Origin of the sequence: Pseudomonas sp. HMWF021 (genome assembly GCF_003061005.1) — a bacterium.
Classification (GTDB): domain Bacteria; phylum Pseudomonadota; class Gammaproteobacteria; order Pseudomonadales; family Pseudomonadaceae; genus Aquipseudomonas.
Genome location: NZ_QAIK01000121.1, coordinates 1 through 56,450 on the forward strand (window position 1 = coordinate 1; position 56,450 = coordinate 56,450).

Genomic DNA, 56,450 nt, shown 5'->3' on the forward strand with positions numbered 1-56,450 from the left:
TCAGGGATTTCTGCAGCCAGCGCGGGTGGGCGGTGCGCACCACCGGATCACGCTCAAGTTCGGCGAAAATCGTCTCGCTTTCACGCTGGGCGTTGCGCAGCACGGCGTTGAGCAAACCCTTGGCCCACGGCTTTTTCAGCTTGTCGGCGCAACCGACGGTTTCGCCGATGGCCGCGTGCGGCGGCACGCGGGTGTAGAGCAATTGATAGAGACCGACCAGCAGCAAGGCCTCGACATCGGCGTCGGCAGCCTTGAACGGTTTCTGCAGAAGCTTTTCCGCCAGCGCCGACAGCCGTGGCTGCCAGCGCGCGGTGCCAAACGCCAGATCCTGGGTGAAGCCGCGATCGCGGTCTTCGACCTTGTCCAGTTGCGTCGGCAGGGAGCTGTTCAGTGAAGCCTTGCCGCTGAGCACGGCGGCGAGTGCCTTGGCGGCGGCCAGACGCGGGTTCATTGCGCGTCCACCGCTGCACCCAACACAGTGCCGACGGCGAATTTCTCGCGGCGGCTGTTGAACAGGTCGCTGAAGCTCAGTGCCTTGCCGCCGGGCAATTGCAGACGGGTCAGGCACAGCGCCTGCTCACCGCAGGCGACGATCAGGCCGTCCTTGCTGGCGCCGAGGATTGCACCCGGTGCGCCTTTGCCGTCAGCCAGCGTCGCGGCCAGCACTTTCAGCGCTTCACCGTTGAGGGTGCTGTGGGTGATCGGCCATGGGTTGAAAGCACGGACGAGACGCTCCAGCTCAACCGCCGGACGGCTCCAGTCGAGGCGCGCTTCGTCCTTGTTCAGTTTGTGGGCGTAGGTGGCGAGTTCGTCGTTCTGCGCTTCGCCTTCGAGGGTTCCGGCGGCCAGGCCGGCAATCGCCTGCACCACGGCGGGCGGGCCCATTTCGGCGAGACGGTCGTGCAGCGTGCCGCCGGTGTCGTCGGCGCTGATCGAGGTCACGACCTTGAGCAGCATTGGCCCGGTGTCGAGGCCTGCCTCCATGCGCATCACGGTCACGCCGCTTTCGGCATCACCGTGTTCCACGGCGCGCTGGATCGGCGCCGCACCGCGCCAGCGTGGCAGCAGCGAGGCGTGGCTGTTGATACAGCCCAGACGCGGAATATCCAGCACCGCTTGCGGCAGGATCAGGCCGTAGGCGACCACCACCATCAAGTCAGGTTGCAGTGCGGCGAGTTCAGCCTGAGCGTCAGCGTTGCGCAGGGTCGGAGGCTGCAACACCTGGATATTATTTTCCAGGGCCAACTGTTTGACCGGGCTCGGCATCAGTTTTTGCCCGCGACCGGCCGGACGATCCGGTTGGGTGTAGACCGCAACGATCTCGTAAGGGCTGTTCAGCAGGGCCTTGAGGTGTTCGGCGGCGAACTCGGGGGTGCCGGCAAAAACGATGCGCAGTGGCTCAGTCATGAAGGAGTCTCACAAAAAGAAAAAGGCTTGCCGCAGCAAGCCTTTGAAGGGGGGCATCAAGCGTTCTGGCGGTGGAGCTTTTCCAGTTTCTTCTTGATCCGGTCGCGTTTGAGCGTGGACAGGTAATCGACGAACAACTTGCCGTTGAGGTGATCGCATTCGTGCTGGATGCACACCGCGAGCAGGCCTTCGGCGACCAGTTCGTAAGGCTGGCCGTCGCGGTCCAGCGCCTTGATCTTGACCTTCTGCGGGCGGTCGACGTTTTCGTAGAAACCCGGCACCGACAGGCAACCTTCCTGGTACTGATCCATCTCGTCGGTCAGCGATTCGAACTCGGGGTTGATGAACACCCGGGGTTCGGTGCGGTCTTCGGAAAGGTCCATCACGACGATACGTTTGTGCACGTTGACCTGAGTCGCGGCAAGGCCGATGCCCGGCGCTTCATACATTGTTTCAAACATGTCATCGACCAACTGACGCACTTCGTCGTCCACTACAGCCACAGGCTTGGCGATAGTACGCAGACGCGGGTCCGGGAATTCGAGGATGTTTAAAATGGCCATAGGCTGATTGCTGCACGTATTGAGTAAAGTCGGGTCGATGGCCTGGCAGGTCCGAAGATGCAGGCTACCGTTGTGAAGCGTAGCCAATGCAATTTGCACCAGCGAGCCACGGGGGCTCTGACGGTTCACGCGAACGCACATGATAAAGGGATTCGCTGCATGAGGAAAACACTACTCGCCCTGCTGCTTCTGGCTTCGGCCACGGCTGCGCAAGGGCAAGTGCAACTCAGGGATGGTTTTCCACAGCAATACACGGTGGTTTCAGGGGACACACTCTGGGACATTTCCGGCAAATACCTGCGCGAGCCCTGGCAATGGCCACAGCTGTGGCGGGCCAATCCGCAAATTGAAAACCCCAACCTGATCTATCCCGGCGACACGCTGACGCTCAGTTACGTCAACGGCCAGCCGCAGCTGACCCTCAACCGCGGCGAATCACGGGGCACCATCAAGCTGTCGCCACGCATCCGCACCAGCCCCGTGGCCGAGGCGATTCCGAGCATTCCGCTGAAATCGATCAACAGTTTCCTGCTGAGCAACCGCATCGTCGACAAGGTCGAGGACTTCGACAAGGCGCCGTACATCGTCGCCGGCGATGCCGAACGCGTGCTCAGCGGCACCGGCGACCGGATCTTCGCCCGTGGCCATTTCGACCCGAATCAGCCGGTGTACGGCATCTTCCGTCAGGGCAAGGTCTACACCGACCCGCAGACCAGGGAGTTCCTCGGGATCAACGCCGACGACATCGGTGGCGGTGAAATCGTCGCCACCGAAGGCGACGTCGCCACCCTCGCCCTGCAACGCACGACCCAGGAAGTACGCCTCGGCGATCGTTTGTTCAGCGGCGAAGAGCGTTCGATCAACTCGACCTTCATGCCCAGCGCACCGGCCAGCCCCATCAACGGCCTGATCATCGACGTGCCGCGCGGCGTCACGCAGATCGGCGCGATGGACGTGGTCACCCTGAACAAGGGCAAGCGCGACGGTCTGGCTGAAGGCAACGTGCTGGTGGTGATGAAGACCGGAGAAACCGTGCGCGACCGGATCACCGGGCAGCCACTGAAAATTCCTGACGAACGGGCCGGGTTGCTCATGGTGTTCCGCACCTACGACAAACTCAGTTACGGCCTCGTCCTCAATGCATCGCGCTCGCTGGCGGTGCTCGACAAGGTGCGAAATCCTTAGCAGGCTTAACAAGTTACCAACAGAGTTATCCACAGCTTGTCCCGAATGGTTCGGGACTTGTAACGATCAAGGATGATCCATGATGCTGTCTGCCTGTACGCCGGTTTCCCCTGCGGAACTGGACGCGCGTTTGCGCCTGCACCGCTTGCCGGAAATTGGCCCGAAACGTTTTGCCAAACTGCTCGAAGCCTTCGGCTCGGCGTCCAAAGCCATCAGTGCCCCGGCCAGTGCCTGGCGTGCGCTGGGCTTGCCGGCGGCATCTGCCGAGGCGCGGCGCAGCCCCGAAGTGCGCGATGGCGCCAGCCATGCGATGCGCTGGCTAGAGCATCCGCAGCAGTATTTGCTGATGTGGGATCAGCCGGATTACCCCGCGCTGCTGGCGCAGATTCCCGATCCGCCACCGCTGTTGTTCGTGGCCGGCGACCCGCTGATTCTGGAAAAACCGCAACTGGCGATGGTCGGCAGTCGCCGCGCTTCGCGCCCGGGGATGGACACCGCCGCGGCGTTTTCCCGCAGCCTCGCCGGGGCCGGTTTTGTTATCACCAGTGGTCTGGCGCTCGGTATTGATGCGGCCGCCCATCAAGCGGCGCTGGACGTCGGTGGGCAAACCGTCGGCGTACTCGGCACTGGCCTGGAAAATTTTTATCCACAGCGCAATCGGCGCTTGGCCGACGCCATGATCAACTCCGGCAGCGCGGTGCTTTCGGAGTTTCCACTGGACGCCGGGCCGACGGCCAGCAACTTCCCGCGGCGCAACCGGATCATCAGCGGTTTGTCCCTTGGTGTGCTGGTGGTCGAGGCGAGTGTCGCCAGCGGTTCGTTGATTACTGCAAGGCTGGCGGCGGAACAGGGGCGGGAGGTGTATGCGATTCCCGGTTCGATCCATCACCCCGGCGCCCGTGGTTGCCATCAGTTGATCCGGGACGGTGCGGTGCTGGTCGAAACCATCGAACACATCCTCGAAGCCCTGCGCGGCTGGCAGCATTTGCCGTTAGCCACAGACACGCCGGATACCGCGCATCCCTTGCTTGACCTGCTGCACGCCGCGCCGCACACCAGCGAGGCCTTGGTCGACAGCAGTGGCTGGGCGTTGCCCCGAGTTCTCGCGGCGCTCACCGAACTGGAAATGGACGGCCGCGCAGTGTGTGAAAACGGTCGCTGGCTGGCCAGGACACGCTAGGTTTTACAGGGAAGATCGGTAAACTGCGCAAAACCTGTTTGCGGAGAGTTTTTTCATGGTCAACAGTTGGCGTGTGCAACAAGCCGCACGAGAGATTCGCGCCGGGGCGGTGATTGCCTATCCAACCGAAGCCGTCTGGGGGCTGGGTTGCGACCCGTGGAACGAAGAGGCAGTGGATCGTCTGCTGGCGATCAAGAACCGTTCGGTGGACAAGGGGCTGATCCTGGTCGCCGACAATATTCGCCAGTTCGACTTCCTGTTCGAAGACTTCCCGCAAGAGTGGATCGACCGCATGGCCAGTACCTGGCCGGGGCCGAATACCTGGCTGGTGCCGCATCAGAACCTGTTGCCGGAGTGGGTCACGGGCGTGCACGACACCGTGGCGCTGCGGGTCAGCGATCATCCGCAGGTGCGTGATCTGTGCTCGATGGTCGGGCCGCTGATCTCGACCTCGGCCAACCCGCAGGGGCGGCCAGCAGCGCGCACGCGGTTGCGCGTCGAGCAGTATTTCCGTGGGCAGATCGATCTGGTGCTGGGAGGTCAGTTGGGCGGGCGCAAGAACCCGAGCCTGATTCGCGATCTGGCGTCTGGCAAGGTTGTGCGCCCGGCCTAGGACCGAGTCGCCTTATTCGCGAGCAAGCCCGCTCCCACAGGTTCGAGTACATCGAAGATCCCTGTGGGAGCGGGCTTGCTCGCGAATGGGCTGGTCAAGGCAACAGAATTGTCGAACCTGTCGTCCGGCGAGCCGACAACTCGGTCTGTGCCTTCGCCGCCTCGGCCAACGGATAGCGCTGGCTGATGTCCACTTTCAACTTGCCGCTGATGATCATCTCGAACAGCTCATCAGCCATGCGCTGCAGGTTCTCGGCGTTGTTGGCGTAAGTCGCCAGCGTTGGCCGGGTCACGTACAGCGAGCCCTTGGCCGAAAGAATTCCCAGATTGACTCCGTCCACTGCACCGGAGGCATTGCCGAAGCTCACCACCAGCCCGCGCGGCGCCGCGCTGTCGAGCGAGGTCAGCCAGGTGTCCTTGCCGACGCCGTCGTACACCACCGGGACTTTTTTGCCGCCGGTCAGCTCCAGCACCCGCTCTGCCACGTTTTCGTGGCTGTAGTCGATGGTTGCCCACGCGCCGTTGGCCTTGGCCAGCTCGGCTTTTTCCTTCGAACTGACCGTGCCGATCAGTTTCACGCCCAATGCCCTGGCCCATTGGCAGGCCAGCGAACCGACGCCCCCGGCGGCGGCGTGGAACAGAATGGTTTCGCCACCCTTGAGCTCATAGGTCTGGCGCAGCAGGTACTGCACGGTCAAACCCTTGAGCATCACCCCGGCAGCGGTTTCGAAGCTGATTTCATCCGGCAGCTTCACCAGATTGGCCTCGGGCAGGGTGTGCAATTCGCTGTAGGCGCCCAGCGGGCCGCTGCCATACGCCACGCGATCACCGACCTTGAATCGGGTGACGTCGCTGCCCACCGCGTCAACGATGCCGGCGCCTTCAGCGCCGAGGCCCGACGGTAGTGCTGGCGGTGCATACAGACCGCTGCGGAAATAGGTGTCGATGAAGTTCAGGCCGATCGCCTTGTTCGCCACCCGCACCTGATTCGGGCCGGGGGCGGCGGGTTGATAATCGACATACTCGAGCACTTCGGGACCGCCGTGGGCGCGGAACTGGATACGCTTTGCCATCTGCCTGCTCTACTTGGGTCGTTTGCGAGCCCCCTATCCAACTCCCCTGCTTGATCTTCGTCAACTGCGGCGCGCTTGCCTGCGGTGTTATGCTACGCGCCCATTTGCGCCGACCCCCGCCTGCGGGGCGCCCGCGTAGCTATGCCCTGATTCAAGGTGAAGCCATGACGACCCGCACCGACGCCGTAAAGGCCTATCTGCTCGACCTGCAAGACCGCATCTGCGCCGCACTGGAAAACGAAGACGGCGGCACGCGCTTCGTCGAAGACGCCTGGGCCCGGCCTGCCGGTGGTGGCGGTCGCACCCGGGTGATCGAAAACGGTACGGTGATCGAAAAGGGCGGCGTCAACTTTTCCCACGTGTTCGGCAGCGGTCTGCCGCCGTCGGCCAGCGCCCATCGTCCGGAACTGGCCGGGCGTGGCTTTGAAGCCCTCGGCGTGTCGCTGGTGATCCATCCGCACAACCCGCATGTGCCGACGTCCCACGCCAACGTGCGCTTTTTCATCGCCGAAAAGGAAGGTGAAGAGCCGGTCTGGTGGTTCGGCGGCGGCTTCGACCTGACCCCGTATTACGGCAACGAAGAAGACTGCATCCACTGGCACCGTGTCGCCGAGCAGGCCTGCGCGCCGTTCGGGCCGGACGTCTACCCACGCTACAAGGCCTGGTGCGACACCTACTTCCACATCAAGCATCGCCACGAGCCGCGCGGTATTGGCGGGCTGTTCTTCGATGACCTGAACGAGTGGGACTTCGACACCAGTTTCGCCTTCATGCGTGCCATTGGCGACGCCTACATCGACGCTTACCTGCCCATCGTTCAGCGCCGCAAGCACGATGCGTTCACCGCCAAGCAGCGCGAATTCCAGGAATTCCGCCGTGGCCGCTACGTCGAGTTCAATCTGGTCTACGACCGTGGCACGTTGTTTGGTCTGCAATCGGGCGGGCGTACCGAGTCGATCCTCATGTCGTTGCCGCCGCAAGTGCGCTGGGCCTATGACTTCAAGGCTGAACCCGGCAGCGAAGAAGCGCGCCTGACCGACTACTTCCTGCAAGACCGCGACTGGCTGGCTCAGGCCTGAGGACTGTTGATGGATCGTTATGTCGTTTTCGGTAACCCGATCGGCCACAGCAAGTCGCCGATGATTCACAAGCTGTTCGCCGAGCAGACCGGCCAGCGCCTCGACTACAGCACCTTGCTGGCGCCACTCGACGACTTTACTGGCTGCGCCACGGCGTTCTTCCAGGATGGTCGCGGCGCCAACGTCACGGTGCCGTTCAAGGAAGAGGCCTATCGCCTGGCGAACAGCCTGACCGCCCGGGCACAACGGGCCGGTGCGGTGAACACCTTGAGCAAACTGGCCGACGGCTCATTGCTCGGCGACAACACCGACGGCGCCGGGCTGGTGCGTGACCTGACGGTGAATGCCGGGTTCAGCCTGACCGGCAAACGCATTCTGCTGCTCGGGGCTGGTGGCGCAGTGCGTGGCGCGCTGGAGCCGTTGCTCGCGGAAAAACCGGCGTCGGTGATCATCGCCAACCGCACGGTGGACAAGGCTGAGCTGCTGGCCGAGTTGTTCTGTGATCTGGGGCCGGTATCGGCCAGCGGTTTCGACTGGCTGCAGGAGCCGGTGGACGTGATCATCAACGCCACCTCCGCCAGCCTCACCGGCGACGTGCCGCCGATAGCGCCGAGCCTGATCGAGCCAGGCCAGACCCTGTGCTACGACATGATGTACGGCAAGGAACCGACCGCGTTCTGCCGCTGGGCCAGTGAGCATGGCGCGGCGGTGTCGATGGATGGTCTGGGAATGTTGGCCGAGCAGGCGGCCGAGGCGTTTTTCCTGTGGCGTGGCGTGCGCCCGGACACGGCGCCGGTGCTGGCCGAATTGCGCCGCCAGTTGGCGGGTTGAAGGTCAAAAGATCGCAGCCTGCGGCAGCTCCTACATGGGGATGGCGTTCACCCTGTAGGAGCTGCCGCAGGCTGCGATCTTTTCAGTCCTCAAACCGGATCGGGCATTTCTCCGCCCCTTCCAGCTTCCTCAGTTCTTCCACCACCTGCGGTCGCGCCCGGCGCAGGGTCAGGCTGCGATCCTGACCCAGCAGGCGCCGCGCCTCCTGATGCAGCATCTCCACTCCCGAATAATCGATGAAGTTGATCTGCTGCGCCTCGATCACCACCCGCGCGCCATGCAGCCGTTGCAGGCGCACTTGCAGGTAATGGCTGGCGCCGAAGAAGATCGAGCCGCCGACCCGCAGCACATCGTCCTCGCCATCGCGCCAATGCTGCACCCGTGGTTGCGAGGTGCGCTTGAGATAAAAGAACAGCGACGCCAGCACCCCGGCGTAGATTGCCGTCTGCAATTCCAGCAGCAGCGTGGCAAGGCAGGTCAATGCCATGACCACGAACTCGGCGTGGCTGACCCGCAGCAACGAGCGGATCGCGCGATGATCCACCAGCCCCCAGGCGATCAACAGGATGCTCCCGGCCATGGCCGGAATCGGAATGTGCGAAATCAGCCCGGCGCCGAAAATCGCGAACAGCGCGACCCAGATCGCTGAAAACACCCCGGCCAGCGGTGAGCAGGCACCGGCCTCGTAACTCAGTCCCGAACGGGTGAACGAACCGGCGGACAACGAGCCGGAAAAGAACGCCCCGACGATGTTCGACAAACCCTGCGCACGGACTTCCTGATTGGCATCGAGCAACTGCTGGGAACGCGTGGCAATCGAACGGGCAATCGACAGGCTGGTGACCAGCCCGAGCATGCCCACCGCCACGGCACTCGGCAGCAGGCGCAGCACCAGATCCAGATCCAGCGGCAACCCGCTTAACGGTGGCAAGCGCCCGACAAAGGCGCTGACCCGATGTACGTGGCCGAACATCGACGGCCACAACCACACCAGCAGGCTGGCCAATACCAAGGTAATCAACAATGTCGGCCAGCGCGGCAGCAGTTGTTTGAGCACCACGCCCACCACCACTGTGGCTACGCCGAGCAGCAAAGAGGGGCTATCCACAGCTCTGAGGTGGTGCAGCAGATCCATCAGACTGGCCAGTGCCGTGGCTTTGGCCGGCAGATCCAGCCCCAGCAGATTGGGTAACTGGCCGATGGCAATCACCACCGCCGCACCGAGGGTGAAACCGAGCACCACCGAATGCGAGACGAAATTCACCAAAGCGCCGAAGCGCAGCAGGCCGAGCAGCCACTGAAAAATCCCCGCAAGAAAGCTCAGCAGCAGGATCAGCGTGATGTAGTCCTGTGACGCCGGCACAGCCAAGGGGCTGACGCTGGCATACAGCACAATCGAAATCGCCGCCGTCGGGCCGCAGATCAGATGCCAGGACGAACCCCACAGACAGGCGATCAGCACCGGGATGATCGCCGCATAGAGGCCATATTCCGGTGGCAGGCCGGCGATCAGCGCGTAGGCGATCGACTGCGGCAGCGCGAGAATGGCACCGCTCAGGCCAACGACCAGATCCCGGCCGACGCTGGCGCGGGTTTGCCGCGGTAGCCAGGTCAGGAAGGGGAAGAGTGAGTGGCGACTGGGCAGGGCCATGGGTCCTCGCGGTTGAGTTTTGCGAAAGAGTAACAGGGTAAAACTGGTGGGAGCGGGCTTGCTCGCGAATGCGCTGTATCAGCCAGCATTGATGGTGATGACCCACCTCATTCGCGAGCAAGCCCGCTCCCACAGGAGATAACGGTGATGCGATCTTTTTTCTGGGATCAGAGTTTGGCCTTCACCGCAGGCAAAGCATCCTTGCCATCCAGCGTCTTCACCCCATCCAGCCACTTGTCCAGCACCGCCGGATTGGCCTTGATCCACGCCTTCACCGCATCGGCATTGCTGACTTTCTTGTTCACCACCTCGGCCATGATGCTGTTCTCCATGTCCTGGGTGAACGCCAGGTTGGTCAGCAACATGCCCACATTCGGGCAGGCCTCGGCGTAGCCTTTGCGGGTCAGGGTGTAGACGCTGCCAGTGTCGCCGAAGTATTTCTCGCCGCCCTTGAGGTAATGCATCTTCAGCTGCACGTTCATCGGGTGCGGGGTCCAGCCGAGGAAGGTGACGAATTTCTGTTTCTTCACTGCCCGCGAGACTTCGGCGAGCATCGCCTGTTCGCTGGATTCGATCAGCTTCCACTGGCCGAGGTCGAAGTCGTTCTTCTTGATGATTTCCTGCAGCGAAATGTTCGCGGGCGCACCGGAACCGATGCCGTAAATCTTTTTCTCGAACTTGTCGGCGTATTTGTTCAGGTCGGCAAAGTTATGCACACCGGCGTCCCATACGTAGTCGGGCACCGCCAGGGTGAACTCGGTGCCGTCGAGATTCTTCGCCAGTTGCGTGACGTCACCGGTGGCGACGAACTTGTCGTAAAAACCCTGCTGCGCCGGCATCCAGTTACCAAGGAACACATCCACCTGACCGTCCTTCAAACCGCCGAAGGTGATCGGCACCGCGAGGGTGTCGACCTTGGCCTTGTAGCCCATGCCGTCCAGCAGAAACCCGGTGATGGCGTTGGTCGCGGCAATGTCGCTCCAGCCAGGATCAGCCATTTTCACCGTTTCGCAGCTTTGCTCGGCAAATGCCGAAGCGCTGCCCAGGGCCAGCAGGCCAATCGTCAGTGCTGTGGATAACTTGCGCATGGACTTCCCCTTACATTATTGGTTTTGGCAGGGTTGTGGATAACGGGCCTTGCGCTCCAGATCGTCGAGGTCGATGTGGTTGCGCATGTACTGCTGACTGGCATCCACCAGCGGCTGGTGATCCCAGCTCTTCAGCTTGCCGATGGTCAGGGCATCGGCGACAAAACGCCGGCGGCGCTGACTGCCGAGCACTTCGCGGTGAATCGCCGGGATGTCCCACTTGGCCCGGGCTTCGGTGAGAAAATCGTCGAACAGCTGGCGATGTTGCGGCGACTGGCTGAGTTCTTCGAGCTCACGCGGATCGTTATGCACATCGAAGAGTAGGCACGGGTCGCTTTCACTGTAGATAAATTTGTAGGCGCCGCGACGGATCATCATCAGCGGGCTAACCGTGCCTTCGGCCATGTATTCGCCGAACACTTCGTCATGACCGCCCTGCCCTTGCAGGTGTGATAACAGCGAACGGCCATCCAGCGGCAGACCCGGCTCCAGCGTGCCGCCGGCCAGTTCGACGAAGGTTGGCAACAGGTCGGCGGTGGACACTGCCGCGCTAACCCGGCCGGCAGCGAACTGCCCTGGCGCACTGATCAGCAGCGGCACCCGTGCGGCCATCTCGAACCAGTGCATTTTGTACCAGAGGCCCTTCTCTCCCAGCATGTCGCCGTGGTCGCCGGAGAATACGATGATGGTGTCATCGATCAGCCCGGTATCTTCGAGGGTTTGCAGGAGTTTGCCGACGTTGGCGTCGATATAGCTGCAAGCGCCGAAGTACGCCCGCCGTGCATCGCGGATCTTATCCACAGGCACTGGCTTGTCCCACAGGTCGTAGACCTTGAGCAGGCGTTGCGAATGTGGATCGAGGGAATGTTGATCCGGAGTGGTAGGCAACGGGATTTCGCCGTCGTCGTACAAATCCCAGAAGGCCTTGGGAATCGTGTACGGGTCGTGTGGGTGCGTCATCGACACGGTCAGGCAGAACGGCTGGTCGCCGTCCTCGCGAATGTGATCGAACAGGTATTGCTGGGCCTTGAACACCACCTCTTCATCGAAGTCGAGCTGGTTGGTGCGCACGCACGGCCCGGCCTGCAGCACCGAGGACATGTTGTGATACCAACTGGGACGCACATCCGGCTCGTCCCAGTTCACCGCCCAGCCGTAGTCGGCCGGGTAGATGTCGCTGGTCAGGCGTTCTTCATAACCGTGCAACTGATCCGGGCCGCAGAAATGCATCTTGCCCGACAGCGCGGTGCGGTAGCCGAGGCGGCGCAGGTAGTGGGCGTAGGTCGGAATGTCGGCGGGGAAATCGGCGGCGTTGTCGTAGGCGCCAATCTTGCTCGGCAACTGGCCGCTGACCAGAGTGAAACGCGACGGTGCGCACAGCGGACTGTTGCAGTAAGCGGCATCGAACACCACGCCTTGGGCGGCGAGGCGTGAAAGATTCGGCAGTTTGATCGGCGACGGGCCGTAAATTGGCAACATTGGCGCGGCCATTTGATCGGCCATGATGAAAAGAATGTTCTTGCGCTTCATGTGATCGCGGCATTCCATAGTGAATATTTATGCGACATTGCTGCGATCGAGCATGGAGTCCATGCCCTGTCCGGTAAAGCCCGCGCCGGACAATGACTAGGATAAGCACAGCTTATGTATGAGGCCCTCGGCAATCTGTCCCTCGACCTGTTGCGTGCCTTCGAAGCGGCGGCGCGTCATCGCAGCTTTACCGCCGCCGCTGTGGAGCTGGGCACCACGCAGCCAGCGATCAGCCAGCAGATCAAGCGTCTGGAAGAACAGCTTGGAGCACGGCTGTTTGACCGGATCTATCGCGGCATCGAACTGACTGAGGGCGGAGCGATCCTGTTCGAGCAGATTCAGCTCGGTTTGCAGCATATCGACGCAGGGTTGAGCGCGATCAGTACGCAACAGCAACATGAAGTATTGCAAGTCGCCACCGATTTCGCTTTCGCCGCCTACTGGCTGATGCCGCGCCTGCACCGCTTTCATGAAGCCAACCCGAACGTCGATGTCAGCCTGGTCACCAGCGAGCGCAACCACAACATGCTACGCACCGACATCGACGTGGCGGTGCTGTTTGGTGACGGCCGATTCAAACAGGGCGAGAGCCATTGGCTGTTCAGCGAAGAAGTGTTTCCAGTGTGCAGCCCGCAACTGCTCAAGGGCCGCACCCTGCCCTTGCCTGCTCAGGCGTTGCTGGAGTTTCCATTGCTGCACTTGCGCGGGGAAAACAGCAGCAACTGGTTTGACTGGAGCGGTCTGTTTCGCGAACTGGGCATCAACACGCCGCCGGCGCCGGGGCAATTGCGTTTCGACAATTACACGCTGCTGATTCAAGCGGCGATTGGCGGCCAGGGTGTGGCCATCGGCTGGCGGCACCTTGTGGATAACTTGCTGACCCAGGGCTTGCTCTGTCGGCCTGTCGCCGAGACCACGTTGTCGCGCCTGGGTTATTACGTGGTGTTGCCGCAACGCAAACGCCGGGGGGCGTTGATTCAACAGTTTGTCGACTGGCTGATGGCCGAGCAGGCGAGCAGTGCCGAGTCCCTCGCCGGAGTGGCATTGCCGTCGATTGCGGTGTGAACAGCAAAAGCAACTCCCTGTAGGAGCTGCCGCAGGCTGCGATCTTTTACGTACCCGACGTCGCCACAAAATTCACATGCTGCCCCACATGCAGGTTCAACCGCAGCTCATCGGCAATCCCCACCGCAACGCGGTTCAGCCGTTCCAGCGGCTCCGCCAGCCCCGGCTCGAGATTGCCGCCCACCTGACTGAAATGTTCGATGGTCAGCCCCGCCACGCCGTGCGGCGCATTCACCAGCGTCCACTGCAGCGGGCTGCTTTGCAGGGCTTCGCGGATTTCTTCGGCGGCGTGGCGTTGCAGCCCGTCGTCCAGTTCCAGCTCGTCGAGCACGGCAAAATTGCCCACCAGAAACAGCCGTGAAACGTTGGCTGCCTGCAGACCATCCACCAACGCATCGACGGCCAGCACCTGTTCCACCGGCCCCAGCACCACCGATCTTTCCACATGATCGCTGCTGAACGGCAGGCCCGGCGCATCCAGCAGGCAGATCACCGCCGAGCTGCCCGCTACGCTTTGCTTGACCCGCTCGGCGTCAAACAGATCGCCGCTTTTGGTGCGCAGGCCCGGACGTGGCGCGAGCACATTCAAATCGTCGAGAATCGCGATGACTTCGTGCTGGCGCCGCAGCAATTCAGCCATCAACGCACCGCCCAGGCTGGCCATGGCACCATAGAGCACCACTTTCACCGTCGGGGTTTCGGCATTTTTCATGGCTGAGCTCCTGTTCCTGTCATATGGCGTGTGACCTACAGGAAACGGCGAGGGTTCGAATTCGATTCAGAGGCTTGCAACATGCACACGATCAAGGGCTATCACGCCCATATCTATTACGACGCGAACACGATTGCTCAGGCCCGGACCTTGTGCGAACAGGCTAAGCAGTTGTTCCCGGTGCAGATGGGCCGGATGCACGAACGACCGGTCGGCCCGCACCCGGACTGGAGCTGCCAACTGGCGTTCGGCCCGGAGCTGATCGGCGAGGTGCTGCCGTGGCTGGCGCTCAATCGCAAGGGCCTGGTGGTGTTCCTCCACCCGGATACCGGCGATGACTTGCTCGATCACACCGAACATGCGATCTGGATGGGCGCGATGCGGCCGCTGGATCTGTCTATTTTTTAATCAAAGCGTTTCTTGCGGCTCGCCCGGCAGATGTTCGTCCAGATGCAACCAGAGCAACTGGCTGTCGGTCCAGATATGGCGCTCGGCCGGCGCCCGCTCCGGGTGATCCAGCGTGGCGATGGTCACATCGATGCTTTCGGGACTGAGTTGCGTCACCAACGCCAACTGCGCGCCACACCGCGGACAGAAATACCGCGCGCAACTGCCCGATGAGTCATAGCGCGAAGGCACCCCGGCCAGCCACTGAAAGCTGGCCGCCGGAATCGTGATCCACGTGGTAACGATCCCGCCGCTGACCTTGCGGCAGATCGAGCAGTGGCAGTGGGCGATGTCGTTCAATGGCCCGCTGAACTGATAGCGAATATGTCCGCAATGGCAGCCACCGCTGTGCACCTCTCCCATTTCCCGCCCTCCCGTGCCCGATTTTATTGACTCTAGCCGCATCCGACGGTCGGTTGGTCATTCGCCCGAAGCTTTCGTCAGCGAAAGCTGGCTGAAAGGTTGCCCGATTAGGATCGCCGCCACTACCGGCAACAGACCGGTTGGCCGATGCGTGTGATTGCTCGCACCACAGGCCCAATTAACAACAACAATGGTGATTCTGATGTCCTCTGTAGCCCGCCTTCTCGCTGAAACTCCGCCCGTACGTCTCGTGCTTCCCGTTCTGCGCTGATCCCTTCCGATCCGCTCACTCAATTAGCCGCGCTACGTCTGGAGTAATCCCATGCTGACTTTCCTTGGCTTCGCCATGGTCATCACGTTCATGTTCCTGATCATGACCAAGCGCCTGTCTGCGCTGATCGCCCTGATCATCATCCCGATACTGTTCGCCCTGTTCGGTGGTTTCGCGCCGAAGATCGGCCCGATGATGCTCGAAGGCATCACCAAGCTTGCGCCGACCGGCGTGATGCTGATGTTCGCCATTCTGTACTTCGCCCTGATGATCGACTCCGGCCTGTTCGACCCGGCCGTGCGCAAGATCCTCAAACTGGTCAAGGGCGACCCGTTGAAAGTTTCGGTCGGTACCGCCGTGCTGGCGCTCGTTGTCTCCCTCGATGGTGACGGCGCGACCACTTACATGATCTGCGTGGCCGCCATGCTGCCGCTGTACAGCCGCATCGGCATGAGCCCGCGGATCATGGCCGGTCTGATCATCCTCGCCGGTGGCGTGATGAACATGACCCCGTGGGGTGGCCCGACCGCCCGTGCCGCCAGTGCGCTGCATGTCGACCCGTCGGACATCTTCGTGCCGATGATCCCGGCGATGGCCGCCGGTGTAGTGGCGATCCTGATCATTGCCTACTTCTACGGCAAACGTGAACGTGCGCGTCTGGGCGAGCTGCACCTGATCGGCGACGAAATCGATCACAGCGAAATCAGCGTCTCGCAGTTCCCCGATGCCCGCCGTCCGAAGCTGATCTGGTTCAACGGCCTGCTGACCCTGGCGCTGATGTGCACGCTGATCGCCGGCCTGCTGCCGCTGCCGGTGCTGTTCATGGTGGCGTTCAGTATCGCGATGATCGTCAACTACCCGTGCCTGCAAATGCAGAAGGACCGCGTTGCGGCCCACGCCGGCAGCGTGCTGTCGGTGGTCAGTCTGATTTTCGCTGCGGGTATCTTCACCGGTATCCTGTCCGGAACCGGCATGGTCGACGCCATGTCGAAAAGTCTGCTGGCAGTGATTCCGGACTTCCTCGGCCCGTACCTGGCCGTGATCACGGCGCTGGTGAGCATGCCGTTCACCTTCTTCATGTCGAACGACGCGTTCTACTACGGCGTGTTGCCGGTGCTTTCCGAGGCGGCCAGCCATTACGGCATCACCGCGGTGGAAATGGCCCGTGCCTCGATCGTCGGTCAGCCCGTCCACTTGCTCAGCCCGCTGGTTCCATCGACTTACCTGCTGGTGGCGCTGGCCGGTATCGAATTCGGCGATCACCAGCGCTTCACCCTGAAGTGGGCAGTGCTGGTCTGCCTGTGCATACTGGTGGCCGCCTTGCTGCTGGGGACGTTCCCGCTGTTCAGCACGTTGTAACGGCATTAACTCACCATGACGCCAGCTGCTTGCTGGCGTCATGGTTTAACACTCGCTCAAAGGAATACACATGGATTGGCTGACCAACCCCGAAATCTGGGTTGCCTTCTTTACCCTGACCGCCCTGGAAATCGTTCTGGGCATCGATAACATCATCATGATTTCGATCCTGGTCAGCCGCATGCCCAAGCACATGCAGCAGCGCACGCGGATCTTCGGCCTGGGCCTGGCGATGATCACGCGGATCCTGTTGCTGCTGTCGATCACCTGGGTCATGCGCCTCACCGCCGACCTGTTCGTGGTGTTCGGCCAGGGCATTTCCGGTCGCGACCTGATCCTGTTCTTCGGTGGCCTGTTCCTGCTGTGGAAGAGCTCGCAGGAGATGTACCACGCACTCGAAGGCGAAGATGAAAGCGGCGACGAGCCTTCGGGCAAGGGCGGCAACTTCCTCTACACCATCATCCAGATCGCGATCATCGACATCGTGTTCTCGCTGGACTCGGTGATCACCGCCGTCGGCATGGTCTCCCATGTGCCGGTGATGGTCGCGGCGATTGTCGTCGCGGTACTGGTGATGATGGCGGCCTCGGGCAAGATCAGCGAGTTCATCGACAAGCACCCTTCGCTGAAGATGCTGGCGCTGTCGTTCCTGCTGGTGGTCGGCACCGTGCTGATCGCCGAAGCGTTCGATGTGCATGTGCCAAAAGGCTACGTCTACTTCGCCATGGCGTTCTCGCTGGCGGTGGAAGCGATCAACATCAAGATGCGCACTGCGATCGCCAGGAAGAAAAAACAGCAGGACCCGGTGAAGCTGCGCAAGGACGTGCCGGGGCAGTAACCTGCTGATCCGATAGCAATACAAAACCTGTGGGAGCTGGCTTGCCAGCGATAGCGTGGGGTCAGCGACATCATTGGTTGCTGACCTGACGCCATCGCTGGCAAGCCAGACTCCCACAGGTTTTTGTGTTTATGCGGGGGGAACGAGGTTATCGAGCACGCGGTTTACCGCCAGTTCGCCGAGCATGATCACTTGCTGGATGCCGAGCAGAGTGTTGCGCTGCGGCCCGTCGATGAACCCGGCCAGATCACTGGCCATGATGCTGGCCGAGGCAAGGGATTCGCAGGCATGCACCAACAGGGTTTCGTTATCGACCTTGGGGTCGATGAGGAAAATCGTGCTGGGCTTGCGGGCAGTTTCGCCAGGTTTGTCGTGGGCGCAATGGAGATAGAAATCGATCGCCCGGTCGGCCGCTTCTTTCATGCGTTGTGCTTCGATGGCGGGGTCATGCGGCGCCGGATCGGCGTCCGGGGGATTCGGTGTAACTTTGAACATATTGACTAGCTCCTCAAATGAAGCCGCCATCGTTCTCTACTAAAAGAATGGAGGCGGTTGTGCACAGGTTAGTAGACCGGGGAGCTAGCTTTACCGGCGCACCCGAGGGTGCCCTGCGCACAACCACCATCGAGTGCAGGAAAGCGAAACCTGACTGAACGGTACTTGCGCACAACACTAGCAACCCGGGCTACTAATCCCGACCACTGATGAGCAGTGGCAAGCAAACGATAGAGACCGGCCCCAAGGCGCACAAGCCGGCGGATTCTGGCGTAGCCGTAGGCAACGGCGCAAGGTTTTGTAGCCTCACGGAAGTAACACGACGTGTGTTTAAACACATCCGCCCAATCCGCGTTTAACCCCTTTCAAAACATCACCCCAAACCCTGTGGGAGCTGGCTTGCCAGCGATAGCGGCGTGTCAGGCAACATCATGCTGGAAGTGCCGCCGTCATCGCTGGCAAGCCAGCTCCCACAGGGAGTTGTGGTGTTGTACAAGGTATGAAATGAACCTGTTTTCATGACACTTTTGTTTCAATCCGCACTTTAGCTGTGCAATGCTGGCGCCCAGTCCGTTAGCCGACTACAGCTTAAGTACAAGACGTAGAAACCGCGCGGTGCCGTCCACTTGCCCCTCTGGGGCGCTGCTACTACAGGGGGTCTGCATGCTCACCCTGCTCAATCTGCTTTCTGCCGTGGCCCTGCTGATCTGGGGCACGCACATCGTCCGAACCGGCATCCTGCGGGTGTACGGCACCAATCTGCGCCATGTGATCGGCCAGAACATGTCCAGACGCTGGCTCGCGTTCGTCGCCGGCATCGTCGTCACCGCGATGGTGCAGAGCAGCAACGCCACGGCCATGCTCGTCACTTCCTTCGTCGGCCAGGGCCTGATGGCGCTGACCCCGGCGCTGGCGACCATGCTTGGCGCCGACGTCGGTACCGCGCTGATGGCGCGGGTGCTGACCTTTGACCTGTCGTGGCTGTCGCCGCTGCTGATTTTTCTCGGGGTGATTTTCTTTCTGTCGCGCAAACAGACGCGTCTCGGGCAGATGGGCCGGGTCAGCATCGGTCTGGGGCTGATCATTCTTGCGCTGCAACTGATCGTTGAAGCCGCCGCACCGATCACCCACGCCCAAGGGGTGAAGGTGATCTTCGCTTCGCTGACCGGCGACATCCTTCTCGACGCCCTGGTTGGTGCGTTGTTCGCGATGATTTCCTACTCCAGCCTCGCCGCCGTGCTCCTGACCGCAACGCTGGCCGGTGCCAGCGTGATCAGCCTGCCGGTGGCGATCGGTCTGGTGATCGGCGCCAACATCGGCAGTGGCGTACTGGCGTTCATGAGCACCAGCATGCAGAACGCGGCGGGCCGGCAAGTGGCGCTAGGCAGCCTGTTGTACAAACTGATCGGTCTGCTGCTGATCATCCCGGTGCTCGATCCGCTGGTGCACTGGATGGACGGTCTGGATTTCAGCCCACAGGAAATGGTCATCGGCTTCCACCTGCTCTACAACACCGCGCGCTGCCTGATTCTGCTGCCCAGCGTCTCGCCGATGGCACGCCTCTGTGCCTGGCTGCTGCCGGAGCGCCCGGAGGTCAACGGCACCGCCAAGCCGCGGCATCTCGATGCGACGGCGCTGGTCACCCCGAGCCTGGCGCTGGCCAACGCCGCCCGCGAGACCCTGCGCATGGGCGATCTGATCGACAACATGCTCGACGCGATGCTCGATGTGCTGCGCGGCAAGCAGACCGCCATCACCCAGGAAATGCGCCGACTGACCGATGACGTCGAAGCGCTGTACAGCGCGATAAAGCTGTACCTGGCGCAAATGCCCCGCGAGGATCTCGGCGAGCAGGACAGTCGGCGCTGGGCGGAGACCATCGAACTGGCGATCAACCTGAAACTGGCCAGCGACCTGATCGAACGCATGCTGCGCAAGGTGCAGCAGCAGAAGACCTCGCAACGGCGCTCGTTCTCCGAGGACGGCCTGGAGGAACTGGCCGGGTTGCATCAGCAACTGATCGCCAACCTGCGCCTGGGCCTGTCGGTGTTTCTCAGCGGCGACAAGGAAAGCGCCCGTCAGCTGTTGCGCGAGAAACGTCGCTTCCGCGCACAGGAACGGCGTCTGGCCCATGCCCATGTCAGCCGTTTGCAACGCAAGATCGTGCAGAGTCTGGAAACCAGTTCGCTGCACCTGGAGCTGATTGCCGATATGAAACGCTTGAATTCGCTGTTCTGCAGCAGTGCTTATGTGGTGCTGGAAACGGCGGATACCGGGGCGCTGGAAGCGGACGATATGGTAGACATTACGCATTCGCCTTGAACGTCTGGGGCTGAGGTCAGTCAGTAACATTGATTCAGCCTTCAGGGCGCTATCGCGAGCAGGCTCACTCCTACAGGAGAAACGCGTTTCAAATGTAGGAGTGAGCCTGCTCGCGATGAGGGCCTGACTGACGACACGGATCTCCAAATCAGCCGTATGGAAGCCTGTTATGCGTTGCCTGTTGTTCGCCTGTCTGTTGCTCGGTTCCCTGCCCGCCTTTGCTGTTGATCGCTTTCAGGTCGAAGGCTATGCGCTGCCCAACGGTTTGCAGCTGTTGCTCAAGCCCGGCACCGAGCGCGGGCATGTGGCGATTCGTCTGGTGGTGGGCGTCGGCCTCGACGATTTCGATTGCGATGAAAAAGAGCTGCCGCACTTGCTCGAGCACTTGCTGTTCAGTGGCGTCGATGCCACCGGCGAAGGCGGTCTCGAGGAGCGCATGCAGGCGTTGGGCGGTGAGTGGAACGCGTTCACCAGCAACGCCGACACCACGTTCGTCATCGAAGCCCCGGCGAAGAACCAGCGCAAGGTCCTCGACCTGCTGCTGGGGCTGCTGACCCAGACCCGCATCGACGACAACGCGATCAACGCCGCCAAACGCGTGGTCGAGCGCGAGGACGGCGGCCACTATACACGCCTGCAGCGCTTTCTCGACCGTCAGGACCTGGGCCACACCGCGAGCAATCAACTGGCGGTGGAGCTGGGCCTGAAATGCCCGCAACGCGCCGAGGTCGGCCATCTGACCCAGGCGCAACTGGAGAAGGTGCGCAAGACCTGGTACGCGCCGAACAACATGACCCTGATCGTCGTCGGCGAGCTCGACAAACTGCTGCCGGCCTATCTGGAACGCACCTGGGGCGCGCTCGAAGCGGTGGACCCGGCCGAGCACCGTGAGCTGCCGGACATCCGCACCAGCGCCGCCCACGAGCGCACGCTCACCCGTGGCTTCATCGGCGACAGCGCCAAGCTGCACTGGCTGGTGCCGGAGCCGATGCTCGACGATCAGTACGACGAGACCTTCGACATCCTCAAGGACTACCTCGACTGGGCGCTGTACCGGCAGATCCGCCTGAACCACGGCTTGTCCTACGGGCCGTGGGCCGAGCGTGAAGTGTTTGGCGGGGTGGGTTTCATGAGCCTCAACGCCGACGTCGATCGCGATGACGTCGACGAAGCCAGACAGGTGCTGGAAGACCTCAAGGCCGACCTGCTGAAAAACGGCCTCGATCCCGACACGTTCGCCCGGATCAAACAGGCGGCCATCGCCCACCAGGCCTGGGCGGTACAGGGCAACAGTGCCATGGCGGATTACTACTGGAGCGCGCTCGGCGATTACGAGGACGGACGCTTTGCCAACCCGGCCCGGGAGCTGCAAGGCGTGACGCTGGAAACGGCGAACAAGGCCATGCGCGAGTTGCTGTTGCAGCCGGGGTATCTGCGGATCGAAAAGCCGTTGCTCAGTGATGATGAGGTGTTGTGGCTGATTGCCGGTGGGTTGGGTGTCGTGCTGTTCATCCTGGTGGGTTGGCGCTTGCACCGCCGTAAGCCAGTCAAACACTGAACCTGTGGGAGCGGGCTTGCTCGCGAAGGGGCCGTGTCAGTCGACATCATTGCTGAATGACACACCGCCTTCGCGAGCAAGCCCGCTCCCACAGGGATCTGTGGTGATTTTGCTGACCGGGAGCCTCGCCACGTCGCCCGGCGGGCGGTACTCTGTCGAGGTTTTTTCCCACTCAGTCGTGAACCGCCCACATGCCGAAAATACCCCAGCTGATCCAGCGCATTCTCGAACTGATGAAGCGCTACCCCGGGGTCATTGCGCTCGGCGGTTTCATCTCCGGGGTCGGCAGTTTCATTCTGGTCGATCGTCAGCAAGGGCTGGCGAGCTGGATCACCATCATCATGTTGCTCAGCTGGATCTGGCTGATGCTGGAAAACACCCTGACCGGGCTGTTCACGCGCATCTTCAAACGGGAAATTCCCCAGCCGCTGCTGCGCTACGCGACGCAGATGATCCACCAGGAAAGCCTGTTTTTCGTCCTGCCGTTCTTCTTCATCACCACCACCTGGAACAGCGGCCAGCTGATTTTCACCGGCCTGCTGTGCATCGCCGCACTGATCTCGATTGTCGACCCGCTCTACTACAAATGGCTGGCGCCACGGCGCTGGGCGTTTCTTGCGCTGCACACCCTGACCCTGTTCGCCGCCCTGCTCACCGCGCTGCCGGTGATCATGCACCTGACCACCGCGCAGAGTTTCAAATGGGCGCTGGGCACGGCGGTGGTGTTGTCGTTCCCGAGCCTGGCGTCGATCTTCCCGATCCGCACCGTGCGCAACGCGCTGGCCATTCTGTGCATCACCTTCGGCATCGGCGCGGTGGGCTGGACCCTGCGCTCATGGGTGCCGCCGGCGACGTTGTGGATGACCGACGTGGCGATCAGCACCCAGTTGCAGGATCGCACCCCGGGCGACAGCCTCGAACAGGTCAGCGCCGAGCAGATCCGCAACGGCGGCCTCTACGCTTACACCGCGATCAACGCGCCGCGCGGGCTGGATGAGCGGATCTACCATGTTTGGCAGTTCGACGGCAAAGAGGTCGATCGCATTGCCCTCGATATCCACGGCGGGCGCAAGGAAGGCTACCGGGCCTGGACGCACAAGCAGAACTTCCCCGGCAACCCGGCGGGCAAGTGGCAGGTGCGGGTGCTGACCGAAGACGGTCAGGTGATCGGCGTGCTGCGTTTCGAAGTGACGGACAGCACAGCGATCAAAGAAAAGTAATCCGGTTCGTGCTATTACGTATGCCAGCGTCATCAGCCGAACAAGCACGGAGCTTATGATCAGCAGCACAACGAGCGGTAATGCCCAGCTGGACACCTCGATCAGCCCTGCCCGCCTGCGGGTGTCCGGGGACTGGACGCTTGCCCATTACGCCGACCTCAAGCACCTGACCGAAAAGCTCCACGGCCAGTACGACGCCAATACCGTGGTTGACCTCAACAGCCTCGGCGCCCTCGACACCGCTGGCGCTTCCTTGCTGGTGGAACTGCTCGGCTCCGAGCGACTAGGCAAATCCGCCGAACACCCCGACTGCACGATTTCCCAGGCTGACCGCGCGCTGCTGCAGACGGTGTATCGCTCGCTGACCGACTTCTGCGTGCCGATCAAGGAGCCGGAAGTCAGCGTCAGCGTGCAACTGCTGACCCGCATTGGGCGCGCGGTGGAAACGGTCTGGCTGGACACCCTGCAAGTGCTGGGTTTCATCGGCCTGATTCTGGAAACCATCGCCCGCAACCTGCTGCGGCCCAAGCGCTGGCGCATCACCCCGGTGGTGGCGCACATCGAACAGACCGGCCTCGACGCCGCGCCGATCGTGGCGCTGCTGACCTTTCTGGTGGGCGCGGTGGTGGCGTTTCTCGGCGCCACGGTGCTGGCCAGTTTCGGCGCGACGATCTTTACCGTGGACTTGGTGGGCTTCTCCTTCCTGCGTGAGTTCGGTGTGTTGCTCACGGCGATCCTGATGGCCGGGCGCACCGCCAGTGCGTTCACCGCGCAAATTGGTTCGATGAAGGCCAACGAAGAGATCGACGCGATCCGCACCCTCGGCCTCGACCCGATGGAGCTGCTGGTGGTGCCGCGCGTATTGGCGATGCTGGTGGCGCTGCCGATGCTGACGTTTCTGGCGATGCTTTGCGGGATCATTGGCGGCGGTGTGGTGTGCGCGGTGTCGCTGGGGATTTCGCCGGCGATGTTCCTCTCGCTGCTGCAGAGCGACATCGGCATTCAGCATTTTCTGGTGGGCCTGGTGAAGGCGCCGGTCTTTGCCTTCCTGATCGCCACGATTGGTTGTCTGGAAGGCTTCAAGGTCAGCGGCAGCGCCGAATCGGTCGGCGCGCACACCACCTCTGCGGTGGTGCAGTCGATTTTCGTAGTGATCGTGCTCGATGCGGTGGCTGCGCTGTTCTTCATGGAGATGGGCTGGTGAGTCGTCTACCCCGCGCGCCCTCGGAGGCGGTGATCGAAGTCCGTGGCCTGTGCAATCGCTTTGGCAGCCAGAGCGTGCACGAAAACCTTGATCTGGATTTGTACAAAGGCGAAATCCTCGCCGTGGTAGGCGGCTCCGGCAGCGGCAAATCGGTGCTGCTGCGCAGCATTGTCGGGCTGCGTCGGCCCAGCGAAGGCAACGTGAAGGTGTTCGGGCAGAACCTGCCGAGCCTGTCCGAGCATGAGCGTTCGCTGGTCGAGCGGCGCTTTGGTGTGTTGTTCCAGAAAGGCGCGCTGTTCTCCTCGCTGACGGTGACCGAGAACGTCGCCCTGCCGCTGATCGAACACGCCGGCCTGAGCCGCAACGACGCCGAGCACCTGGCGGCGGTGAAGCTGGCGCTGGCCGGGCTGCCGCTGTCCGCGGCGGACAAATACCCGGCCTCGCTGTCCGGCGGGATGATCAAGCGCGCGGCGCTGGCCCGGGCGCTGGCGCTGGATCCGGATATCCTGTTTCTCGACGAACCCACCGCCGGCCTCGATCCGATTGGCGCGGCGGCGTTCGATCAACTGATCCTGACCCTGCGCGATGCGCTGGGCCTGAGCGTGTTTCTGGTGACCCACGACCTCGACACGCTCTATACCATCACTGACCGCGTGGCGGTGCTGGCGCAGAAGAAAGTGCTGGTGGCCGGTCCCATCGATGTGGTCTCGGAAACCGATGACGCGTGGATTCACGAATACTTCCACGGCCCGCGCGGCCGCTCGGCGCTGGACGCCGCCAAATTGCTCAACGAGGTCTGACATGGAAACCCGAGCCCATCATGTGTTGATCGGCCTGTTCTCGGTGATAGTGGTGGCAGGCGCCCTGCTCTTTGGCCTGTGGCTGGCCAAGTCCAGCGTCGATTCCGAGTTCAAGGATTACGAAGTGGTCTTCAACGAGGCGGTCAGCGGCTTGTCCAAGGGCAGCCCGGTGCAGTACAGCGGGATCAAGGTCGGCGATGTGGTCAACCTGCGTCTCGACCCGAAAGACCCGCGCCGGGTGCTGGCGCGGATACGCCTGGGCGGCGATACGCCGGTCAAGGAAGACACACAGGCCAAACTGGCACTGGCCGGGATCACCGGCACCTCGATCATCCAGCTCAGCGGTGGCACCCCGGAGAGCCCGAAGCTGCGCGGGCATGACGGTGAGCTGCCGACCATCGTCGCGGCGCCCTCGCCCATTTCCCGCCTGCTCAACGACAGTAACGATTTGATGAGCGGCATCACCGCGCTGCTGAACAATGCCAACCAGATGTTTTCCCAGGAAAACGTCGAGCGCGTCAGCAACACGCTGGCGCATCTGGAGCAGACCACCGGTTCGATCAACGATCAACGCGGCGACCTGCGTCAGGCCATGCAGCAACTGGCGAGCGTCGGCAAACAGGCCGGCAGCATGCTCGAGCAGACCTCGGCGCTGATGCGCAACGCCAACGGCCTGCTCAACGATCAGGGTAAGCAGGCGCTGGGCAGTGCCGAACAGGCAATGAAATCGCTGGAACAGAGCAGCGCCACCATCAACGGCCTGCTGAGCAAGAACCAGAACTCGCTCGATAACGGTATGCAGGGCCTCAATGGTCTGGCCCCGGCGATCCGCGAACTGCGCGAGACCCTGACCTCGCTGCGCGGCATTTCCCAACGGCTTGAGGCCAACCCCAGCGGCTACCTGCTGGGCAGTGACAAGAACAAGGAATTCACCCCATGAAGCTGACTCACTTCGCCCTCCTCGCCAGCCTTGCCTTGACCAGCGCCTGCTCGATCCTGCCCAAGGCCGAGCCTTCGGACGTCTATCGCCTGCCCGCCGCGCAAGCGCCCGCCTCGACCAGTTCGGCGGCGACCCAGCACTGGTCGCTGCGCCTGAACAAGTTGCAGGCCAGCGAAGCGCTGAATCGGCCGAACATCGCGGTGATTCCTCAGGGTGACGTGATCAGCAGCTACAAGGCCTCGCGCTGGAGCGACCCGGCGCCGGTGCTGGTGCGTAATCGGCTGCTGGATGGTTTCGCTCGCGATGGTCGGGTGACGCTGCTCAGTACCGATGACAGCAACTTTGCCGCGGATCTGGAACTGGGCGGCAGTTTGCAGGCGTTTCAGACCGAGTATCAGGGCAATCAGGCCAGCGTCGTGGTGCGGGTCGATGCGCTGCTGGTGCGCGGCTATGACCAGAAGATTCTCGCCAGCCGCCGCTTTGAAGAGCACCAGCCGTTGAGCGATGTGCAGGTGCCAGCGGTGGTGGCCGGGTTTGGACAGGCCAGTGATCGGCTGACGGCCAAGGTTGTTGCTTGGGCTGTTCAGCAAGGCCAGCAATTGGCCCAACAACCCAGACCTTAAACCTTGTGCATAACCCCCTGTGGGAGCGGGCTTGCTCGCGAAGGCGGTGTGTCAGGCAATGCATCCATCGACTGACACGCCCTCTTCGCGAGCAAGCCCGCTCCCACAATGGGGATTTCTGGTTAACCGAAGAACCAGTAGCACACGCCAATCGCGCCGAGCACGCCGGCCAGTTCCGCCAGCAGCGCGCATCCAACGGCATGCCTTGCCCGCTGAATCCCCACCGCGCCGAAATACACCGCCAGCACATAGAACGTGGTTTCGGTACTGCCCTGAATCGTCGCCGCCACCAGCGCCGGGAAGCTGTCGACACCGGAGGTCTTCATGGTTTCGATCAGCATCGCCCGGGCGGCGCTGCCGGAAAACGGTTTGACCATCGCCGTCGGCAAGGCATCGACGAAGCGCGTGTCCCAACCGGCCCACTCCACCAGATGCCGGATGCCGTCCAGACCAAAGTCCAGCGCCCCCGAAGCACGCAGCACGCCGATCGCGCAGAGCATCGCCACCAGATACGGCAGCAGATTCTTGGCGACGTCGAAGCCCTCCTTCGCGCCCTCGACGAACGCTTCGTAGACCTTAACCTTGCGTAACGCGCCAATCAGCAGGAACAGCATGATCAGGCCGAACAGCGTCAGATTGCCAAGAATCGACGACAGCCCGGCCAGCGCCGTGGCCGACATCGTTGCCAGCAGCGCCATGAAGCCGCCGAGGATCAGCGCGCCGGGAATCAGATAGGCCAGCACCACCGGGTCCCAGATGCGCAGGCGTTGCATGAACGCCACCGAGAGGAAACCGACGATGGTCGAGCAACTGGTCGCCAGCAGGATCGGCAGGAATACCAGGGTCGGGTCCGGCGCACCTTGCTGGGCGCGGTACATGAAGATCGTCACCGGCAGCAGGGTCAGCGACGAGGCGTTGAGCACCAGGAACAGGATCTGCGCGTTGCTGGCGATGGTCGAGCTGGGGTTGAGCTCCTGCAGCGCTTTCATGGCCTTGAGGCCGATCGGCGTGGCGGCGTTGTCCAGCCCCAGACCGTTGGCGGCGAAGTTCAGGGTGATCAGGCCCAGTGCCGGGTGCCCCGCCGGGACTTCCGGCATCAGGCGCAGGAACAGCGGCCCGAGGACTTTGGCCAGCCATTCGACGATCCCGGCCTTCTCGGCGATGCGCAGAAAGCCCAGCCACAGAGTCAGCGTGCCGAACAGCAGCACCATGACCTCGACCGAGAGTTTGGCCATAGCAAAAATGCTTTCCACCATCGCCGCGAAAATCCCGGCGTTGCCGCCGACCAGCCACTGCACCAGCGCAGATATTGCTGCCACGACGAAGAAGCCAAGCCACAGGCCATTAAGCATCAGTCAAATCCCCCGGAAGATGCGGCGAATGATAGCGGGGTCGCCAGAAACGACAAACCCCGGATTGCTCCGGGGTTTGTCGGTACGGCTGGCCTCAATCACCTGTAGGAGCTGCCGAAGGCTGCGATCTTTTGATTTTTGTTTTTAAAAGCAAGATCAAAAGATCGCAGCCTGCGGCAGCTCCTACAGGGAGTCAGCTATCAGTTCTTGGTGATTTCGCCAGCCGGGAGTTTTTCCTTGCTGCGCCAGTGTGGCAGGGAGTTCCAGTAGCGCTGGCCCTTGGCGTCGTCGTACATGCCTTCCCAACGTGCGATCACCAGCACCGCCAGGGCGTTGCCGATCACGTTCAGTGCAGTACGCGCCATGTCCATGATGCGGTCGACACCGGCGATGAACGCCAGGCCTTCCAGCGGGATACCCACGCTGCCCAGGGTCGCCAGCAGCACCACGAAGGACACGCCCGGTACGCCAGCGATACCTTTGGAGGTGACCATCAGGGTCAGCACCAGCAGCAGTTGCTGGCTGATCGACAGGTCGATGCCGTACAGCTGGGCAATGAAGATCGCGGCGATCGACTGGTACAAGGTCGAACCGTCGAGGTTGAACGAGTAGCCGGTCGGCACCACGAAGCTGCAGATGGCTTTCGGTGCGCCGTAGGCTTCCATCTTCTCGATCACGCGCGGCAGCACGGTTTCCGAAGAAGCGGTGGAGTAAGCCAGGACCAGCTCATCCTTGAAGATGCGCATCAGCTTGATCACCGAGAAGCCGAACAGCTTGGCGATCAGGCCCAGCACCACGAAGGCGAAGAAGGCGATGGCGACGTAAACCAGAATCACCAGTTTGGCCAGCGGCAGCAGGGAAGCGAAGCCGAAGTTGGCCACGGTCACCGCGATCAGGGCGAATACGCCGATCGGGGCGTAGTTCATGATCATGTGAGTGACTTTGAACATGCTTTCCGAAACGCCCTGGAACATCTTCACCAGCGGCTCGCGCAGGTCCGACTGCAGGCTCGACAGACCGAGGCCGAACAGTACGGAGAAGAAGATGATCGGCAGCATTTCGCCGCGGGCCATGGCCGCGAAGATGTTCGACGGGATCAGGTTGAGGATGGTCTCGATGAACGCGTGTTCATGCTGTACTTCGGCGGCGGTCGCCTGGTACTTGGAGATATCCACGGTGCCCAGGGTGCTCATGTCGATGCCGGCACCCGGGTGGAACAGGTTGGCCAGCAGCAGGCCGACGATGATCGCGATGGTGGTGACGACTTCGAAGTAGATGATGGTCTTGAGGCCGATACGCCCGAGCTTCTTGGCGTCGCCCACGCCGGCAATGCCGACGATCAGGGAGGAGATGACGATCGGGATCACGATCATCTTGATCAGACGGATAAAGATATCGCCTGCCGGTTGCAGGACATTGCTGATCCACCAGGCTTTCTCGGCACTGAAATGGTTGAGCAACGCACCAATTGCAATCCCTAAAACCAGACCGATGAGGATCTGCCAGGCGAGGCTGAGTTTTGCCTTCTTCATTATCTTTACCCTTACTTGCGTTTGACTCAGGCACATGCAGCAACTGGAACGCTCTCTAGCGGAAAAGTCTGTGCATCTGCCTCCGTATAAGGTGCCCCGAAGCGCGTGTTTACGGCTCTTCGGCAGGCGAAAAAAGGCGCAACTATTCCGATGCAAGGTTGCGCCGTCTAATGCCGTAAACGCCTACCCTATGCCGAATCGGCATGAGCTTTTTTAAATGAAACTGGCGTCCCAACCGGTTCGATTACGACATTTCAGCCGGCATAAGTGCCGTGAACCGGCCATTACAGCGTAGGTTGATTATTTTTTGAACGAGTGTTTTCGACAGAAAATTTAAGAAAAAGCCTACGTTTGCAGACTAGAAGTCCCACTATTTTTAGGGATTCTTTCTCGATATACGGTCGCCAGGAAACACGGCGAAATGTTTTCGCGCGCAGTCTGAACCATAAAAAGATGAGCAGGACGCTCTGGATCAATGTTTTGCATCGGACAAAGCTCAGCGCAAGTCCGTCGAACCGCTGTGGGCCGGCGAACCTGCGTCGCAGCTTTTACCCTGACCCGGCCCTCGCGCAGGCACTCCCTGTACCCGTAGGTCACTCCGACCCTGTAACAGTCAGAACGTCCCGGCCCCCTGGTCATGCGCCGACCTTCCTCGGGTGGGCGCAATAGAAGGCAGCGGGGGGCGCTGCCCTCATGTTCGAATCAGTACCAGTTCGGATCTTTCTTCAGCGTTTCCATCAACAGGTTCTGCATGCCCTGATCCGGTTTGCCGAGGAAGCGGTAGGTGGCATGTCGCGTCGGCGACTTGTCGGCCGGCAGTCCTTCGGGCACATCGACGAGCATGGCGTAGGCATCTTTCTTGTCGAAACTGAACGCTACGATCAAGCGGTGGTTGAGGCACTTGTCTGCGGATTCGCAGAGCGGGCCGACCAGATACTTGTCGCCGTCTTCCGTCACGGCATTCATCTGCTGGTCTGGCGTACCGGAAAGGTTCATCACCCATTCCGGCAGGCGTTCTTCGTGCTTCACGACGCCTTGCCAGGTTTCCCTGTATTGCGGGTCGGAGCTGAGCAGCTCGTTGACCCGCGCCTGGCCATCATTGGCCGCCATCGCCATGGCACTACCGCCCAGAAGCAGGGCGGCTGCCAGTGTCTTTAAAGCAATCATCGTTAACCTCGGCCGCGACGGCCAAAGAAGAAGGAAGCGATGAACATCACCAGGAACACGACAAAGAGAATCTTGGCGATACCCGTGGCGGTGCCCGCGATACCACCGAAGCCCAGTACGGCGGCGATGATGGCAATGATCAAGAATGTAATTGCCCAGCTCAACATGGTGATTCTCCTTACTTCTCTATTTAGGGATGGTGCGTGTCCCGGCGCGATGCGCCCGAATTCTTTGGTTCGTCAGAAAACCCAGCGCTCTTCACGTGGCATCTGGTCCAGCGGCTGCGGCTGATCGACATCCATCATGCGCATCGAGGCGCTTTCGGCCTGACTGCTGCTGACGGCACTGAAGTGCGTCTGCGTGCTGTGTTGCATCGAGATCAGTGGCTCAGGCTTCTGGCTGTTTTCCCAGCTCAGGTATTGCTGGCAGCCGATCAGGGTGATCAACAGTGCAAGTACGCCAAACAGGCCTTGCTGGATATGCAGTGGCGAGATACGCACTTGGGCGGCACGTTGGCGAGTCATCCTGGGTTCCTCACTCTTATTCGGTTGGGGCAATGGAATCTGCCCGGGCTGAATGAGGTATTGCAGGCTGCATGCCAGTTTTTTATTTGAAAAATATTCAATAAAATCAATAAGTTATACGAGAGCAGAAAATCGTGACAAACGCATCCTGCACGATGGGTCATCTACGGTCGTGCGCAATGCACGATTATTTCGTAGGAGATTTCATTCTTATGGAATTGAGAGCAGGTCACGGATGTCAGAAAAGGACGCAGGCAACCGCCTGCAAATCGGTGATTGTTTAGATTTTCAACAAAATCAACGAATTGGCCGTTAAGGCAGGAGGGGGCTACCCTGCTATGGCTGGCATCGTTCAGAATCAACCATGCAACTTGCCCGATTTTTCCGGGACTAACCCAAGACCAATCACTATGGAGCGTAGGAAAAATGGAATCTGCCACTGAGCATCAAGGCCGCATTCTGCTGGTGGACGATGAGTCTGCCATCCTGCGAACCTTTCGTTACTGCCTCGAAGACGAAGGTTATACGGTAGCCACCGCCAACAGCGCGGCTCAGGCCGAGGCATTGTTGCAACGCCAGGTATTCGACCTGTGCTTCCTTGATTTGCGCCTGGGTGAAGACAACGGTCTGGATGTACTGGCGCAGATGCGTATTCAGGCACCGTGGATGCGCGTGGTGATCGTCACCGCGCACTCGGCCGTCGATACCGCCGTGGATGCTATCCAGGCTGGCGCTGCCGATTACTTGGTCAAACCCTGCAGCCCCGACCAATTGCGCCTGGCCACCGCCAAGCAACTGGAAGTGCGCCAGCTCTCGGCGCGTCTGGAGGCTCTCGAAGGCGAAATCCGCAAACCCAAGGATGGCCTCGATTCCCACAGCCCGGCGATGAAAGTCGTGCTGGAAACCGCGCGTCAGGTCGCAAGCACCGACGCCAACATTCTTATCCTTGGTGAATCCGGCACCGGTAAGGGTGAGCTGGCCCGGGCCATTCACGGCTGGAGCAAGCGCGAGAAGAAGTCCTGCGTGACCATCAACTGCCCGTCGTTGACCGCCGAGCTGATGGAAAGCGAGCTGTTCGGCCACAGTCGTGGCGCGTTTACCGGGGCCAGCGAAAGTACCTTGGGTCGCGTCAATCAGGCGGATGGCGGCACGCTGTTTCTCGACGAGATCGGCGATTTTCCGCTGACATTGCAGCCAAAACTGCTGCGTTTCATTCAGGACAAGGAATACGAGCGGGTAGGGGATCCGGTCACCCGGCGCGCCGATGTGCGAATTCTTGCCGCGACCAACCTCAACCTTGAAGACATGGTGCGCGACGGTCGTTTCCGTGAAGACCTGCTGTATCGCCTGAACGTGATCACCCTGCATCTGCCGCCACTGCGCGAGCGTGCCGAAGACATCCTGACCCTGGCCGACCGCTTCCTCGCGCGCTTCGTCAAAGAGTATGCGCGTCCGGCCCGGGGCTTCAGCGACGAGGCACGGGAAGCGCTGCTGGGCTATCGCTGGCCGGGCAATATCCGTGAACTGCGCAACGTGGTGGAGCGGGCGAGCATCATCTGCCCGCAGGAGCGCGTGGAAATCAGTCACCTGGGCATGGCCGAACAACCGGCGAACAACGCGCCTAGAGTCGGCGCGGCGCTAAGCCTGGATGAGCTGGAAAAAGCCCACATCGGCGCGGTGCTGGCGACGGCCGGCACCCTCGACCAAGCGGCCAAGACCCTGGGTATCGACGCCTCGACCCTGTATCGCAAGCGCAAGCAGTACAACCTGTGAGCGTCCGGCGATGAAGCTGGCGATGAAGTTGCGCACGCGCTTGTTTCTGAGCATTTCTGCGCTGATCACCGTTGCCTTGCTCGGGCTTCTGCTCGGGCTGGTCAGTGTGATGCAGATGGCCGGAACCCAGGAAGCGACGATCCGCAATAACTTCGTCACCCTTGATCTGGGCCTCAAATTGCGCCAGACCCTCGGCGACCAACTGGTGCTGATGCTTGCCGAGAAGCCCGATCCCGTCGCGTTCGAAGCGTCAAAGCAGCATTACCTGCAGTTGCTCGACGAGGGCATCGCCCAGGAGGGAGAGGGTGACGGCCGGCAGTACGGATTTACCCAGGCCAAGGCCGACTATCTGAGTTTTCTGCAGGCGTTCGAGCTGTCCCGTGATCCGGGCAATGTGCTCAGTGGCAACAGCGACCTCAGAGAACGCTTCAATACCTTGCGCAACGGTCTGATCACCGAGCACAAGCATGCTCTGGACAATATCAATGCGGTCCAGCATCACGCCCGGGAGCGGGCGCTGCTGGTCGCCGGCCTGCTGGGGCTGGTCGGTCTGGCGGTGTTGATCATCGGGTTTGTCACCGCTCACGCGATTGCCCGGCGTTTCGGCGGGCCGATCGAGGCACTGGCGCAAGCGGCGGACAACATCGGCCAGGGCAATTTCGAAGTGACCCTGCCGATTTCCTCGGCGATGGAACTGAATCAACTGACCAAGCGCTTCGGGCTGATGGCCGAGGCCCTGCGCGAGCATCAGGCGACCAATGTCGATGAGCTGCTGGCCGGCCAGCAGCGCTTGCAGGCGGTGCTCGACAGTATCGATGACGGCCTGCTGATGATTGATCGCAAAGGGCAGCTCGAGCATCTCAACCCGGTAGCCCAGCGGCAGTTGGGTTGGGAGGATGACCGTCTCGGTCAGGGCTTGGGCACTGCACTTGGGCGCCCGGAGCTTGATGCGCAACTGCAACTGGTGTTGCGCGGCGGCACCCTAGAGCGCGCTCCGGAAGATCTGGGCATTGAGGTCGACGGCGAATCGCGCTTGCTGACTTACAGCCTGACGCCGGTCAGCCACACCCAGGGGCATATTCTCGGCGCGGTGATGGTGCTGCATGACGTCACCGAGCAGCGTGCTTTCGAGCGGGTGCGCAGCGAATTCGTCCTGCGCGCTTCCCATGAATTGCGCACGCCGGTTACCGGTATGCACATGGCTTTCGGGTTGTTTCGCGAGCGCGCGAAGTTTGCGCCGGAATCTCGCGAGGCGGATCTGCTCGACACCGTCAATGAAGAAATGCAGCGTTTGATGCAGCTGATCAACGACCTGCTCAACTTTTCGCGTTATCAGAACGGTTTGCAGAAACTCACTTTGGCGCCGGTCTCCATCGAAGACTTGCTGGAACAGGCGCGGTTACGCTTCGCCGATGCGGCGGCAGGCAAGGACATCGCCTTGACCGTCGAGGTGCAGGGAGCGCTGCCGCGTTTGCAGGCCGATCAGGCGCAACTGGACCGGGTGCTCGACAACCTGATCGACAACGCCTTGCGTCACACCGCCCGCGACGGGCAGATCCGCTTGCAGGCCCGCCGGCATGGCGAGCGGGTGATCATCAGCGTCGAGGACAACGGCGAAGGCATCGCCTATGGCCAGCAGGGGCGGATTTTCGAGCCGTTTGTGCAGGTCGGGCGCAAGAAGGGCGGCGCCGGTCTGGGTCTGGCGCTGTGCAAGGAAATCGTCCAGCTGCATGGCGGGCGCATGGGCGTCTATTCACGGCCGGGGCAGGGCACACAGTTCTACATGGCGCTGGCGGTCTAGGCTTCGTCGTCCAGACGGCGTCCGGCCAGTCGGCGCCCGCGGGTGATCAGCTCGATGAACTGCACCGCGCTCAAGGCATGGGCGAACAGCCAGCCCTGACCGAACTTGACCCCCTCGCTGCTGAGAAACACCGCTTGCGCTTCGTGCTCGATGCCTTCGGCAATCACTTTCAGATCCAGCGCCTGCGCCATGTGAATGATGTGCGGCGCTACGCCGCTGCTGGCGGCATCGTGGCCGAGGGCGTCGATAAACGCCTTGTCGATTTTCAGGCAATCCACCGGCAGCGTTTGCAGGTAGGCGAGGCTGCAATAGCCCGTGCCAAAATCGTCGATCAGCACCTGGTGGCCGACATCACGCAAGGCTTGCAGGTTCTCCCGCGCCACCACCACATCAATCAGCCCGCGCTCGGTGACTTCGAACGCGATCTGCCGCGCCGCGACCCGGTGCAGGGTCAGCAGCTTGGCCATGACCTGGCCGATGCGCGGCACCATTACGTCGCACGCCGCCAGGTTCACTGAAATGTAGAGCTGCGGATTGGCCCGCAGAAGCTGGCCCAGTTGTTCCAGCAGGCGTTGCAGGACGAAATCGGTCATCTGGCGGATCTGCCCGGTATTTTCCGCCATTGGAATGAACAGGTCGGGACTGGTCAGCGTGCCGTCCGGGCGGCGCCAGCGCAGCAATGCTTCGGCGCCGACGCAGTTGCGGCTGTCGAGGTCGAAGATCGGCTGATACAGCACCTGCAATTCGCCGCGACGGATTGCGCCGTGCAATTCGGCGTCCAGCGACTGGCGCTGGCGGACCAGCAACAACACGAAAAACCCGACGAAGGCGCCGAGGATCAGGCACACCGGCACCACCCACCACCAGATGGCGGGCATGTGCATCCCGGTGCGCGGGGTGATCAAAACCAGTTGGTATTCGGGGTTGTCAGTGGGCATTCGGTAGATCAGCCGCGACTGGGTGATCTGAAGCGCATCGCGTGCTTTCGGTGGCCAGGGCTCGGCCGGTGGCCAGGTTTGCTCTTTACCGAGTACCGGGATGGCTCGTTTGCCGTGATCAAGCACGACCAGAAGGCTGCTGCCGGGTGACAGGTCGACCATGTCGGTCAGGTGTCCGCGCGAGGTCGCCACACGAAAATTGCCACGGCCGAGCATCAGGGCAGCCCGGTTTTCATCGGGTTCTGTGGTGGTGTTGAGCCAATAGCTGTAGGTCGGGCCTTTGATGTCCGGCGGGCGAACAACGGTCAGACCTTCCTGGCGCGGACGGTTGGAGCACATCCGCGCGCCGTCCTTGTACGCGGCTTCATAGACAAAACGGTAGTTGAAGGTGACCTGCTGCAGGGTGGCGATCATCTCGTCGTCGCAGGTGCGCAGCGGCTGAGCCTGCAGGTCATCGAGGCTCTCGCGCAACTGGCCGAACAATTGCTCCAGACGTGCAAGGAAGCGCTCACCCTGAGCGTTCATCGCCTGGCTTTCGTTTTGTTCGACCTGGCGCATGGCGACGAACATCCCGCCGGCGATCAGCAGGGCCGCACTGAGGACAGCCGCGATCATCGCCAGGAACCACGGGCGATAAAACCAGCTACGCAGCGTCGCTCGGGTAGCAACCATCATGGAATATCCGAAGAATTACCAATGAGTTATAGCTGCTGATTACGATTTCGCCCTGACCGTCGGGCGGGCGTCATTATTTTGTCTGGTTGAGCACCAGCAATAACGCGGCTGTTTGCGCGTCCGGCGTACCGTCAAACCGTGAAGGGCGGAAGTGCATCTGGAACGCGGCCAGTACATGGCGGGTGGCTACGTCCAGCTCGCCGGTCTGCGGGGTGTCGTAACCGACCCGCGCCAGTTGCGCCTGGAACCAGCTGATGCTCGGCAGTTCGGCGTTGAACTGCACCTGCTGGCGCGCCACCGCTGATTCGTCGGGCCAGACGCCCAGGCCTTCTGCGGCCAGACGTTTCCACGGGAACAACGGGCCTGGATCGAGTTTGCGCAGCGGTGCGATGTCGCTGTGGCCGATGATATGGCGCGGGCTGATGCCCTGGCGTTTGCTGATGTCCTTGAGCAGGACGATCAGCGCTTGAATCTGCGCTTCGCTGTACGGATACCACAGGCGCCCGGTTGGCGTGTCCTTGAAGCCCGGGTTGACGATTTCGATGCCGATGGAGCTTGAGTTGAGCCAGGTACGGCCCTGCCACTGGCTTTCTCCGGCGTGCCAGGCGCGCTGGTTTTCATCCATCAGTTTGTAGATGGTGCCGCTCTTGTCGTCGCCGATCAGGTAGTGGCTGCTGACTTCGCCGTGGGTCAGCAGTTGCAGCGAACGGGCGAGGGAGGCGGAGGTGTAGTGCACGATCACGAACTGCACGCGGCTGTCGTGATTGGCCGAAGGATGACTGGTGTCATAACGCGGGCCACTGGCACAACCGGCCAGGACAAGCAGCGACGCGAGGAGGGCAAAAAATTTCATGGCAGAAGGCAGTACACGCAAGACAATAATGCAACAGTGTAACGTACTGCCTCGGGTCTCGACGGCCGACGGGCTGATTTAAACAAAATGGAACAATTGCTCAGCCCAGCTCGACCCGGTTGCGTCCTCCATTTTTTGCGCGGTACAGCGCCTGATCGGCTCTTTTGAGCACCAGATCGCTGTGTTCTCCAGGCTTGAATGAAGCCAGTCCCATGGAAATGGTGATCGTCACCCGTTCACCCTTGAAGTGAAACGGGCAGGCTTCGATGGCCGCACGCAGGGTTTCCAGCAGCTTGGCACCCACGGCCGGCGTGGTGGCCGGCAACAACAGCACGAACTCTTCACCGCCAAAACGGGCAATGAAATCCGCTGCGCGCAGACGTTTACGCAGCACTGTGGCGATGATCTTCAACACTTTGTCGCCGGCCAGATGGCCGTAGTTGTCGTTGATGCGCTTGAAATGATCGAGGTCGAGCATCGCCAGGCTCAAGGTGTTGCCGTGTTGCTGCCACTGTTTGATCTCGTGTTCCAGCCGTTCGCTCCAGGCGGCGCGGTTGGGCAGGCCGGTGAGCGGGTCGATCAGGGCTTTCTGCCGTTGTTCTTCCAGGTGCTCGCGGAAACCCAGGGCTTCCTGCTCCATGTGCGCTACGCGCTCGGCCAGGCCTTTGAGGCGCGCAGCCACTTCCTGCTCACGGGCGTCGCGTTGTTTCTGGTGCTGGTCCATGGTGCCGAGCAGGCCTTCGAGGTGGTTCTCCAGCACTTGCTTGAGGTCATCCAGATCGGCTGCTTCCTGCACGCTGGTCTGCAAGCCATCGACCTGTTCGCGGATCTGCGTGTCCATCGCCCGCGCCGCCGAGCTGTTGTCGGCGTGGCCCTCGCTGGCGGCCTGCAAGTTACTCTGGAAGGCTTCGAGGCGTTCGTTGAGTTGCTGCAGATAGGCTTCGAATTCGTGTTGGCCACTGTCGGTGATCGCCAGCATCAAGGTGGCAAGATCGTCGAGGATCGGCAGCAACTCGTACCAGTTCAGACCATTTTTCAACCGATCACGCATGGCTTCGGCCTGCGGGCGGTGGCGCTCGGGCAGGGTCAGATCGTCGAGCAGCCCGATCAAGGTGTCTTCGATGTGCCTGGCCACCGAGCTGTAGGACGGTTCGGGCGAATCGGGCAGGGCGTAGAGAATATCCTGCTCGGATTGGTCCGGATCAATCGCGGCCAATGCCTGGGCTATGGGTTCGGGCAGGGGCAGGCTGTCGAGAAACAGCGGTGTCGGGCCATCGCCCGGGAGGATCAATTCGTCCGGGTTGATCGCGGTCACCGGGATCGGCGGTGAAATCGTGGTGGCTGCTTCGGGTTCGGTCTCTGGCCCGAACACCCAGGGCGTCGAAGTGGCACCGGATTCGGTGACTGCCTCGACAGCAATGATCGGCGGCACAAAGGAAACCACAGGCGCTTGGGCCTGAGCAGGCACGGCTGGAGCAACTGGCGCCTGAAGAGGCGCGGCCTCAATTGCTGGTGCGATGGGAGCTGCCGGTTTTGGTGCAGCCGGAGTCGGCTCGACGAGCGCGGTCTGCACGGGGACGGGCGCCGGGTGTTCAGCGCCGGGTGGCGCAGGCATGGGGGCTTCAGGTGGATGCGGGGCCGGTGGCGCTTCCGGCGTCTCTTCACTGTCGCGGCTGCCAAACAAGCGCTGCAGGAAGCCCGGGCGGTCCGGCTCGGGCGGCGTTTCCAGCTGACTCAGTGCCTTGCCCTGCAAACCGCTGAGTTCACTCAGCAGCAGCGGCATTTCCCGTGCCTGCCCGACGCGGCTGTCGAGTTGCTTGGCGAATTTCTTCAGCGGCTGGGCGACTTCCCGTGGCAGCGGCAAGGCTTGCAGTTGGGTGACCAGTGCGGTCAGCGCGGTGCTGACCTGATCGATTCGGGTCTCGCGGCGCTGCTCGGAGTCGAGCACGGCTTTTTCCAGACGCGGCAGCAGGGCGGCAAGACCGGCGTCCATGTCGTCGGTGCGCACCACCTCGCGCATCTCTTTCATGCACTGATCAACGACCTTGTCGGTGCCTTCGGCGGCCAGGGTGCTGCGCACCAGGCCACGACGCAGCAAGTCGAGCCGGGCGGCCCAGCGGCGTTCGAGCTTGTCCTGCTGTTCGATGCTTTTGAGGTACTTCTCTTTCCAGCGCTGGGCGTCGTCGCTCATTCAGGGGTTCCGCGAGGGGCAGGACTCATCGCGGGCAATGCATCGGCCGTGAGCGAACCCGGCAGACGGATCTCTACCGCGACCGGCAGGTGATCGGAAATCGGTTGTGCCAGCACTTCGACCTTTTCCAGAACCAGGGTCGGGCTGAGCAAAATATGATCAAGGCAACGCTGCGGTCGCCAGCTGGGGAATGTCGCTTCCACCTGCGGGGCCAGCAAGCCGAGATCGCGTAACGGAGACTGTTGTAACAGATCGCTGGCATGGGTGTTCATGTCACCCATCAATATCTGGTGTTTATAACCACCGATCAGCTCGCGAATATAGCCCAGTTGCAGGCTGCGCACCCGGGCGCCGAGGGCCAGGTGCATCATCACCACCACCAGCGCTTCGGGACCTTCGCCGAAGCGCAGCAGGATCGCGCCGCGACCTTTCGGGCCGGGCAGCGGATGATCTTCGATCGCCCACGGCTTCAGGCGACTGAGCACGCCATTGCTGTGCTGGGCCAGTCGGCCGAGGTTGCGATTGAGTTGTTGATACCAGTAGGGGAAGGCGCCGAGGTGGGCCAGGTGTTCGACCTGATTGACGTAGCCTGAGCGCAGGCTGCCGCCATCGGCTTCCTGCAGGGCGACCAGGTCGAAGTCGCCAAGCAGGTCGCCGATCTTTTGCAGATTGCCTGAGCGCCCGGTGTGCGGCAGCAGGTGCTGCCAGCTGCGGGTCAGGTAATGCCGATAGCGCTCGGTGCTGATGCCGACCTGGATATTGAAACTGAGCAGGCGCAGACGATGGTCTGCGGGCAGGCCCGTGGACTCCAGGTGATGCTCGTTGACCTGCGGATCATGCAGGCCAACGATGCGTTCGGTGCCCCAGCGGCGCATGGCGATGACCGCGCTTAGTTGGCAGCTGCCTTGTTGGCCGCTCGCTCTTTGGCGACCAGTTGGTCAGCCAGCTTCAGGGCTTCTTCGGCACCACCGGCAGAGCCGATGTCGAAGCGGTATTTGCCGTTGACGATCATGGTCGGTACGCCACTGATTTCATACTTCTTGGCCAGTTCGCGAGCCTTGACGATCTGGCCCTTGATGGCGAACGAGTCGAAAGTGGCGAGGAACTTGTCCTTGTCCACGCCCTGAGTGGCGAGGAAGTCAGCCATGTCGTTCTTGTCGGTCAACTTCTTGTGTTCTTTCTGTATGGCGTTGAAGACTGCCGCGTGAACCTTGTGCTCGACACCCATCGCTTCCAGGGTCAGGAACATCTGGCCGTGAGCGTCCCACGGGCCGCCGAACATGGCAGGAATGCGTACGAAGTTGACGTCGGATGGCAGTTTTTCAACCCATGGATTGATCACCGGCTCGAACGCGTAGCAATGCGGGCAGCCGTACCAGAACAGCTCCACCACTTCGATCTTGCCAGGTTCTGCCACCGGCACCGGGTTTGCCAGCTCGACATAAGGGGCGGCCGGTGCTTCAGCGGCCTGGGCGGTCACGCCGAACAGGCTGGCAGCGACGAGAGCGGCGCTGATGATCAGATTACGCATGCTTTACTCCTGGACAATTTTGGTCGCCTCGCGCGACCTGTTTTCAGACAGATCCTGGCGGGCATGAGTTCTGTAGTGTAACGGCAGCGGCCACAAAAAAGGGCGGCCAAAGCCACCCTTTTTATACTTGCTGCGACGGATTAATCGAGCGTTAACGTTGCCCGAGTTCTATCGCTGCCACGTGCGGTCTCAGTGCAGACCTTGAATGTAGCTGGCGACTGCGGCGATGTCTTCATCGCTCAGTTTGCGCGCGATGGTGCGCATGGTCATGGCGTCGCCGTCGTTGCTGCGGCCGGCAGCCGGGTCTTCCTTGCGGAAGTCGGTCAGTTGCTTGGCGATGTATTGAGCGTGCTGGCCACCCAGGTGCGGGAAGCCGGCGGCGGCGTTGCCGGCACCGTTCGGCGAGTGGCAGCCGGTGCAGGCCGGCAGGCCTTTTTCCAGGTTGCCGCCACGGAAGAGGGCTTCACCACGGGCGACGATTTTTGGATCAGCGGCGCCTACGCTGCCTTTCTGGCTGGCAAAGTAGGCGGCGATGTCGGCCAGATCCTGATCGCTCAGGTTGGTCAGCAGGCCTGTCATTTCCAGAACGGTGCGCTTGCCTGACTTGATGTCGTGCAGTTGTTTGGTCAGGTAGCGTTCACCTTGACCGGCCAGTTTCGGGAAGTTTGGCGCCATGCTGTTGCCATCCGGGCCATGGCAGGCCCCGCATACGGCGGCTTTGGCCTGGCCGGCGGCGGCATCACCGGCAGCATGGGCGAAGCCTGAAATTCCCACGGTCAACAGCAGACTCACGATCAATTTGTTCATCAGCTAATCCAACTACGGCTAAGGGTTAAGAGTTATGGACCGGGCTTACTCTTGCTCATCCAGAGGATGATGGCTCGGTAATCCTCGGCACTGCAGTCCATGCACAAACCACGCGGCGGCATCGCCTTGAAACCCTGGGTCACGTGTTGCACCAGCGTCTCCATACCTTTCGCCAACCTCGGCGTCCAAGCTTCCTGATCGCCTCTTTCGGGCGCCATGGGTAGTTGGCCGGAATGACAGGCACCACAAACACGGTTGTACACGGCTTCCGGTTCCTGTGTAGCCTGTGCGCCGCAAAGCGGTATCAGGACTCCGGCAGCCAGCAGCCATTTCGTCATAAAACGACCTTTTCAGGGTTGAGAGCGTTCTGCGTTCTGATGCGCAATCAAGGTCTTTGGCTCTCGTGAACTTCATCCTTCGCTGGGACAAAGCACACACAAAATCTGCGGCATTATATACTGGCGTCACTGAAACGGAAGCGACACCGCGTTCCGCGCCCAATCCCGGCGCCGCCCACATCGGAAATCCCATGCAACTCAAGAATCCCATCCTCGGCCTGTGCCAACAGTCCACGTTCATGCTCAGTGCCGCCAAAGTCGATCAATGCCCTGACGACGAAGGCTTCGAAGTGGCGTTTGCCGGTCGCTCCAACGCCGGCAAATCCAGCGCACTGAACACCCTGACTCACGCCAGCCTGGCGCGCACCTCGAAAACCCCGGGGCGCACACAGCTGTTGAACTTCTTCAAGCTAGACGATGAACGGCGTCTGGTCGACCTGCCGGGCTACGGTTATGCAAAAGTACCGATCCCGCTCAAGCAACACTGGCAGCGTCACCTCGAGGCTTACCTCGGTGGCCGGGAGAGTTTGAAGGGTTTGATTCTGATGATGGACATCCGTCATCCAATGACCGACTTCGACCTGTTGATGCTCGACTGGGCCGTTGCCGCCGGCATGCCGATGCACATCCTGCTGACCAAGGCCGACAAACTGACCTACGGCGCCGCCAAGAACACGCTGCTCAAGGTGCAGTCGGAAATCCGCAAGGGTTGGGGTGATCTGGTGACGATCCAGTTGTTCTCGGCACCAAAACGCATGGGCCTGGAAGAGGCCTACACTGTGTTGGCAGGCTGGATGGAACTGGCGGACAAGGGTGCGGAAGCAACAGCTGAATAAGAAATTTTCAAAACTGTCTGTGGTGCTGCCATGCAAGGCAAAAGCGCTGGTAAAAAGCGGAGTTTAGGGAACCTAAATGAGCATTTTTAACTGCGCTTTTAACGCAGCATGGCTGCGCTACAGGCAATTTTGGGGCAAAAAAAGCCCCGGACTTCATATGGGGAGGGAGAAGTTCCGGGGTTTAAGTTCCGAACCGCTAGGGCGGGGTTCAGATATCTGCCAACACTTAACACAACATAGGAGCATCGAAGGGCTTCACCAGCCATTCAGTATCTCTGAGTAGTGAGTTGTCAGATTAGTTCAGATTTTTTTCAAAAAGCTTTGGAATAAGCCCAAGCGCGTTTCGAAATAAGCCCGATACAGCCGTTTGCCGCGACAGTGTGTCGCGGCAAATGCCCGGGCCAGACGCCTCAGTGCGCCTCATCCCAGTTGTTGCCGACGCCGACTTCCACCAGCAACGGCACGTCCAGTTTCGCCGCTTCGCTCATGTGCAGGCGGATTTCCTGACTCACCTGATCGACCAGATCCTCGCGAACCTCCAGCACCAGTTCGTCGTGCACCTGCAGGATGACTCTGGCGTCCAGCCCGGACGCAGCCAGCCAGTTGTCCACCGCCACCATGGCTTTCTTGATGATGTCGGCAGCGGTGCCCTGCATCGGCGCGTTGATCGCCGTGCGCTCGGCGGCGGCGCGTTCCTGTGGCTTGTTGGAGTTGATCTCCGGCAAATACAGGCGACGACCGAAGAAGGTTTCCACATAACCTTGATCCGCAGCCTGTTTGCGGGTGCGCTCCATGTAGTCGCGCACACCCGGGTAGCGGGCAAAGTAGGTGTCGATGTAAGCCTTGGCAGTCTTGGTATCGACGCCGATGTCCTTGCCGAGCTTCTGCGCGCCCATGCCGTAGATCAGGCCGAAGTTGATCGCCTTGGCGCCACGGCGCTGGTCGGAGGTCACTTCATTGAGTTCGACCTTGAACACTTCGGCGGCGGTGGCGGTATGCACATCCAGATTGTTGCGGAAGGCGTTCATCAGGCCTTCGTCTTTGGACAGGTGCGCCATGATCCGCAGTTCGATCTGCGAATAGTCCGCCGCCAGCAGTTTGTAGCCCTTTGGCGCGACGAACGCCTGACGGATACGCCGGCCTTCAGCGGTACGCACCGGGATGTTCTGCAGGTTCGGATCGCTGGAAGACAAACGCCCGGTGGACGCCACAGCCTGGTGATACGAGGTGTGGATGCGCCCGGTGCGCGGGTTGATCTGCTCCGGCAGGCGGTCGGTGTAAGTGCTTTTCAGCTTGCTCATGGAACGGTGTTCCATCAGCACTTTCGGCAAGCGATGGTCATCCTCAGCGAGTTTCGCCAATACTTCCTCGGCAGTCGACGGCTGGCCCTTGGCGGTTTTCTTCAGCACCGGCAGGCCGAGCTTTTCGTAAAGAATCACGCCCAGTTGCTTCGGCGAGCCGAGGTTGAACTCTTCGCCGGCGATCTCGAAGGCTTCACGCTCCAGCGCGACCATCTTGTTGCCCAGCTCGATGCTCTGGATGCCGAGCAACTCGGCGTCGACGAACGCGCCCTGACGCTCGATGCGTGCCAGCACTGGCACCAGCGGAATCTCGATGTCGGTCAGTACGCTGGCCAGACTCGGGATCGCGCTGAGTTTTTCAAACAGCGTCTGGTGCAGACGCAGGGTGATGTCGGCGTCCTCGGCGGCGTATGGCCCGGCCTGCTCCAGAGCGATCTGGTCGAAGGTCAGCTGCTTGGCGCCTTTGCCGGCGATGTCCTGGAAGCTCACGGTGGTGTGATCCAGGTACTTCTGCGCGAGGCTGTCCATGTCGTGGCGGGTGGCGGTGGAGTTGAGCACGTAGGACTCAAGCATGGTATCGAAGGCGATCCCGCGCACGTTGATGCCCTGGCTCTGATCGCCGCCGATGGCGCAGTTGGCCAGAATATTCATGTCGAACTTGGCGTGCTGGCCGACCTTGAGTTTGTTCGGGTCTTCCAGAATCGGCTTGAGCGCGCGCAGCACGGTGTCGCGATCCAGTTGCTCGGGCACGCCGATGTAGGAGTGGGTCAGCGGGATGTACGCCGCTTCGTTGGCCTGCACGGCGAACGACAGGCCGACCAGTTGCGCCTGTTGCGCGTCGATGCCGGTGGTCTCGGTGTCGAAGGCGAACAGCTTGGCGTTGTTCAGTTTTTCCAGCCAGACGTCGAAACGCGCCTGATCGAGGATGGTTTCGTAGGCGGCTTCAGCGGGGGCGGCAGGCGCTTCGTCCGCTGGTGCGCTGAACAGATCGCCGGCCGGCGCAGGCTTGGCGGCCGCGCTCAGTTCCTGGCGCTTGGCGTCACGGTCGAGGTCATTCAGCCAGCTCTTGAATTCCAGCAGGGTGTACAGCTCGTAAAGCTTGGCCGGGTCTTCCGCGCCCATTTGCAGGTCGTCGAGGCCGATGTCCAGCGGCACGTCGACCTTGATCGTTGCCAATTGATAGGAGAGGAACGCCATCTCCTTGTGCTCTTCGAGCTTGGCCGGCAGGGTTTTCGCGCCGCGAATCGGCAGGGTCGGCACGATGTCGAGATTCGCGTAAAGCTCGGTAAGGCCGCCGTTGACGCCCACCAGCAGGCCGGAGGCAGTTTTGGGGCCGATGCCGGGAACGCCCGGGATGTTGTCGGAAGAATCGCCCATCAGCGCCAGATAATCGATGATCTGCTCGGGAGCGACGCCGAATTTCTCCTTCACGCCCTCCACGTCCATCGAGCTACCGGACATGGTGTTGACCAAGGTAATGTGGCCGTCGACCAGTTGCGCCATGTCCTTGTCGCCGGTGGAGATGATCACCGGGCGATCGGCCGCCGCGCTGCTGCGGGCCAGAGTGCCGATCACGTCGTCAGCCTCGACGCCGTCCACGCACAGCAGCGGGAAACCGAGGGCGATCACACTCTGGTGCAACGGCTCGATCTGCACGCGCATGTCGTCGGGCATGCTTGGACGGTTGGCCTTGTATTCGGCGTACATCTCATCGCGAAACGTCCCGCCCTTGGCGTCGAAGACCACGGCGAACGGGCTGTCCGGGTACTGCTTGCGCAGACTCTTGAGCATGTTCAGCACACCTTTGACCGCGCCGGTCGGCAGGCCTTTGGAGGTGGTCAGCGGTGGCAGTGCATGGAAAGCGCGGTACAGGTAAGACGAACCGTCCACCAGGACGAGGGGGGCTTGGCTCATGAGCAGAATCAACCTTTTCGGCGGGCCCGGCGCTAGAATAGCGGGACCGTTGACGACAAAGGGACAAGGTTATCATGCGTACGTTAAATCGCTTGCTGCTGGTCGGTTTGATTGCTGCCTCGCCATTGGCCGCGATGGCGGCGGATGATGCGCCGTCAAAGGAGCCGGAAGTTACCATTAACACGCACACCGAAGGCGACAAGGTCATTCAGGAATACAGCCGCAGTGGCTTCGTCTATGCGATCAAGGTCACGCCCAAGGGCGGCAAACCGTATTTTCTGGTGCGCGCCGATGGTTCGGACGTGAACTACATCCGTTCCGACCAGCCGGATATGCTGATTCCGTCGTGGGAAATCTTTACCTGGAAGTAAGATTCCCGACTTTTAATCGGCGCCGCTCGATCGCGGCGCCCGAACTGAGCAGTTTTTAACCATGTCTGTGTTCACCCCCCTGGCTCGGCCCGAGCTGGAAACCTTTCTCGCCCCTTACGGGCTCGGCCGTCTGCTTGATTTCCAGGGGATCGCCGCCGGCAGCGAAAACACCAATTTCTTTATCAGCCTGGAACAGGGCGAATTCGTCCTGACCCTGGTCGAGCGCGGCCCTGTGCAGGAAATGCCGTTCTTCATCGACCTGCTCGACGTGTTGCACGAGGCTGATCTGCCGGTGCCTTACGCGCTGCGCACCACCGACGGTGTGGCGCTGCGTGAGCTCAAGGGCAAGCCGGCGCTGCTGCAACCGCGCCTGTCCGGCAAGCACATCAAGGTCGCCAACGCTCAGCATTGCGCGCAGGTCGGTGAGTTGCAGGCGCATCTGCATTTGGCGACCCAGGGCGAGCGCATGATCAAGCGCAAGACCGATCGCGGTCTGGACTGGATGCTGGAGGAGGGCACAGAGTTTCTCTCGCATCTGGCGGACGAGCCGCGTGCGCTGCTGCGCAAGGCGCTGGATGAAATCACTGTGCAGAAAGAGAAAATTCTCGCGCTGCCACGGGCCAACATCCACGCCGACCTGTTCCGCGATAACGCGATGTTCGAAGGCACGCACCTGACCGGGTTGATCGACTTCTACAACGCCTGCTCGGGGCCGATGCTCTATGACGTGGCGATTGCCTTGAACGACTGGTGTTCGGACGAGGAAGGTCTGATTGACGGGCCGCGTGCCCGCGCATTCCTTGGCGCGTATGCGGCGCTGCGTCCGTTCACTGCCGCCGAAGCGGAGCTATGGCCGACCATGCTGCGCGTGGCCTGTGTGCGGTTCTGGCTGTCGCGGTTGATCGCCGCCGAGCAGTTTGCCGGGCAGGACGTGCTGATTCACGATCCGCGGGAGTTCGAGCAGCGGCTGGCGCAGCGGCAACAGGTTCATACGCCGTTGCCTTTCGCCCTTTAAGATCAAAAGATCGCAGCCTTCGGCAGCTCCTACACAGTAAACCCTGTAGGAGCTGCCGAAGGCTGCGATCTTTTTTATGGGGTTTACAACGATTCCAGGCACCCGGCCAGATCGTTGCCCAGCTTTTCCAGCACCTGCTCATACCCCTGAGCTGTCGCCGGCGTATATCCGCCCAGCGCATCCAGCTCCGCCAGCTTCACCGGCAGGCCCGCCACCAGCGTTTCCGCCAGGCGTGGACGCAGCGGGGGTTCGCTGAACACACAGGTCTTGCCCACTTCCTGCAGGCGCTTGCGCATCGCGGCCACATGCTGTGCGCCCGGCTGCACTTCCGCCGCGACGCTGAACACGCCAGTGTGTTTCAGACCGTAAGCGTCCTCGAAGTAATCGAAGGCTTCGTGGAACACGAAGTACGGTTTGCCTTCAATGCCGGCCAGACGCTTCTTCAAGCGTGCATCCAGCGCATCGAGGCGCTCGTCGAAGGCCTTGGCGTTGCTCTGATAGCGTTCGGCGTTGGCCGGATCCGCAGCACTGAGGTCGGCGGCCATTTTGTCGGCAATAACCCGCGCGTTGACCGGCGATAGCCACAAATGCGCGTCCAGGGTACCAGGGCGATGATCGTGATCATGCTCGTCGGCGTCTTCGGCGTGGGAGTGACTGTCTTCGGCAAAGCGGCGCAGTTTCATGCCCGGCAGATCCTGCACGGCCACGCTCGGCAGCGTACGACCGTTCAGCACGCGCGGCAGGAAACCTTCCATGTCCGGGCCGATCCAGTACAGCAGGTCCACCGATTGCACCTTGCGCACATCGGACGGGCGCAGCGCGTAGTTATGCGGCGATGCGCCCGGCGGCAGCAGCACTTCCGGGATGGCCACGCCGTCCTGCACCGCCGCGGCAATCAACTGCAACGGTTTGATGCTGGTGAGGACCTTGACCTCGGCCTGAGCCGAACCGATCAGCAGAAAACTGGCGACAAAAGCCACAAAAACAGAAAAAAGTCGGGACACGATGACCACTCAAGGAGGCGAGAACGGGTAACATAATAACGTCTCTATCAAAACTCGTCGCCGCCCATGCCTATTACACCGATTGCCAGCCGTCCCCACGACCACTCTCATTGCGTGCACAGCGCACTGACCGAGGCCGATACCTTGTGCGCCCAGAAAGGCCTGCGCCTGACTGCGCTGCGCCGGCGGGTGCTGGAGCTGGTGTGGCAGAGCCACAAGCCGCTGGGCGCCTACGACATTCTCGCGGTGCTGAGTGAGCAAGACGGCCGCCGTGCCGCACCGCCGACCGTGTACCGCGCGCTGGATTTCCTGCTGGAAAACGGCCTGGTGCACCGCATCTCCTCGCTCAACGCCTTCGTCGGCTGTGTGCACCCGGAGCATGCGCATCAGGGCCAGTTCCTGATCTGCCGCGAGTGCCACGCCGCCATCGAGCTGGAACAGAAAGCCATCAGCGACGCAATCATCCACAGCGCCAGGGATGTCGGTTTCATCGTCGAAGCGCAGACCGTCGAAGTGGTCGGCCTGTGCTCCGGTTGCCAGGGGGCTTGATGAGCAACCCGTTGATCCGTCTTCAGCACGTCGCCGTCACTTTTGCCGGGCAGACCGTGCTGGACAACATCGAGCTGAGCGTTGAACCGGGACAGATCGTCACCCTGATCGGCCCCAACGGTGCCGGCAAGACCACCCTGGTGCGCGCCGTGTTGGGGTTGTTGAAGCCGGACAGCGGCAGCGTCTGGCGCAAGCCGAAACTGCGCGTCGGCTACATGCCGCAAAAGCTGCATGTCGATCCGACCTTGCCGCTGTCGGTGCTGCGCTTTCTGCGTCTGGTGCCGGGGGTTGATCGTCCGCGTGCGTTGGCGGCGCTGAAAGAAGTCGGCGCCGAACACGTCATCGACAGCCCGGTGCAGAGTGTTTCCGGTGGCGAAATGCAGCGCGTGCTGCTGGCCCGTGCCTTGTTGCGCGAGCCGGAACTGCTGGTGCTGGATGAGCCGGTGCAGGGCGTCGATGTCGCCGGGCAAGCCGAGCTGTACAGTCTGATCACCCGCCTGCGTGACCGTCACGGCTGCGGCGTGCTGATGGTGTCCCACGATCTGCATCTGGTGATGAGCACCACCGATCAGGTGGTGTGCCTGAACCGTCACGTCTGCTGCTCCGGGCACCCCGAGCAGGTCAGCGGCGATCCGGCGTTCGTCGAGCTGTTCGGCAAGAACGCGCCGAGTCTGGCGATCTATCACCACCATCACGACCACGCCCACGACCTGCACGGTTCGGTGGTCAAGGCGCCCGGTGCGGGCCACACCCACGTTCACGGAGACAACTGCAAGCATGGCTGATTTTCTGTTGTATGCCCTGCTTGCAGGTCTGGCATTGGCGGTGGTGGCCGGGCCTTTGGGTTCGTTCGTGGTCTGGCGGCGCATGGCCTACTTCGGCGACACCCTGTCCCACGCCGCGCTGCTCGGCGTGGCGCTGGGCTTTCTGCTGGATGTCAGCCCAACCGTTGCGGTGACCGTCGGCTGCCTGCTGCTGGCAGTGCTGCTGGTGACCTTGCAACAGCGCCAGCCGCTGGCCTCCGACACGCTTTTGGGAATTCTCGCACCAAGCACGCTCTCTCTCGGGCTGGTGGTACTAAGCTTCATGCATGAAGTGCGGATCGACCTGATGGCCTACCTGTTCGGCGACCTGCTGGCGATCAGCCCGACCGATCTGGCGTGGATCCTCGGCGGCAGCGCGGCGGTACTGGTGTTACTGGTGACGCTGTGGCGGCCGCTGCTGGCGATCACCGTGCATGAGGAATTGGCCAGGGTCGAAGGCCTGCCGGTGGCGGGCCTGCGCATGGCGCTGATGCTGTTGATTGCGGTGGTGATCGCGGTGGCGATGAAGATCGTCGGTGTGTTGCTGATTACTTCGCTGCTGATCATCCCGGCGGCTGCGGCACAACGTCACGCCCGCTCGCCGGAGCAGATGGCGCTGGGCGCGAGCCTGCTGGGCATGCTCGCGGTGTGTGGCGGGCTGGCGCTGTCATGGTTCAAGGACACCCCGGCGGGGCCGTCGATCGTGGTGACGGCGGCCGCACTGTTTCTGCTGAGTTTTGTTCTGCCCCGTCGAGGGGTGTAGACTTGCTCGCTTTTTGCGCAATTAGAGAGTCGCAGGAATGAAGCCGTTCGCCTCCCGTTATCTGCTCCTTGTCGCATTTTCCGTGCTGCTGGGCGCCTGCCGAAGCACGCCGCCGATGGCCGAAGCCCCCGACGCGCGGGCCACGGCCATCGCACAGCTGGAGCAAAGCCTGGCCAGCAGCGAACTGGCCACCGCCGAAGACCAATTGGCCGCGTTGCAGACCGAAACGCCCAACGATCAATCCCTCGAGCAATACCAGCGCCAGTTGGCCGAAGCCTACCTGCGCCGCAGCCAGATCGTCTTGCAGAAAGGTGATGTGAACGCTGCTGCCACCGCGCTGAGCCGCGCCCGCGCCCTGATGCCCAAAGCCCCGGCGCTTACCGGTGGCGTCAACGGCGCCATCACCGAAGCCCGTAAAGCCGAGCTGGAGAAAGCCGAAGCCGCGCTGCTGGCAGCTGAAGCCAAGCCGAAAGCCAAGGTCATCGACCCGACGGCAGAAAGCACTACGGTTGCACTGAACATCAACGATAGCCGCAAACTTCGCCGGCAACTGGATGCCATCGCCGCCGATGTGGTGAATTATGAGTGCGCTGTGAGCATTCAGGCGCCGCGCACCCAGGATTATCCATGGCTGGCGACGTTGCTGAGCAAGCGGGTGAAGAAACTCAATCCGGATTTCGAGCTGAAGATTGAAAAACAGATCCTGCGCACCGTGCCTGCGCAGATGGTCTTGATTCCGGCCAAACCCTAAAAGATCGCAGCCTCCGGCAGCTCCTACAGGTGCAAGTAATCCCTGTAGGAGCTGCCGAAGGCTGCGATCTTTTGCTTTAGGCTGGAATGGCCTTGGCCTTAGGCTCCCGCGCCCAGACCCGATGCTGCCCGATTGCCGCGAAGAACGGCTTGGTCAACCCCGGCACATCCTTGCCCTGCAGCAACCCGTCATCCGCCTCAAGCTTCAGCAGATCCTGCAACTGCTTGGCATCGCCGTGCAGTGCGATGGCCTTCAGGTGCTTGTAGGCTTCCAGCACGTAGTGCAGCGCCACGCCATCAGCGCTCAGCGCCTTGATCGAGGCCGCGCCACCTGGCACGAACACCGCATCGAAGATCACTGAAGGCATGCCTTCCATGGAGGCATCCACGGGCAGGGCTTTACCGTCGGCAGTCTTCACTGGTGCCGAAGTAGGGCCGAGCAGCTTGGCGTGTGCACCTTCTGCCGCCAAGGCCTTCTTCATCGCATCAATCGCCGCACCATCGACGCCGTTAGCCGCAAGAATCGCCACTTTGCGGGTTTTGATGTTCTCTGGCAGCAGGTTGGCCTGACTCAGCGCCGGCGAATGATCGAACGAGGTTTTACGCACCTCGACTGTGCCTTTGCTCGGCGCAGGCAGGCCGAGGTTGGCCGCCACGCGCTTGGCCAGTTCCAGGTCGATGTTGGCGAGAATCTCGTTCACCTCCCGGGCGCGGATGAACTCACGTTCCACCTTGCCCAGCTCGAAGCTGTAGGCAGCGATGATGTGCTCCTTCTCGTGCGGGCTCATGCTGTTGAAGAACAGCCGTGCCTGGGAGAAGTGGTCACTGAACGACTCGCTGCGCTGGCGGATCTTGTTCGCATCGATGCGTTCCGGGTAGCTCTCGAAGCCGCCGTCTTTAGCCGCCGGCGGGGTTTCCTTCGGCCAGCCGCCATCGATCGAGTTTGGTTCATAAGAAGCGCGACCCTTGTCGATCACCGTGCGGTGCTGGGCATCGCGCTGACCGTTGTGGAACGGCGCCACCGGGCGGTTGATCGGCAGCTCATGAAAGTTCGGCCCACCGAGTCGGCTGATTTGCGTATCGGTGTAGGAAAACAGCCGACCTTGCAGCAGAGGATCGTTGGAAAAGTCGATCCCCGGCACGATGTGGCCCGGGCAGAACGCGACCTGCTCGGTCTCGGCGAAGAAGTTGTCGGGGTTGCGGTTCAGGGTCATTTTGCCCAGCGGGGTGATCGGCACGATCTCTTCGGGGATCAGCTTGGTCGGGTCGAGGATGTCGAAATCGAAGTCGTGCTCGTTTTCCTCCTCGATGATCTGCACGCCCAGTTCCCATTCCGGGTAGTCGCCCATTTCAATGGCTTCCCAGAGATCGCGACGATGGTAGTCGGTGTCTTTACCGGCGAGCTTCTGCGCCTCGTCCCACACCAGCGAGCAAGTGCCGGCGGTGGGGCGCCAGTGGAATTTGACGAAGCGCGATTTGCCCTCGGCATTGACCAGGCGGAAGGTGTGCACACCAAAGCCCTGCATGCTGCGCAGGCTTTTCGGAATCGCCCGGTCGGACATCGCCCAGATCACCATGTGCGCCGATTCCGGCACCAGCGAGACGAAGTCCCAGAAGGTGTCGTGTGCCGAGCCACCGGTAGGAATTTCGTTGTGCGGCTCGGGTTTCACCGCGTGGACGAAGTCGGGAAACTTGATCGCGTCCTGAATGAAGAACACCGGCATGTTGTTGCCGACCAGGTCGAAGTTGCCTTCGTCGGTGAAGAATTTCACGGCAAAACCGCGCACGTCACGCACGGTATCGCCGGAACCGCGCGGCCCCTGCACCGTGGAAAAACGCACGAACACGGGCGTCTTTTTCCCTGGGTCTTGCAGGAAACCGGCCTTGGTCAGCGCCGAATGGTTCTCGTAGGCCTGGAAGAAACCATGCGCCCCGGTGCCGCGCGCATGCACGATGCGCTCCGGAATGCGCTCATGGTCAAAGTGCGTGATTTTCTCACGCATGATGAAGTCTTCCAGCAACGACGGCCCACGCGCGCCGACCTTGAGGGTGTTCTGGTTATCGGCGACCTTCACCCCTTGATTGGTACGCAGGGCCTGGCCGGTAGCGTCGGAGCGGAATGTCTCCAGGCTATCGAGTTTGGCGTTGGTGTTGGCGCGATCCTTGGTATCGGTTCCGGCCAGCTGGCTTTTGTCGGTCGTAGGTTTCTTGCTGCTCATCAGACGTAAACTCCTCGGTTGACCCCTTTTTACGGGGACTCTTGAGCGTTTCCGGGCACGGTTACCCAGGGTTTCAAGTCGCTTAACTAGTGACCAATGAGCAGGAACGGGCGTTCCTTTTTTATGACCTTTGATCTTGTTATTGCCAAATCGAAGGTTAATTGCGAAATAAATGCTAAGAACCTCTATACGGACAGGCTAAAATGCGCGCCCGGCTAACCGCTGATCCTTTTCTAACGCGCCCCACAAGGTTCGCTACGTGATCGAGTTTCAAAACGTCCACAAAACTTACCGCGTCGCCGGTAAGGACATCCCCGCCCTGCACCCGACCAGTCTCTCGATTGAAAACGGTCAGGTCTTCGGCCTGATCGGCCATTCCGGTGCGGGAAAAAGTACCCTGCTGCGTCTGATCAATCGCCTGGAAGACTCCAGCGGCGGCAAGATCATTGTCGACGGCGAAGAAGTCACCGCGCTGGACGCCAACGGCCTGCGCCGTTTCCGCCAGCAGGTCGGGATGATCTTCCAGCACTTCAACCTGCTCGCCTCCAAGACCGTGGCCGACAACGTTGCGCTGCCGCTGACCCTGGCCGGCGAACTGTCGACCAGCGAGATCAATCAGCGCGTCGCCGAGTTGCTCGCGCGGGTCGGTCTGTCCGATCACGCAAAAAAATACCCGGCGCAGTTGTCCGGCGGCCAGAAACAGCGCGTCGGCATCGCCCGCGCCTTGGCGACCAAGCCGAAGATCCTGCTGTGCGACGAGGCCACCAGCGCCCTCGACCCGCAGACCACCGCTTCGGTCCTGCAACTGCTGGCCGAGATCAACCGCGAGCTGAAGCTGACCATCGTCCTGATCACCCACGAGATGGACGTGATCCGTCGCGTCTGCGATCAGGTGGCAGTGATGGACGCCGGGGTGATCGTCGAGCAAGGTTCGGTGGCCGATGTGTTCCTGCATCCGCAGCACCCGACCACCAAACGTTTCGTCCAGGAAAGCGAGCAGATCGACGAAAGCGAACAGCGTGATGACTTCGCTCACGTGCCGGGTCGCATCGTGCGTCTGACCTTCCAGGGCGAAGCGACCTACGCGCCGTTGCTCGGTACCGTGGCCCGGGAGACCGGAGTCGATTACAGCATCCTCGCCGGTCGCATCGACCGCATCAAAGACATTCCTTACGGGCAATTGACCCTCGCCGTCACCGGTGGCGACATGGAAGCGGCGTTCGCCCGCTTCACCGCCGCTGACGTTCACATGGAGGTGCTGCGTTAATGGAAATGCTCAAGGCTTTCTTCGAAAACATCGATTGGCTGGAAATCTGGCTGGCCACTGGCGACACCATGCTGATGCTCGGCGGTTCGCTGCTGTTCACCGTGCTGCTCGGCCTGCCGCTGGGCGTGCTGCTGTTTCTCTGCAGCCCGCGCCAGTTGCTGGAAAACCGTGGCCTGTACGCAATCATGTCGCTGGCAGTGAACATTCTGCGCTCGCTGCCGTTCATCATTCTGTTGATCGTGATGATCCCGTTCACCGTGCTGATCACCGGCACCTCGCTGGGCGTGGCCGGTGCGATTCCGCCGCTGGTGGTGGGTGCGACGCCGTTCTTCGCGCGTCTGGTGGAAACCGCCCTGCGCGAAGTCGATCGCGGCATCATCGAAGCGACCCAGTCGATGGGCGCGACCACCCGGCAGATCATCATGAACGCCTTGCTGCCGGAAGCCCGTCCGGGCATCTTCGCGGCGATTACGGTGACGGCGATTACACTGGTGTCCTACACGGCGATGGCCGGCGTGGTCGGTGCCGGTGGTCTGGGTGACCTGGCGATCCGTTTCGGCTACCAGCGGTTCCAGACGGACGTGATGATCGTCACCGTGGTGTTGCTGCTGATTCTGGTGCAAGTGCTGCAAATGGTGGGCGACCGTCTGGTCGTGCATTTCTCGCGCAAATAACCGGTTTTTGTAAATCAAGAGATGAGCCGGCCATTCGCTGGCAGGCGCCACTCGGGTGCCTCATAAGGAGTTAGCTGAATGAAAAAACTGATCGCTGCTTTCGCGGCCGTAGCCGCTTTTTCGGCCCACGCTGAAACCCTGACCGTTGCTGCCACCCCGGTGCCGCACGCGGAAATCCTCGAGTTCGTGAAGCCGGCCCTGGCCAAAGAAGGCGTGGATCTGAAGGTCAAGGTATTCACCGACTACATTCAGCCGAACGTACAGGTTGCCGAAAAGCGTCTGGACGCCAACTTCTTCCAGCACCAGCCGTACCTCGATGAGTTCAACAAGGCCAAGGGCACCAGCCTGGTCGCGGTGACTGGCGTGCATCTGGAGCCGCTGGGCGCGTACTCGAGCAAGTACAAGAAGCTTGAAGATCTGCCAAGCGGCGCCAACGTGGTGATCCCGAACGACGCCACCAACGGCGGCCGTGCGCTGTTGCTGCTGGCCAAGGCTGGCGTGATCAAGCTGAAAGATGCCACCAACATCCTGTCGACCCCGAAAGATATCGTCGAAAACCCGAAAGATCTGAAAATCCGTGAGCTGGAAGCCGCCACTCTTCCTCGCGTGCTGACCCAGGTCGACCTGGCGCTGATCAACACCAACTATGCGCTGGAAGCCAAACTCGATCCGTCCAAGGATGCGCTGGTGATCGAAGGTAACGATTCGCCGTACGTGAACATTCTGGTGTCCCGTGCGGACAACAAGGACAGCGACGCCATGCAGAAACTGGCGGCTGCGTTGCACAGTCCGGAAGTGAAGCAGTTCATTACCGAGAAGTACAAAGGCGCGATTCTGCCGGCGTTCTGATTCAGGACGAGTCAGGCGCAATAAAAAAGGCGATCCCTCAGGATCGCCTTTTTTGTGCGGCAAATTCCCCTGTAGGAGCTGTCGAGTGAAACGAGGCTGCGATCTTTTGATCTTGCTTTTGAAGATCAAGAGCAAAAGATCGCAGCCTTCGGCAGCTCCTACACAGGAATGTCTTGCGCTGATTACTTGCGGTCAAGCATCACCGGCAGCTGCGCAACCAGTTTGGCGTTGTTCAGC

At 61.4% G+C, this 56,450-nt stretch carries 53 protein-coding genes; 28 read left to right on the forward strand and 25 right to left on the reverse strand.

The annotated features are described in order from the left end of the window. The 3 genes from DBR18_RS16355 to def form a co-directional block, all read right to left on the reverse strand. On the reverse strand, window positions 1-451 hold a 451-nt coding region (locus DBR18_RS16355; RefSeq protein WP_305891538.1), incomplete at its 3' end, for a transcription antitermination factor NusB. Next, window positions 448-1,407, reverse strand: a complete 960-nt coding sequence (fmt, locus tag DBR18_RS16360; protein ID WP_108591099.1) for a methionyl-tRNA formyltransferase — start codon at window positions 1,405-1,407, stop codon at window positions 448-450. The genes fmt and DBR18_RS16355, both read right to left, overlap by 4 nt. A gap of 56 nt (window positions 1,408-1,463) precedes the next feature. Beyond that, window positions 1,464-1,970 (reverse strand): peptide deformylase, encoded by a 507-nt coding sequence (gene def / locus DBR18_RS16365; RefSeq protein ID WP_045122164.1) that lies wholly within the window; start codon window positions 1,968-1,970, stop codon window positions 1,464-1,466. Between the two features lie 159 nt (window positions 1,971-2,129). Here def and DBR18_RS16370 point away from each other — a divergent pair, with 159 nt between their 5' ends. From DBR18_RS16370 to DBR18_RS16380, 3 genes are all read left to right on the forward strand, one after another. After that, on the forward strand, window positions 2,130-3,155 hold the full coding sequence (locus tag DBR18_RS16370; RefSeq protein ID WP_108591100.1) for a LysM peptidoglycan-binding domain-containing protein: 1,026 nt from the start codon (window positions 2,130-2,132) through the stop codon (window positions 3,153-3,155). Between the two features lie 79 nt (window positions 3,156-3,234). Then, window positions 3,235-4,335, forward strand: coding sequence for a DNA-processing protein DprA (gene dprA, locus DBR18_RS16375; protein WP_108591101.1), 1,101 nt, complete (start codon window positions 3,235-3,237; stop codon window positions 4,333-4,335). Window positions 4,336-4,390: 55 nt separating this feature from the next. Next, on the forward strand, window positions 4,391-4,948 hold the full coding sequence (locus DBR18_RS16380) for an L-threonylcarbamoyladenylate synthase (RefSeq protein WP_108591102.1): 558 nt from the start codon (window positions 4,391-4,393) through the stop codon (window positions 4,946-4,948). Between the two features lie 94 nt (window positions 4,949-5,042). On the opposite strand, the gene DBR18_RS16385 is transcribed toward DBR18_RS16380, so the two are convergent. Then, complete coding sequence (locus tag DBR18_RS16385) at window positions 5,043-6,020, reverse strand: NADPH:quinone reductase (RefSeq protein ID WP_108591103.1); 978 nt, start codon at window positions 6,018-6,020, stop codon at window positions 5,043-5,045. A 164-nt stretch (window positions 6,021-6,184) separates the two neighbouring features. On the opposite strand from DBR18_RS16385, the gene hemF reads away from it, so the two are divergent. After that, window positions 6,185-7,099, forward strand: a complete 915-nt coding sequence (hemF, locus tag DBR18_RS16390) for an oxygen-dependent coproporphyrinogen oxidase (protein ID WP_108591104.1) — start codon at window positions 6,185-6,187, stop codon at window positions 7,097-7,099. A 9-nt stretch (window positions 7,100-7,108) separates the two neighbouring features. Continuing rightward, complete coding sequence (gene aroE, locus DBR18_RS16395) at window positions 7,109-7,930, forward strand: shikimate dehydrogenase (RefSeq protein WP_108591105.1); 822 nt, start codon at window positions 7,109-7,111, stop codon at window positions 7,928-7,930. Between the two features lie 82 nt (window positions 7,931-8,012). Here aroE and DBR18_RS16400 read toward each other — a convergent pair whose 3' ends face one another. From DBR18_RS16400 to betC, 3 genes are all read right to left on the reverse strand, one after another. Then, a complete protein-coding gene (locus DBR18_RS16400) occupies window positions 8,013-9,581 on the reverse strand; it encodes a SulP family inorganic anion transporter (protein ID WP_108591106.1) in 1,569 nt (522 codons plus the stop codon). A gap of 167 nt (window positions 9,582-9,748) precedes the next feature. Further along, a complete protein-coding gene (choX, locus tag DBR18_RS16405; protein ID WP_108591107.1) occupies window positions 9,749-10,669 on the reverse strand; it encodes a choline ABC transporter substrate-binding protein in 921 nt (306 codons plus the stop codon). 15 nt (window positions 10,670-10,684) lie between these two features. After that, the gene (gene betC, locus DBR18_RS16410) at window positions 10,685-12,199 is read right to left on the reverse strand and encodes a choline-sulfatase (protein ID WP_108591108.1); all 1,515 of its coding nucleotides are present in this window, start codon (window positions 12,197-12,199) and stop codon (window positions 10,685-10,687) included. 114 nt (window positions 12,200-12,313) lie between these two features. Between betC and DBR18_RS16415 the strand changes: the two genes are divergently transcribed. Further along, window positions 12,314-13,264 (forward strand): LysR family transcriptional regulator, encoded by a 951-nt coding sequence (locus tag DBR18_RS16415; protein WP_108591109.1) that lies wholly within the window; start codon window positions 12,314-12,316, stop codon window positions 13,262-13,264. 46 nt (window positions 13,265-13,310) lie between these two features. On the opposite strand, the gene DBR18_RS16420 is transcribed toward DBR18_RS16415, so the two are convergent. After that, window positions 13,311-13,976, reverse strand: a complete 666-nt coding sequence (locus DBR18_RS16420) for an NAD(P)-dependent oxidoreductase (RefSeq protein ID WP_108591110.1) — start codon at window positions 13,974-13,976, stop codon at window positions 13,311-13,313. An 81-nt stretch (window positions 13,977-14,057) separates the two neighbouring features. On the opposite strand from DBR18_RS16420, the gene DBR18_RS16425 reads away from it, so the two are divergent. Beyond that, a complete protein-coding gene (locus DBR18_RS16425) occupies window positions 14,058-14,384 on the forward strand; it encodes a DOPA 4,5-dioxygenase family protein (protein WP_108591111.1) in 327 nt (108 codons plus the stop codon). On the opposite strand, the gene DBR18_RS16430 is transcribed toward DBR18_RS16425, so the two are convergent. Beyond that, entirely contained in the window at window positions 14,385-14,786 is a 402-nt protein-coding gene (locus DBR18_RS16430; RefSeq protein ID WP_108591112.1) for a GFA family protein, read from the reverse strand. A 322-nt stretch (window positions 14,787-15,108) separates the two neighbouring features. Between DBR18_RS16430 and DBR18_RS16435 the strand changes: the two genes are divergently transcribed. Together DBR18_RS16435 and DBR18_RS16440 are read left to right on the forward strand one after the other, a co-directional pair. Then, window positions 15,109-16,416 carry a CitMHS family transporter gene (locus tag DBR18_RS16435; protein WP_007954069.1) on the forward strand — a complete coding sequence of 436 codons (1,308 nt, stop codon included), beginning with the start codon at window positions 15,109-15,111 and terminating at the stop codon, window positions 16,414-16,416. Between the two features lie 70 nt (window positions 16,417-16,486). Continuing rightward, window positions 16,487-17,254 carry a TerC family protein gene (locus tag DBR18_RS16440; protein ID WP_047297439.1) on the forward strand — a complete coding sequence of 256 codons (768 nt, stop codon included), beginning with the start codon at window positions 16,487-16,489 and terminating at the stop codon, window positions 17,252-17,254. Between the two features lie 129 nt (window positions 17,255-17,383). On the opposite strand, the gene DBR18_RS16445 is transcribed toward DBR18_RS16440, so the two are convergent. After that, window positions 17,384-17,749 carry a DUF6124 family protein gene (locus DBR18_RS16445; protein ID WP_108591113.1) on the reverse strand — a complete coding sequence of 122 codons (366 nt, stop codon included), beginning with the start codon at window positions 17,747-17,749 and terminating at the stop codon, window positions 17,384-17,386. Window positions 17,750-18,412: 663 nt separating this feature from the next. Here DBR18_RS16445 and DBR18_RS16450 point away from each other — a divergent pair. From DBR18_RS16450 to DBR18_RS16485, 7 genes are all read left to right on the forward strand, one after another. After that, entirely contained in the window at window positions 18,413-20,071 is a 1,659-nt protein-coding gene (locus DBR18_RS16450) for a Na/Pi cotransporter family protein (protein ID WP_108591114.1), read from the forward strand. A 169-nt stretch (window positions 20,072-20,240) separates the two neighbouring features. Further along, complete coding sequence (locus tag DBR18_RS16455) at window positions 20,241-21,629, forward strand: pitrilysin family protein (protein WP_108591115.1); 1,389 nt, start codon at window positions 20,241-20,243, stop codon at window positions 21,627-21,629. Window positions 21,630-21,820: 191 nt separating this feature from the next. Beyond that, complete coding sequence (locus DBR18_RS16465) at window positions 21,821-22,849, forward strand: DUF5924 family protein (RefSeq protein ID WP_108591116.1); 1,029 nt, start codon at window positions 21,821-21,823, stop codon at window positions 22,847-22,849. Window positions 22,850-22,904: 55 nt separating this feature from the next. Further along, the gene (locus tag DBR18_RS16470; protein ID WP_108591117.1) at window positions 22,905-24,053 is read left to right on the forward strand and encodes an ABC transporter permease; all 1,149 of its coding nucleotides are present in this window, start codon (window positions 22,905-22,907) and stop codon (window positions 24,051-24,053) included. Then, window positions 24,050-24,853 (forward strand): ABC transporter ATP-binding protein, encoded by an 804-nt coding sequence (locus DBR18_RS16475; protein WP_007962720.1) that lies wholly within the window; start codon window positions 24,050-24,052, stop codon window positions 24,851-24,853. Before DBR18_RS16470 ends, DBR18_RS16475 begins: the two co-directional genes overlap by 4 nt. A 1-nt stretch (window position 24,854) precedes the next feature. Further along, complete coding sequence (locus tag DBR18_RS16480; protein ID WP_108591118.1) at window positions 24,855-25,793, forward strand: MlaD family protein; 939 nt, start codon at window positions 24,855-24,857, stop codon at window positions 25,791-25,793. Next, complete coding sequence (locus DBR18_RS16485; protein WP_108591119.1) at window positions 25,790-26,416, forward strand: ABC-type transport auxiliary lipoprotein family protein; 627 nt, start codon at window positions 25,790-25,792, stop codon at window positions 26,414-26,416. The genes DBR18_RS16480 and DBR18_RS16485 overlap by 4 nt, the downstream gene beginning before the upstream one ends. A 122-nt stretch (window positions 26,417-26,538) precedes the next feature. Here the strand turns inward: DBR18_RS16485 and DBR18_RS16490 are convergent, their stop codons facing one another. The 5 genes from DBR18_RS16490 to DBR18_RS16515 form a co-directional block, all read right to left on the reverse strand. Continuing rightward, window positions 26,539-27,768 (reverse strand): nucleoside recognition domain-containing protein, encoded by a 1,230-nt coding sequence (locus tag DBR18_RS16490; protein ID WP_108591120.1) that lies wholly within the window; start codon window positions 27,766-27,768, stop codon window positions 26,539-26,541. 200 nt (window positions 27,769-27,968) lie between these two features. Next, the gene (gene gltP / locus DBR18_RS16500) at window positions 27,969-29,300 is read right to left on the reverse strand and encodes a glutamate/aspartate:proton symporter GltP (protein ID WP_108591121.1); all 1,332 of its coding nucleotides are present in this window, start codon (window positions 29,298-29,300) and stop codon (window positions 27,969-27,971) included. 702 nt (window positions 29,301-30,002) lie between these two features. Then, window positions 30,003-30,467, reverse strand: a complete 465-nt coding sequence (locus DBR18_RS16505; RefSeq protein ID WP_003220283.1) for an inhibitor of vertebrate lysozyme family protein — start codon at window positions 30,465-30,467, stop codon at window positions 30,003-30,005. Between the two features lie 2 nt (window positions 30,468-30,469). Further along, window positions 30,470-30,634: a DUF1328 domain-containing protein gene (locus tag DBR18_RS16510; RefSeq protein ID WP_003177151.1), complete on the reverse strand. Its 165-nt coding sequence runs from the start codon at window positions 30,632-30,634 to the stop codon at window positions 30,470-30,472. Window positions 30,635-30,706: 72 nt separating this feature from the next. After that, a complete protein-coding gene (locus tag DBR18_RS16515) occupies window positions 30,707-30,991 on the reverse strand; it encodes a hypothetical protein (RefSeq protein ID WP_108591122.1) in 285 nt (94 codons plus the stop codon). Between the two features lie 426 nt (window positions 30,992-31,417). Between DBR18_RS16515 and algB the strand changes: the two genes are divergently transcribed. Together algB and DBR18_RS16525 are read left to right on the forward strand one after the other, a co-directional pair. Then, on the forward strand, window positions 31,418-32,764 hold the full coding sequence (gene algB / locus DBR18_RS16520; RefSeq protein WP_016986437.1) for a sigma-54-dependent response regulator transcription factor AlgB: 1,347 nt from the start codon (window positions 31,418-31,420) through the stop codon (window positions 32,762-32,764). 10 nt (window positions 32,765-32,774) lie between these two features. Next, window positions 32,775-34,565 (forward strand): KinB sensor domain-containing domain, encoded by a 1,791-nt coding sequence (locus tag DBR18_RS16525; RefSeq protein WP_108591123.1) that lies wholly within the window; start codon window positions 32,775-32,777, stop codon window positions 34,563-34,565. Here the strand turns inward: DBR18_RS16525 and DBR18_RS16530 are convergent. From DBR18_RS16530 to DBR18_RS16560, 7 genes are all read right to left on the reverse strand, one after another. Beyond that, window positions 34,562-36,175 carry an EAL domain-containing protein gene (locus tag DBR18_RS16530; protein WP_371921108.1) on the reverse strand — a complete coding sequence of 538 codons (1,614 nt, stop codon included), beginning with the start codon at window positions 36,173-36,175 and terminating at the stop codon, window positions 34,562-34,564. The genes DBR18_RS16525 and DBR18_RS16530 overlap by 4 nt on opposite strands. 76 nt (window positions 36,176-36,251) lie before the next feature. Next, window positions 36,252-37,031 (reverse strand): N-acetylmuramoyl-L-alanine amidase, encoded by a 780-nt coding sequence (locus DBR18_RS16535; RefSeq protein ID WP_108591125.1) that lies wholly within the window; start codon window positions 37,029-37,031, stop codon window positions 36,252-36,254. Window positions 37,032-37,131: 100 nt separating this feature from the next. Continuing rightward, window positions 37,132-39,222 carry a GGDEF domain-containing protein gene (locus DBR18_RS16540; protein WP_108591126.1) on the reverse strand — a complete coding sequence of 697 codons (2,091 nt, stop codon included), beginning with the start codon at window positions 39,220-39,222 and terminating at the stop codon, window positions 37,132-37,134. Next, window positions 39,219-40,097: an endonuclease/exonuclease/phosphatase family protein gene (locus DBR18_RS16545; protein ID WP_108591127.1), complete on the reverse strand. Its 879-nt coding sequence runs from the start codon at window positions 40,095-40,097 to the stop codon at window positions 39,219-39,221. Before DBR18_RS16545 ends, DBR18_RS16540 begins: the two co-directional genes overlap by 4 nt. Window positions 40,098-40,111: 14 nt before the next feature. After that, window positions 40,112-40,753: a thiol:disulfide interchange protein DsbA/DsbL gene (locus DBR18_RS16550; RefSeq protein ID WP_108591128.1), complete on the reverse strand. Its 642-nt coding sequence runs from the start codon at window positions 40,751-40,753 to the stop codon at window positions 40,112-40,114. Window positions 40,754-40,942: 189 nt separating this feature from the next. Continuing rightward, on the reverse strand, window positions 40,943-41,560 hold the full coding sequence (locus tag DBR18_RS16555) for a cytochrome c (RefSeq protein ID WP_108591129.1): 618 nt from the start codon (window positions 41,558-41,560) through the stop codon (window positions 40,943-40,945). A gap of 32 nt (window positions 41,561-41,592) precedes the next feature. Then, complete coding sequence (locus DBR18_RS16560; protein ID WP_108591130.1) at window positions 41,593-41,898, reverse strand: cytochrome c5 family protein; 306 nt, start codon at window positions 41,896-41,898, stop codon at window positions 41,593-41,595. A gap of 191 nt (window positions 41,899-42,089) precedes the next feature. Between DBR18_RS16560 and yihA the strand changes: the two genes are divergently transcribed. Next, the gene (gene yihA, locus DBR18_RS16565; protein WP_047597033.1) at window positions 42,090-42,734 is read left to right on the forward strand and encodes a ribosome biogenesis GTP-binding protein YihA/YsxC; all 645 of its coding nucleotides are present in this window, start codon (window positions 42,090-42,092) and stop codon (window positions 42,732-42,734) included. A 410-nt stretch (window positions 42,735-43,144) separates the two neighbouring features. Here yihA and polA read toward each other — a convergent pair whose 3' ends face one another. Further along, window positions 43,145-45,949: a DNA polymerase I gene (gene polA / locus DBR18_RS16570; RefSeq protein WP_108591131.1), complete on the reverse strand. Its 2,805-nt coding sequence runs from the start codon at window positions 45,947-45,949 to the stop codon at window positions 43,145-43,147. A 74-nt stretch (window positions 45,950-46,023) separates the two neighbouring features. Here polA and DBR18_RS16575 point away from each other — a divergent pair, with 74 nt between their 5' ends. Both DBR18_RS16575 and DBR18_RS16580 read left to right on the forward strand, forming a co-directional pair. Then, on the forward strand, window positions 46,024-46,320 hold the full coding sequence (locus DBR18_RS16575) for a DUF2782 domain-containing protein (RefSeq protein WP_007962757.1): 297 nt from the start codon (window positions 46,024-46,026) through the stop codon (window positions 46,318-46,320). 61 nt (window positions 46,321-46,381) lie between these two features. Continuing rightward, a complete protein-coding gene (locus DBR18_RS16580; protein ID WP_108591132.1) occupies window positions 46,382-47,335 on the forward strand; it encodes a homoserine kinase in 954 nt (317 codons plus the stop codon). Window positions 47,336-47,418: 83 nt separating this feature from the next. On the opposite strand, the gene DBR18_RS16585 is transcribed toward DBR18_RS16580, so the two are convergent. Further along, window positions 47,419-48,339 (reverse strand): zinc ABC transporter substrate-binding protein ZnuA, encoded by a 921-nt coding sequence (locus DBR18_RS16585; RefSeq protein ID WP_025112307.1) that lies wholly within the window; start codon window positions 48,337-48,339, stop codon window positions 47,419-47,421. Between the two features lie 66 nt (window positions 48,340-48,405). Here DBR18_RS16585 and DBR18_RS16590 point away from each other — a divergent pair, with 66 nt between their 5' ends. Genes DBR18_RS16590 through DBR18_RS16605 form a run of 4 tightly spaced genes read left to right on the forward strand, consistent with a single transcriptional unit; the run spans window position 48,406 to window position 51,205 of the window. Further along, entirely contained in the window at window positions 48,406-48,888 is a 483-nt protein-coding gene (locus DBR18_RS16590) for a Fur family transcriptional regulator (protein WP_097090199.1), read from the forward strand. Beyond that, the gene (gene znuC, locus DBR18_RS16595) at window positions 48,888-49,673 is read left to right on the forward strand and encodes a zinc ABC transporter ATP-binding protein ZnuC (RefSeq protein ID WP_025112309.1); all 786 of its coding nucleotides are present in this window, start codon (window positions 48,888-48,890) and stop codon (window positions 49,671-49,673) included. The genes DBR18_RS16590 and znuC overlap by 1 nt, the downstream gene beginning before the upstream one ends. Next, the gene (gene znuB, locus DBR18_RS16600; protein ID WP_042556960.1) at window positions 49,666-50,454 is read left to right on the forward strand and encodes a zinc ABC transporter permease subunit ZnuB; all 789 of its coding nucleotides are present in this window, start codon (window positions 49,666-49,668) and stop codon (window positions 50,452-50,454) included. Before znuC ends, znuB begins: the two co-directional genes overlap by 8 nt. Before the next feature lie 37 nt (window positions 50,455-50,491). After that, complete coding sequence (locus DBR18_RS16605) at window positions 50,492-51,205, forward strand: PA5502 family lipoprotein (protein ID WP_108591133.1); 714 nt, start codon at window positions 50,492-50,494, stop codon at window positions 51,203-51,205. Window positions 51,206-51,281: 76 nt separating this feature from the next. Here the strand turns inward: DBR18_RS16605 and katE are convergent, their stop codons facing one another. Next, the gene (katE, locus tag DBR18_RS16610; protein ID WP_108591134.1) at window positions 51,282-53,423 is read right to left on the reverse strand and encodes a catalase HPII; all 2,142 of its coding nucleotides are present in this window, start codon (window positions 53,421-53,423) and stop codon (window positions 51,282-51,284) included. Window positions 53,424-53,682: 259 nt separating this feature from the next. On the opposite strand from katE, the gene DBR18_RS16615 reads away from it, so the two are divergent. The 3 genes from DBR18_RS16615 to DBR18_RS16625 all read left to right on the forward strand — a co-directional run bounded on the left by DBR18_RS16615 (window position 53,683) and on the right by DBR18_RS16625 (window position 56,213). Further along, window positions 53,683-54,690 carry a methionine ABC transporter ATP-binding protein gene (locus DBR18_RS16615; protein WP_047597041.1) on the forward strand — a complete coding sequence of 336 codons (1,008 nt, stop codon included), beginning with the start codon at window positions 53,683-53,685 and terminating at the stop codon, window positions 54,688-54,690. Then, the gene (locus tag DBR18_RS16620) at window positions 54,690-55,364 is read left to right on the forward strand and encodes a methionine ABC transporter permease (RefSeq protein ID WP_007962770.1); all 675 of its coding nucleotides are present in this window, start codon (window positions 54,690-54,692) and stop codon (window positions 55,362-55,364) included. Before DBR18_RS16615 ends, DBR18_RS16620 begins: the two co-directional genes overlap by 1 nt. A 78-nt stretch (window positions 55,365-55,442) precedes the next feature. Then, window positions 55,443-56,213, forward strand: coding sequence for a MetQ/NlpA family ABC transporter substrate-binding protein (locus DBR18_RS16625; protein ID WP_108591135.1), 771 nt, complete (start codon window positions 55,443-55,445; stop codon window positions 56,211-56,213). Window positions 56,214-56,450: the final 237 nt, after the last annotated feature.

Coding starts and splice junctions, on each gene's coding strand:
- DBR18_RS16620 (WP_007962770.1), top strand. CDS start 54,690: ATGGAAATGCTCAAGGCTTTCTTCGAAAACATCGATTGGCTGGAAATC.
- DBR18_RS16575 (WP_007962757.1), top strand. CDS start 46,024: ATGCGTACGTTAAATCGCTTGCTGCTGGTCGGTTTGATTGCTGCCTCG.
- DBR18_RS16440 (WP_047297439.1), top strand. CDS start 16,487: ATGGATTGGCTGACCAACCCCGAAATCTGGGTTGCCTTCTTTACCCTG.
- DBR18_RS16420 (WP_108591110.1), bottom strand. CDS start 13,976: ATGAAAAATGCCGAAACCCCGACGGTGAAAGTGGTGCTCTATGGTGCC.
- DBR18_RS16560 (WP_108591130.1), bottom strand. CDS start 41,898: ATGACGAAATGGCTGCTGGCTGCCGGAGTCCTGATACCGCTTTGCGGC.
- DBR18_RS16370 (WP_108591100.1), top strand. CDS start 2,130: ATGAGGAAAACACTACTCGCCCTGCTGCTTCTGGCTTCGGCCACGGCT.
- DBR18_RS16605 (WP_108591133.1), top strand. CDS start 50,492: ATGAAGCCGTTCGCCTCCCGTTATCTGCTCCTTGTCGCATTTTCCGTG.
- DBR18_RS16525 (WP_108591123.1), top strand. CDS start 32,775: ATGAAGCTGGCGATGAAGTTGCGCACGCGCTTGTTTCTGAGCATTTCT.
- DBR18_RS16435 (WP_007954069.1), top strand. CDS start 15,109: ATGCTGACTTTCCTTGGCTTCGCCATGGTCATCACGTTCATGTTCCTG.
- DBR18_RS16510 (WP_003177151.1), bottom strand. CDS start 30,634: ATGTTGAGCTGGGCAATTACATTCTTGATCATTGCCATCATCGCCGCC.
- DBR18_RS16540 (WP_108591126.1), bottom strand. CDS start 39,222: ATGAGCGACGACGCCCAGCGCTGGAAAGAGAAGTACCTCAAAAGCATC.
- gltP (WP_108591121.1), bottom strand. CDS start 29,300: ATGAAGAAGGCAAAACTCAGCCTCGCCTGGCAGATCCTCATCGGTCTG.
- DBR18_RS16465 (WP_108591116.1), top strand. CDS start 21,821: ATGCCGAAAATACCCCAGCTGATCCAGCGCATTCTCGAACTGATGAAG.
- DBR18_RS16625 (WP_108591135.1), top strand. CDS start 55,443: ATGAAAAAACTGATCGCTGCTTTCGCGGCCGTAGCCGCTTTTTCGGCC.
- DBR18_RS16545 (WP_108591127.1), bottom strand. CDS start 40,097: ATGCGCCGCTGGGGCACCGAACGCATCGTTGGCCTGCATGATCCGCAG.
- polA (WP_108591131.1), bottom strand. CDS start 45,949: ATGAGCCAAGCCCCCCTCGTCCTGGTGGACGGTTCGTCTTACCTGTAC.
- DBR18_RS16490 (WP_108591120.1), bottom strand. CDS start 27,768: ATGCTTAATGGCCTGTGGCTTGGCTTCTTCGTCGTGGCAGCAATATCT.
- fmt (WP_108591099.1), bottom strand. CDS start 1,407: ATGACTGAGCCACTGCGCATCGTTTTTGCCGGCACCCCCGAGTTCGCC.
- DBR18_RS16415 (WP_108591109.1), top strand. CDS start 12,314: ATGTATGAGGCCCTCGGCAATCTGTCCCTCGACCTGTTGCGTGCCTTC.
- DBR18_RS16590 (WP_097090199.1), top strand. CDS start 48,406: ATGCCTATTACACCGATTGCCAGCCGTCCCCACGACCACTCTCATTGC.
- betC (WP_108591108.1), bottom strand. CDS start 12,199: ATGAAGCGCAAGAACATTCTTTTCATCATGGCCGATCAAATGGCCGCG.
- DBR18_RS16400 (WP_108591106.1), bottom strand. CDS start 9,581: ATGGCCCTGCCCAGTCGCCACTCACTCTTCCCCTTCCTGACCTGGCTA.
- DBR18_RS16515 (WP_108591122.1), bottom strand. CDS start 30,991: ATGACTCGCCAACGTGCCGCCCAAGTGCGTATCTCGCCACTGCATATC.
- DBR18_RS16430 (WP_108591112.1), bottom strand. CDS start 14,786: ATGGGAGAGGTGCACAGCGGTGGCTGCCATTGCGGACATATTCGCTAT.
- znuC (WP_025112309.1), top strand. CDS start 48,888: ATGAGCAACCCGTTGATCCGTCTTCAGCACGTCGCCGTCACTTTTGCC.
- yihA (WP_047597033.1), top strand. CDS start 42,090: ATGCAACTCAAGAATCCCATCCTCGGCCTGTGCCAACAGTCCACGTTC.
- DBR18_RS16530 (WP_371921108.1), bottom strand. CDS start 36,175: ATGGTTGCTACCCGAGCGACGCTGCGTAGCTGGTTTTATCGCCCGTGG.
- DBR18_RS16380 (WP_108591102.1), top strand. CDS start 4,391: ATGGTCAACAGTTGGCGTGTGCAACAAGCCGCACGAGAGATTCGCGCC.
- DBR18_RS16485 (WP_108591119.1), top strand. CDS start 25,790: ATGAAGCTGACTCACTTCGCCCTCCTCGCCAGCCTTGCCTTGACCAGC.
- DBR18_RS16505 (WP_003220283.1), bottom strand. CDS start 30,467: ATGATTGCTTTAAAGACACTGGCAGCCGCCCTGCTTCTGGGCGGTAGT.
- DBR18_RS16555 (WP_108591129.1), bottom strand. CDS start 41,560: ATGAACAAATTGATCGTGAGTCTGCTGTTGACCGTGGGAATTTCAGGC.
- katE (WP_108591134.1), bottom strand. CDS start 53,423: ATGAGCAGCAAGAAACCTACGACCGACAAAAGCCAGCTGGCCGGAACC.
- aroE (WP_108591105.1), top strand. CDS start 7,109: ATGGATCGTTATGTCGTTTTCGGTAACCCGATCGGCCACAGCAAGTCG.
- hemF (WP_108591104.1), top strand. CDS start 6,185: ATGACGACCCGCACCGACGCCGTAAAGGCCTATCTGCTCGACCTGCAA.
- dprA (WP_108591101.1), top strand. CDS start 3,235: ATGATGCTGTCTGCCTGTACGCCGGTTTCCCCTGCGGAACTGGACGCG.
- DBR18_RS16445 (WP_108591113.1), bottom strand. CDS start 17,749: ATGTTCAAAGTTACACCGAATCCCCCGGACGCCGATCCGGCGCCGCAT.
- DBR18_RS16550 (WP_108591128.1), bottom strand. CDS start 40,753: ATGCGTAATCTGATCATCAGCGCCGCTCTCGTCGCTGCCAGCCTGTTC.
- choX (WP_108591107.1), bottom strand. CDS start 10,669: ATGCGCAAGTTATCCACAGCACTGACGATTGGCCTGCTGGCCCTGGGC.
- DBR18_RS16580 (WP_108591132.1), top strand. CDS start 46,382: ATGTCTGTGTTCACCCCCCTGGCTCGGCCCGAGCTGGAAACCTTTCTC.
- algB (WP_016986437.1), top strand. CDS start 31,418: ATGGAATCTGCCACTGAGCATCAAGGCCGCATTCTGCTGGTGGACGAT.
- DBR18_RS16470 (WP_108591117.1), top strand. CDS start 22,905: ATGATCAGCAGCACAACGAGCGGTAATGCCCAGCTGGACACCTCGATC.
- DBR18_RS16455 (WP_108591115.1), top strand. CDS start 20,241: ATGCGTTGCCTGTTGTTCGCCTGTCTGTTGCTCGGTTCCCTGCCCGCC.
- DBR18_RS16480 (WP_108591118.1), top strand. CDS start 24,855: ATGGAAACCCGAGCCCATCATGTGTTGATCGGCCTGTTCTCGGTGATA.
- DBR18_RS16535 (WP_108591125.1), bottom strand. CDS start 37,031: ATGAAATTTTTTGCCCTCCTCGCGTCGCTGCTTGTCCTGGCCGGTTGT.
- DBR18_RS16425 (WP_108591111.1), top strand. CDS start 14,058: ATGCACACGATCAAGGGCTATCACGCCCATATCTATTACGACGCGAAC.
- def (WP_045122164.1), bottom strand. CDS start 1,970: ATGGCCATTTTAAACATCCTCGAATTCCCGGACCCGCGTCTGCGTACT.
- znuB (WP_042556960.1), top strand. CDS start 49,666: ATGGCTGATTTTCTGTTGTATGCCCTGCTTGCAGGTCTGGCATTGGCG.
- DBR18_RS16450 (WP_108591114.1), top strand. CDS start 18,413: ATGCTCACCCTGCTCAATCTGCTTTCTGCCGTGGCCCTGCTGATCTGG.
- DBR18_RS16385 (WP_108591103.1), bottom strand. CDS start 6,020: ATGGCAAAGCGTATCCAGTTCCGCGCCCACGGCGGTCCCGAAGTGCTC.